Origin of the sequence: Streptomyces sp. NPDC059906, from assembly GCF_042730645.1 — a bacterium.
Classification (GTDB): domain Bacteria; phylum Actinomycetota; class Actinomycetes; order Streptomycetales; family Streptomycetaceae; genus Streptomyces; species Streptomyces rubrogriseus.
Map to the genome: position 1 here is coordinate 1 of NZ_JBHWKU010000051.1, position 41,797 is coordinate 41,797.

A 41,797-nucleotide genomic window follows, 5' to 3' on the forward strand; every position below is an offset into this window, starting at 1 on the left:
GCCCCCGCGTCAGCCGGTCCCGGCCCTGCCGGTCGCGCTCAGCCGGTCGCGCTCAGCCGGTCCCGGCCCTGCCCGTCGCGCACCGCCCCCGCGTCAGCCGGTCCCGGCCCTGCCCGGACGTGCGCGACCCACCCCCTGTGAGAAAGCTGTCGGAAGGCTGTCGGTACGGCGTCAGAAACGCGTCACGCGACCGGCGGAGTGCCGTGGGTGTGGAACGACTCGATCGTCTTCAGACCCCAGGCCTGGCCCTTCTTCCGCTCCTCCTCGGTCCAGGTGATCAGCGGCCAGTCCGGCGCAAGCACCAGGCGGGTGAGCGGGTTGCACAGCTCGATGCGGTTGCCGCCGGGCTCGTAGACGTACAGGAAGAACGTCTGCTGGATGGCGTGCTTGTGCGGGCCGGTCTCGATGAACACGCCGGTGTCGATGGCGAGGTCGGCGGCGCGCAGGATGTCCTCGCGGGTGTCGGCGGCGAAGGCGATGTGGTGCAGCCGCCCGGAGGAACCGGTCCAGTCCTCGGTGTAGACGACGTCGTACGACTTGTTCGTGAAGGTCAGCCAACGGGCCGCGATCTTCCCGGAGTCGAGCCGGATCTGCTCGGTGGGCCGGGCGCCGAGGAGCCCTTCCTGGAACTCGGCGCTGGCGAGTACGTCGGCGGCGAGGAAGTTGACGTGGTCCAGGCGGCGTACGCCGACGCCCCGGTTGGGTTTGGCCTGCGGCTGGTTCTTGAGGGCGGGCCGGAGCTCCTCGGGTGCCCGGTAGTGCTCGCTCTCCCAGTACAGGGCGTGTTCGTGCCCGTCGGGGTCGGTGGTGACGTACAGCTTGCCGAGGCCGGGCTCGTCCTCGACCCAGGCGCCGGGCCGCCCCGCCGCCTCCAGGGCCGCCACCCTGCGCCGGAGCGCGTCCTCGCCGGAGGTGCGCAGGGCGAGGCGGCCGAGGCCGGGCTGCTCACGGGCGGTGAGGACGAGGCTGTGGTGTTCGTAGTCGTCGTAGGTGCGCAGGTAGACGGTGTCGCCGTGCTGCCCGTTGACCGTCAGGCCCAGGAAGTCCGTGAAGAAGGCGACGCTCGCGTCGAGGTCGGGCGTGAAGAGCTGGGCGTGGCCGACGTGCGCGATGTCACCGAGCGGCGGAGTCATGGTGGCCTCCAGGGCGTTGTGCGGGGATCGGTGCCGTCGTGGCGGACCGGGGGAAGACGGTGCCGTCGAAGATCTTGCGCGCGGTGCGTAGGACGGCAGTACGCCGGACCACGAGCGGGCCGGCGTCGAGCCGGACGTCCACCTCCAGGAACCCGGTGGGGTGTTCCACCCGGACCCGGTCGCCGGACGGGGCGAGGCGGGCGACGCCCTCCCCCACGCCGCCGGGGACGCGCAGCCCGGCCGCGACGCTCGCGGCGCCCAGGACACCGATGGAGGTGTGGCAGCGCACCGGGATGAAGGTGCGGGTGGTGACCGCGCCGCCGTCCCGGGGCGGGGCGAGGAGGGTCAGCTTGGGTACGGTGGCGCCCTCGACGTCACCGAGGCCCATCAGGTGCCCGGCGGCCAGCCGGATCTCGCGCAGGCGTCCGGCGAGTGCCGCGTCCGCCTCCAGCTCCGCCGGTGTCTCCTGCCCGGTGACTCCGAGCGATGCGGCCGGGATCAGGACGACCGGCATGCCGTTGTCGACGCAGGTCACCTCGGTGCCGGCGACGGTGTCGCGGACGTTGCCGGTGGGCAGCAGCGGCCCGGCGCCCTGCGGGAACTCGATGACGACCGCCGCGGCGGTGCCGGGCACGCCGGATATCGCCGTGTCCCCGTCGTACGCGACGCGCCCGCCCGGGGTCGGGAAGGTCGCGACGGCCAGCTCGCCGGTGTTGAGCATGCGGATGCGTACGGACGTCTCGGCCTCCCCGGCCGGCACGAGCCCGCGCTCGACGGCGAACGGGCCCACCCCGGCGAGGATGTTGCCGCAGTTCTGCCGGTCGGTGACCTCGGGGGCGTCCACGGCGACCTGGAGGAACAGGTAGTCGACGTCGGCGTCCGGGTCGGCCGAGCCGGAGATCACGGCGACCTTGCTGGTCAGCGGGTGCCCGCCGCCCAGGCCGTCGATCTGCCCCGGGTCGGGGCTGCCCATGGTCCGCAGCAGCAGGCCGTCGCGGGCGGCGGGGTCGGCGGGCAGGTCGGCGGCGAGGAAGTAGGCGCCCTTGGAGGTGCCGCCGCGCATCAGCGTGCAGCGCACCGCCTCGGGCCCGATGCCGATACCGGTGCCGGTCACGGCCGCTCTCCCGCGGTGTACACGTCGTACGACTGGTAGGTGACCCCGAGTTCCTTCAGCTTCTCGCGCAACCCGTAGCGGTCCAGGCCGAGTTGGCCCTCCAGGAAGGCGGCGCGGGTGGCCGCCTCCTTCTGCTCGCGGGCCTCGGATGCCTCGGCGACCTGCCGGGCGCGCTCGCGCGGGACGACCACCACGCCGTCGTCGTCGGCGACGATCACGTCGCCGGGGCGGATCACCTGGCCGTCGACGGCGATCGGGACGTTGACCGAGCCCCCGGTGGCCTTGACCGTGCCCTGGGCGGACACGGCGCGGGACCAGGCGGCGAAGCCCATCTCGCGCAGTTCCTGGGTGTCGCGGATGCCGGTGTTGATGACGATGCCGCGCACCCCGCGCCGCTGGAGGGCGGTGGCGAAGAGTTCGCCGAACAGGCCGTCGGTGGACGGGGAGGTGGTGGTGACGACGAGGACGTCGCCCTCGCCGCACTGCTCGACGGCGGCGTGGATCATCAGGTTGTCGCCGGGCCAGCTGAGCACGGTGACCGCGGTGCCGGCGAGCCGTACGCCCTGCTGGACGGGGCGGATGCCGGGCCCGAGCAGTCCGGTGCGGCCCATGGCCTCGCTGACGGTGGCCACGCCGTAGGCGGCGAGCGCCTCGACGTCCTCGGCGTCGGCCTTGGGCGGGTTGGTGACGACGACGCCGCTCATGCCAGCTCCTTCGCGATCTGGGGGTAGGGGCGCATGAAGGCCTCTGCCATGGTCCGGTGCGCCAGGCCCAGGTTGGGACCGGCGTTGCGCTTGAGCTGGACGCCCCGGCGGACGGCCAGGTCGGTGTAGTAGTCCCACAGGTGCCGCTGGGCGGCGAGGCACTCCATCGCCTTGCGCTTGGTCTCCCACACCTCGGTGATGTCGAGCAGCACCTCGGGCCGGAAGCCGCTCATCTCGGGCTGGTGCGGCTCGAAGTAGAAGACCGGCGGGGCGCCGATGATCTCGCCCTGGCCCGGGTAGCCGATGGCCTGTGCGAGGACGCGCGCCTGAAGGGCCATGCGGTTGGCGGCCGGGTGGTCGCCGTTGTACGGGTCCTCGACCGGGTGGGTGAGTACGACGTCGGGCTGGGTGGCCCGGTAGACCTCGACGAGCCGGTCGGTCAGCTCCGGGGTGACGGTCAGCGGGTAGTCGCCGGCGTCGAAGAAGCGGACCTCGGCGCCCAGGGTCGCGGCGGCCTTCTCGGCCTCCTCCCGGCGCAGCGCCTTGATCTCCGCCAGCTTCTTCCCCTCCCGCCAGGCCTTGGCGGACTCGCCGCGCTCGCCGAAGGTCAGGCACGCGATGGTGACCTGCTCCCCGCGCGAGGCGGCCAGGGCGATGGCGCCGCCCGCCCGCCACACGAAGTCCCCCGCGTGCGCGGTGACGACGAGGGTCGAACGGGGGACGGCGGCGGGCGCGTTGCCGTACGTCATGGGTGACTTCTCCTTGGTGGACAGGTGACGCCCACCTCAGTGCCGTGTCTCAGGCGCGTGTCCCAGGCGGGTGCGTCAGTCGCGCAGCGCCTCGATCACACTGACGAGGTGGGCCCGGACGGCCGCCTCGGCGGCCTGCGGGTCCCTGGCCTCGATCGCCTCGATCATGGCCAGGTGCTCGTTCAGGGATTGCTGCGGGCGCCCCGGGCGCAGCGCCAACTGGAAGCGGTGCCTGACCAGTTGCGCGTTGAGCCGTTCCAGCAGTTCCACGGCCGTCAGCTGGCCGGAGAACTCCCGGATCCGGGCGTGGAGTTCGTGGTTGAGGTCCGAGTAGGTCAGCGGTTCGCCGCCGGCCACGGCCTTGCGCATCGCCGAGCCCAGCTCCTTCAACCGGGCGACCTGCCCGTCGTCGACGGCGGCGGCGGCCTTGGCCGCGCACAGCCCTTCGAGCACCAGGCGGCACTCGGTGATGGCCACGGCCTCCTCCACGGTCACCACCCGCACCCGTGAACCGCGATTGCGGATGCGCTCGACGAGCCCCTGGGACTCCAGGTCGATCAGCGCGGCCCGGATACTCGCCCGGGTCACACCGAACTGCTCGGCGAGTTCGTTCTCCACCAGCCGCTGCGCGGGTGCCATGTCGCCGCGCAGGATCGCCTGCCGCAGCTGACCGAGCGCAAGCTGTTTGGCCTGCTCCCCGGTGCCCGGACGGGCTTGGTTCGGCATGGTTGCCCTCCCTGAGTGAGTGCCTGTCGAACGTAAATCTAGCCAAACAAGATTGTCAACAATTTTGTTCGCGCTTTTCGCCCCCGCCCCGGCCGCGACGAAGTGTCCGCCGATCGGGCCGGATGCCCCACACCCTGTCTCCCCCGGAGCCCCGCGGGGCCCGGCTAACGTCGCGCCATGACCCACAGCTTCGTTGTGCACGTCCCCGACGCCGAGCTCGAACCCGAGCCGCTCGACCCCGGCCAGATCGTGTCCGGCACGCCCGAGGTGACCGGCAGGCTGGTCTGGGAGTCGCCGGACGGCCGCCGGGTGCGCGGCGTCTGGCAGATCACCCCCGGCGTGGTCACCGACACGGAGGCGGACGAGATGTTCGTCGTGCTCAGCGGCTCGGCCACCATCGAGGTGGCGGGCGGGCCGACCCTCACGGTCGGGCCGGGCGACCTGGCCGTACTGCGCGAGGGCGACCGTACGACGTGGACGGTGCACGAGACGCTGCGCAAGGCGTACGCGATCGACCTCGGTCGTCCGTGATCCGGGCCCCCGGTCTTTGTCCTGTCAAAAGGTTGACATGATGCCGGCGCCCGCCCAGGGTGGCCTCGGACAGATCACGGACAGATCCGAAGAGGGGCGCTCATGGTCGAGGCACTCGGTGTCGCCGTCGTAGGTTTCGGCTGGATGGGCCGGGTGCACACCCAGGCGTACGCCCGGGTCCGCCACCACTATCCGCACCTGGCGCTGCGCCCGGAGCTGGTGACGGTCGCCGAGGAGGTGCCGGGGCGGGCCGAGGAGGCCGCCGCGCAGTTCGGGTTCGCCTCGACGACCCGCGACTGGCGCGAGGTGGCGGCGGACCCGCGAGTGCGCGCGGTCAGCATCACGGCCCCCAACTTCCTGCACCGCGAGATCGCCGTCGCGATGGCCGGGGCGGGCAAGCACATCTGGGTGGAGAAGCCGGTCGGCCTGTCGTCCGACGATGCGCGGGCGGTGGCGGACGCCGTGTCCGGGGCCGGTGTGCAGGGCGCGGTCGGCTTCAACTACCGCAACGCCCCGGCCGTGGAGACCGCCCGCGACCTGATCGCCGCCGGGGAGATCGGCACCGTCACCCATGCCCGCCTCCGCTTCTTCAGCGACTACGCGGCCCATCCGGAGGGTGCGCTGACCTGGCGCTACGAGCGGCAGCGCGGCGGCAGCGGGGTACTCGGCGACCTGGCCTCGCACGGCGCGGACCTGGCCCGGTTCCTGCTCGGCGACATCGCCTCGCTGACCGCCGACACGGCGGTCTTCCTGCCGCGGCGGGCCCGTCCCGCCGCCGCCACCGCCGGTCATGCCCGGGCCACGGGCGGCGAGCTGGGCCCGGTCGAGAACGAGGACTACGTCAGCTGCCTGCTGCGCTTCGCCTCCGGCGCCCGCGGAGTCCTGGAGGCCTGCCGGGTCTCCGTCGGCGAGCAGAACAACTACGGCTTCGAGGTGCACGGCACCAGGGGCGCGGTGTTCTGGGACTTCCGCCGCATGAACGAACTGCGCGTCAGCCGCGGCACGGAGTACCAGGACCAGCCGGTGAGCACCGTGTACGTCGGCCCCGGGCACGGCGAGTTCGCCGCGTTCCAGCCGGGGGCCGCGAACGCCATGGGGTACGACGACCTGAAGGTGGTGGAGGCCCACCGCTTCCTGCGCTCGATCGCCGAGGGCACCCCGTACGGTGCCACCCTGTCGGACGCCGTGCACAGTGCGGACGTACTGGAGGCCATGTCGCGGTCGGCGGAGCGCGGCACCTGGGTCAGTCCCGGGCTGCCCGGTTGACGGCGCCGCGGCGGGCCCGCATCGCCCACCGGCCCAGCAGGCCCTGGACCGGGACCAGTACGAGCCAGCTCCACATCGCCGCGGGACCGACGGCCAGGGCGAGCGGGACGCTCAGTGCGAAGACCACCGTCGTCGCCGCCATGTCCAGACCGAAGAGCAGGAAGCCTTCCTCGGGGGCCGTGCCGCCGCACAGCCAGGGCCGGGTGGCCAGCACGGCCAGCAGGGCCACGTGGGAGGCGCCCAGGGCGGCGATCGCCGCCGCGTAGACGGCGACGGAGACCGGCTCGTCCCCGTACTCGGAGATGAGCTTGGTCGGGAAGGGAACGAGTGCCGCGACGCCCAGGCCGGCCAGGGACAGCGTGATCACCTGGCCGTCGACCCGCTCGACGAGGCCGAAGATGCGGCGGTGGTCGCGCCAGAAGAGCCCGAGCACCAGCAGACTGAGCACGTACGCACCCAGGTTGGGCGCGAGGTCCCGCAGAGCCGCGCGGTAGGCCGAGGAGTCCAGACCGCTGGGCACGGAGAAGTCCAGGACGAGCAGGGTGATGGCGATCGCGAAGACGCCGTCGGCCAGCGCCACCACCCGCTCGGGGCCGCCGGCCGGAGTCGATTTCCACATGCGCCCGACGGTACGAGCGGCGGCGTGGACGGCCGCGTCACACGCCCGGGGCGGCGGCGCACGTCACACGGTCGCGGTGCCGAAGGGCACGTCGGGCGGCATGTTGTGCGGGGTGACGACCTGGATCGGCGAGGGTCGCGCCGGACCGGCGGGCGGCAGTGCGCCGTGGGCGCGCATCACGTGGCGGCAGGCCTCGCGCAGGTCCTGGCGCAGGTCGTGGTGGAGGACGACGGACAGGCGCCGCTCGCGCAGCAGCCGGGTGTTGTCCTGGTCGAGGTCGTGGGCGACGAACACGTCGCAGGGGCGGCCGAGGTCCGCGAAGGCGCGCAGGGTGGCGATGTTGCCGCCGCCCATCGAGTAGACCGCCCGGATGTCCGGGTCGCGTTCGAGCGCGGCCCGCACCAGGTCGTACTGGGTGGCGTCCAGGCCCTGCCCCTCGGCGATCTCGACGAGTGCCCGGCCGGGGTGCCGGGCCCGCACGACGCCGCGGAAGCCCATCTCGCGTTCCTCCTCGTTGCGGAAGAAGCCGCTGCTGAGACTGGTGAGGACGTTGCCGGGGCGGTCGCCGAGCCACTCGCCCATGAGGTAGGCGGCGGTCGCGCCCGCGGCCCGGTCGTCGATGCCGACGTAGGCCGCCCGGGGGCTCGCGGGCAGGTCCGTCGCCAGGGTGACGACGGGGATGCCCGCGGCGGTCAGCCGGCCGACGGCGGCGCTCACCTCGGGGACGTCCGGGGCCTTGAGGATCACCCCCTGGGAGCCGCGCCGGGCGATCCGGTCCAGGGTCTCGGTCAGCTCCCCGGCCGGGCCCGTCTCGCGGAAGTGGAACCGGCAGCGCACCACGGCCGGGTGCAGCGCGGGCAGTTCGGCCTCCAAAGCCGCCCGCACGGCGGTGGTGAAGCGCTCCGGCGCCTGCATCACGATGTCGCACATGAACGTGCGGCCGACCAGCCGGACCTGGGTGCGCTGGCGGTCCAGGTCGGCGATGGCCCGTCGGACCTCGTAGGCGGTGCTCTCGCGCACGCCGCCGCGGCCGTTGAGCACCCGGTCGACGGTGGCCTCGCTCAGGCCCGCCTGCCGGGCGATCTCCCGGATCGGGAAGGGGTGCCCCATGACCGGCTCCTCGGCTTCGTCCGCGCGGCGCGCTCTGACGGGTTTTTGATGGCCTGCTGATGGTTGTTCGACGCGTTTGTCAGGACAAGAATGGCAGCACCGCGTCGCCCCTGTCAGCGAAAGGACGACGATGCCCGCAGCGCCCGTCCCCGCCCACCGCTCCCGGCTGTCCGCAGGCGACTGCGACCTCGACGCCTTCCGCGAGCTGGTCGAGCAGCCGACCGACCCGGCCGCCTACCCGCGGGCCGCCGCCGTGGAGCGGAACGTCCCCGTGTACGAGGCCGGGGGGCTGCGCGACGACGCGGGGACGGCGGCCGAACTCGTCCACGCCCTCGCCGACGGCCCCGGCCTCGTCGTCCTCAAGGGCGCCTTCGCGGACCCGGCGGTGGTCGACCGGGCCACCGCGGTGTTCGACGCGCTGATCGCCGAGCAGCGCGCCTCGGGGGCCGCCGCCGGTGATCACTTCGCCGCGCCGGGGGCCAACGACCGGGTGTGGAACGCCCTGGAGAAGGCGGCCCTGCGTGATGCGGAGGCGTTCGCCGACTACTACGCCAACGACGCCCTGGCCCTGGTCGCCCGCGCCTGGCTCGGCCCCGGCTACCAGGTCACCTCCCAGATCAACGTGGTCAACCCGGGCGGCGCCGCCCAGACCGTGCACCGCGACTACCATCTGGGCTTCCTCTCGGACCGGGCCGCCGCCGCGTACCCGGCGCACGTGCACCGCCTGTCCCCGGTGCTCACCCTCCAGGGCGCCGTCGCGCACTGCGACATGCCCGTGGAGTCGGGGCCCACGATGTACCTGCCGCACTCCCAGAAGTACGAGCCCGGCTACCTGGCCTGGCGGCTGCCGGAGTTCCGGGCGTACTTCGAGGCGCGTCAGGTGCAGGTGCCGCTGGCCAAGGGCGACGCGGTCTTCTTCAGCCCCGCGTTGTTCCACGCGGCGGGCGCCAACCGCTCCGCGGGCATCCGCCGCATGGCCAACCTGCTGCAGATCTCCTCCGCGTTCGGCCGGGCCATGGAGACCGTGGACCGGGAGGCGGTGGTGGACGCCGTCTACCCGGTGCTGCTGAGGCGGAAGGCCGCGGGCGCGGGCGAGCGGTGGCTGGAGCAGGTGGTCGCCGCGAGCGCGGAGGGGTACCCCTTCCCGACCAACCTCGACCGCGACCCGCCGGTCGACGGCCTGGCCCCGCCCTCCCAGGCGGACGTCGTACGGCGGGCGCTGCGCGAGGAGTGGACACCTGAGGCGCTGCGCGCACAGCTGCGGGCGGGCCGGGCACGACGAGAGGGCCGGTGAACGGGGGCGGGCGGGGCGCGGGCCCCGGCACGGACACCCCACACCACGAGCAAGGAGCAGCGAACCACATGCGTATCGGAATCCTCGGCCTCGGCCGCATCGGCGCCTTCCACGCCGAGACCCTCGCCGGACTCGACTCCGTCGGCTCGCTCGTCGTCGCCGACCCGTTCGCGGACGCCGCGAAGGCAGCCGCCGAGCGGTTCGGTGCCGAGGTGGCGGACTCGCCGGAGGCCGTGCTGGCCGCCGGTGTGGACGGTGTGGTGATCGCGGCGGCGACCGACGCCCACCCGGACCTGATCCTGGCCGCCGTCGAGGCCGGCGTGCCCGTCTTCTGCGAGAAGCCCGTCGCCCGCACCATGCCGGAGGGCGTCGAGGTGCTCAAGGCGCTCGCGGGCCACGACGTGCCGGTCCAGATCGGTTACCAGCGCCGCTTCGACGCCGGGTTCGCCGCGGCGCGGGCCGCCGTGCGGAGCGGTGAGCTGGGGCCGCTGCACACCGTACGGTCGACCACGCTGGACCCGGCGCCGCCGCCCGCCGCGTACGTCGCCGCCTCCGGGGGCATCTTCCGGGACTGCTCGGTGCACGACTTCGACTCGATCCGCTGGGTGACGGGCCGGGAGGTGAGCGAGGTCTACGCCGTCGGCGGCAACCGCGGTGCCGACTACATCAGGGAGGCAGGCGACGCGGACACCACCGGCGCGGTGCTCACCCTGGACGACGGCACCATCGCCGTGGTCTCCAACAGCCGCCACAACGCCCGTGGTTACGACGTCCGGATGGAGATCCACGGCTTCGACGACTCGATCGCCGTCGGACTGGAGGACAAGCTGCCGCTGCGCTCGGTCGAGCCGGGCGTGACGTTCCCGGCCGGTACTCCGCACGACTTCTTCATGGACCGCTTCACGGCCGCCTACCGCGCGGAGCTGACCGCGTTCACCGAAGTCGTCGCCGGTGCCCGCACCTCGCCCTGCACGGTCGAGGACGCGCTGGAGGCGGGCTGGATCGCCGAGGCGTGCACGCTGTCGCTGCACGAGCACCGGCCGGTGACGATCGCCGAGGTGCGGCGCGGCTGAGGGGGTGCGGCGGGTCCACGGTCCGGCGGGCTGCCCGGTCAGCCCGCCGGCTCGCTGATGTTCACCAGCCAGGAGATGCCGAACCGGTCCCTGCACATGCCGAAGACGTCACCCCACATCTGCTTCTCCAGCGGCACGTCGACCGATCCGTCGGCGGACAGCTTGTCCCAGTAGCCGCGCAGCTCGGCCTCGTCGTCGCCGCTGAGGCTGACCGAGAAGTTGTTCCCCGGACGGTGCTCCTGCCCGGGCGCCATGTCGGCACCCATCAGGGTGAAGCCGCTGGAGGTCTCCAGCATGCCGTGCATGATCTGCTCGGCCTTCGGGCTGTCGGACATGCCGAACGAGCCGAAGGTGTTCAGCGACAGCGTGCCGCCGAACACCTGCTCGTAGAACTCCATCGCCTGACGGGCGTCGCCGTCGAAGCTGAGGTACGGGTTGAGACGCGAGGACATGGGTGCCTCCCGGAACGGGACGAGGTGTCAGTGCTCGCACGCTAACGCGCGCCGCTGACAACGGCCCGCCGAGCGGGGCACCGGCGGGACGCTCCCGCCGGTGCGGCCGGACTCAGGCTCCGCAGGAACGCAGGAACTTCCGGGTGCGTACCGCGATGGGCAGCGGCTTGTCCGGCTCGCAGGGGTACATGTCCTGCTCGACGATGGCGAACAGGTCCACGCCGAGTTCCTGGGCCGCCGTCAGTACCGGCCCCAGCTCCGGCACGCCGCCGGGCGGCTCGCACATCACGCCGCGCTGCACGGCCGGGCCGAACGGCACGCCGCCCTCGCGCACCCCGGCGAGGATGTCCGGGTCGACCTGCTTGAGGTGGAGGTAGCCGATGCGCTCGCCGTAGGTCTCGATCAGCTTGACGCTGTCGCCGCCGCAGTAGGCGTAGTGACCGGTGTCCAGGCAGAGGTTCACCAGGTCGGAGTCGGTGGCGTCGAGGAAGCGCTCGACGTGCTCCTCGGTGTCGATGTGGGTGTCGGCGTGCGGGTGGACGACGATGTCCAGGCCGTAGGTCTCCCGTACCTCGCGGCCCAGGCGTTCCATGCCGCGGGTGAGGTGGCCCCACTGCTCGCCCGTCAGCTCCGGCGGCTCCAGGATCTCGGCGGTCTTGTCGTCGCGCCAGAAGGACGGGATGACGACGAGGTGTTTCGCGTCCATCGCCTTGGTGAGGGCGGCGACGCGGCCGACCTGTTCCCAGGTGGCGTCCCACTCGGAGGGGCCGCGGTGCAGCCCGCAGAAGATGGTGCCCGCCGAGACCTTGAGGCCGCGCCGGGTCACCTCGTCGGTGAGCCGGGCCGGGTCGGTGGGGAGGTAGCCGTAGGGGCCCAGCTCGATCCAGTCGTAGCCGGCCTCGGTGACCTCGTCCAGGAACCGTTCCCACGGCACCTGCCGGGGGTCGTCGGGGAACCAGACGCCCCAGGAGTCGGGGGCCGAGCCGACGCGGATGCGGTCGAGGGCAGAGGGCATGCTCAGGCCTTCCCTTCGGCGGTGCCGGATGCGGTGCTGTCGGATGCCGCGGCATCGGACTTTGCGGCGTCGGTCCTGTCGGTCCTGTCGGTCCTGTCGGTCCTGTCGGTCCTGTCGGTCCTGTCGGTCCTGTCGGTCCTGTCGGCAGTATCGGGTGCGGCGGCCTGCGCCGCAGCGCCCGCGTCGTCGGGGAGCGCCTCCACGTCGACGCCGCCGACCTGCGCCAGCTCGTGCTTGAGGGCGGCCAGTTCGGCGCCGCCCGCCATGTGGTTGGTGAGCGCTTCGAGGGTGATGTCGGCGCGGGCCGCACTCAGTTCGAGGGTGCCCAGGCGCAGCACGCTGAAGTGGTCGCCGACCATGTAGGCGTGGTGGGGGTTGTGGGTGATGAAGATGACGCCGAGTCCGCGCTCGCGGGCGGCGGCGATGTACTTCAGGACCACGCCGGACTGCTTGACGCCGAGCGCGGCGGTGGGTTCGTCCAGGATGAGGACGCGGGCGCCGAAGTAGACGGCGCGGGCGATGGCGACGCACTGGCGCTGGCCGCCGGAGAGGGTGCCGATGGGCTGTTCGAGGTCGTCCAGGACGATACCCATGTTGCGCAGTTCCTCGTCGGCGGTCCGCTTCATGCGGGCGATGTCGAGGCGGCGCACGGGCCAGGGACCCTTGGTCATCTCGGAGCCGAGGAAGAAGTTCCGCCACACCGGCATCAGCGGGATCGTGGCGAGGTCCTGGTAGACCGTGGCGATGCCGCGGGCCAGCGCGTCGCGCGGGGTGGCGAAGCGCACGGCCTCGCCGTCGACGAGGAACTCGCCCTCGGTGTGCTGGTGCAGCCCGGAGATGATCTTGATGAGGGTGGACTTGCCGGCGCCGTTGTCACCGAGCACGCAGGTCACCCGGCCGGGGTGCACGGCGAGGTCGACGCCGTGCAGGGCGCGGATGTTGCCGTAGGACTTGCCGGCCCGGCGCAGTTCGACGAGCGGGCGGTCCTGCTCGGGCGCGGGGTCGGCCAGGACGGCGCCGTGGGTGCCGGGGGCTGCGGGGGTCTTGCTGGTCATTTCCGATCACCTCCGGGTCGCGGCGCGGCGGACGTACAGGTTGATGAGGACGGCGCCGAGGAGCATCACGCCGAGGAAGGCCTTGAACCAGTCGGGGTTCCAGCCCGCGAAGACGATGCCCTGGTTCACCATGCCGAACATGAAGGCGCCGAAGACGGGGCCGATGGCGGAGCCGTAGCCGCCGGTGAGCAGACAGCCGCCGATGACGGCCGCGGCGATGTAGATCAGCTCCTGGCCGACGCCTTCACCCGACTGCACGGTGTTGAAGGAGAAGAGCTGGTGCATGCCGACGAACCAGGCGCCGAAGCCGACCAGCATGAACAGCGTGATCTTGGTGAAGGTGACCGGCACGCCGACGGCGCGGGCGGACTCCTGGCTGCCGCCGACGGCGAAGATCCAGTTGCCGTACTTGGTGCGCAGCAGGACCCAGGTGGCCAGGGCCGCGAAGACCAGCCACCACACGACCGTGATCTTCACGTCGACGCCGCCGACGTCGAAGGACGAGGCGAAGACGGCCTTGGCCTGGTCGAAGCCGTCCATGTCGCTGATGTCGTCGGTGGCGACGTTGCCGGTGACGAGCTTGGTGACGGCGAGGTTGACGCCCTGGAGGACCAGGAAGGTGGCCAGCGTGACCAGGAAGCTCGGCAGGCCGGTCTTCATCAGCACCCAGCCGTTGAAGGCGCCGACGGCGAGCGAGACCACGAGGGCGACGACGACGCCCATCCAGACGTTCACGGTCAGCTGGTAGCTGAGCATGCCGGCGGTGAGCGCCGAGGTGACCACGGCGACACCGGCGGACAGGTCGAACTCGCCGCCGATCATCAGCAGGGCGACGGGCAGCGCCATGATGCCGATGGTGGACGACTGGTACAGCACCGTCGCCATGGAACCGCCGTCGCGGAGCGTGGGCGCGGCGATCAGGAAGAAGACGAACACGGCGACGGCGCCGAGGAAGACCCCGACCTCGGGCCGGGCGAGCAGCCGCAGCGCCACGGGACGCTCACGGGTGCGCCCGTCGGTCTGCTGAGGGCCGGGGGCCGGCGGTGTGGTCACCGCCGGCTCAGCCTGTTGGGCCATGCTCATCACCGGGTGCCCTTCGAGGCGAACTCGGCGACGGCCTTGACGTTGGTCTTGTCGACGAAGGCCGGGCCGGTCAGCACCGGCTGCTCACCGCCGCCGCTGTAGTTGCCGTTGTTCTTGTAGAGCCACAGCCCGTCGACCGCGAGGTAGCCCTGGAGGTAGGGCTGCTGGTCGACGGCGAACTCGATGTCGCCCTTCTCAATGGCGCCGGTCAGTTCCTTGTTGAGGTCGAAGGTGGCGACCTTGGCCTCGCTGCCGGACTCGTCCACCGCCTGCACGGCGGTCATGGCGAAGGGGGCGCCGAGCGTGATCAGGTGGTCGATGCCGCCGTCCTGCTTGAGCTTGGCGGTGATGGTCGACTTCACCGAGGGCATGTCGGTGCCGTTGACGTAGAGGTTCTCGATGGACCCCTCGAAGGTCTTCTTCACGCCCTCGCAGCGCTGGGTCAGGCCGACGTTGCCCTGCTCGTGGATGACGCAGACGGCCTTCTTCGCCCCGTCCTCGTTCAGCCGCTTGCCGAGCGCCTCGCCGGCCACGCTCTCGTCCTGGCCGAAGAACTCCATCAGGCCGAGCTTCTTCCAGTCCGCCAGACCGGAGTTGAGCCCGACCACGGGTATGCCGGCCTTCTCCGCCTTGCCGAGGACGCTGCGCAGGGCGTCCGGCTTGGCGAGGGTGACGGCGATGCCGTCGACCTTCTGGTCGATCGCGTTCTGCACCAAGTTGGCCTGGTTGCCCGCGTTCGGGTCGGCGGAGTAGACGAGCTTGACGTTGTCCTTGTCGGCGGCGGCCTGGGCGCCCTTGCGGACGATGTCCCAGAAGGTGTCGCCGGGGGCCTGGTGGGTGACCAGGGCGACCGTCATGCGGGGGGTGTTCGCCTTGCCCGCGGAGGCGCCGCCCGAGTCGCTCTCCTCGTCGGCCTTCTTCCCGCCCGAGCTGCTGGAGCAGCCGGCGAGGGTCAGGGCCGCGGCGGCGGCGAGGGCCACGGCAGGGGCGAATCTGCGGGAGCGGGCGTGCGAAGAGCGGTCCATCTTTTCCTGCACCTCACTGTGCGACTGTGCGACGGGAGAGCCGTGTGCCAGACCCGAGTGCCAGACCCGAGAAGAATGGCTGTTGCTGCGCTGGGACCGGATACAAGTCCTTGGGACGCCCACTGTCAATACTTTGTCAAGACATCATTTCACTCGCAGGTCCGAATGTAAGTACAAAGTATTGACAGCGTCGTCCGGGAGTCATACACCTTGGGAGGCGGCAGGCCCCCGCCCAGCCAAAGGAGCGTCGCACATGGCCGAGTCAGTCCCGCGTTTCGATCTGATCACGATGGGCCGCATCGGGGTCGATCTCTATCCTCTGCAGACGGGCGTACCCCTGGCGGAGGTTGAGACCTTCGGCAAGTTTCTCGGCGGTTCGGCCTCCAACGTCGCGGTCGCGGCCGCCCGGCTCGGCCGCGCGACGGCCGTCATCACCCGCACGGGCGACGACCCCTTCGGCGGCTATCTGCACGGCGCGCTGAAGGAGTTCGGCGTCGACGACCGCTGGGTCACCCCGGTCGCGGCCTACCCGACCCCGGTGACGTTCTGCGAGATCTTCCCGCCGGACGACTTCCCGCTCTACTTCTACCGCCGCCCCAAGGCACCGGACCTGGAGATCCACCCGGAGGAGCTGGACCTGGACGCGGTCCGCGCGGCCTCGATCTTCTGGATGACCGGCACCGGACTGAGCGAGGAACCGAGCCGCACGGCGACGCTGGCCGCCCTCGCCCACCGCGCCAAGTCCGGCACGACGGTCTTCGACCTGGACTGGCGCCCCATGTTCTGGGCCGACCCGGACCAGGCCCGCCCGTACTACGCCGAGGCGCTCGGGCACGCGACCGTCGCGGTCGGCAACCTGGACGAGTGCGAGATCGCCACGGGCGTGCGCGAACCCCGCGCCTGCGCCGAGGCGTTGCTGGCGGCCGGTGTGGAGCTGGCCGTCGTCAAGCAGGGCCCCAAGGGCGTCCTCGCCGTGCACCGGGACGGCCGGTCGGCCGAGGTGCCGCCGGTCCCGGTCGAGGTGGTCAACGGCCTCGGCGCGGGCGACGCGTTCGGCGGCTCCCTGTGCCACGGTCTGCTCTCCGGCTGGGAGCTGGAGCGGATCATGCGGTACGCCAACGCGGCCGGCGCCCTCGTCGCCTCCCGTCTCGCCTGTTCCTCCGCGATGCCCACCGAGGCGGAGGTCGACGACCTCCTCGCGCGAGCCACTCCCTGAACGGAGCAACCCCTTGTCCCGCAGCATCTCCAGCATCCCGGACCTCACCGCGGTCCGCGCCCGGCACCCGGAGGCGATCGCCGAGGCCGCGGCCCGCCGGGTACGCCGTCCGCTGATCGGCGACTCCGGCCGCCTGATGATCGTGGCCGCCGACCACCCGGCGCGCGGCGCGCTCGGCGTCGGCGACCGCGGGCTCGCCATGGCCAACCGGGCCGACCTGCTGGAGCGCCTGTGCACCGCGCTGTCCCGGCCCGGCGTCGACGGGGTGCTCGCCACCGCGGACGTGCTGGAGGACCTGCTGCTGCTCGGCGTGCTGGAGAACAAGGTCGTCATGGGCTCGATGAACCGCGGCGGACTCGCGGGCGCCGCCTTCGAGATGGACGACCGCTTCACCGGCCACCGCGCCGAGGACATCGCCCGCCTGCGCTTCGACGCGGGCAAGCTGCTGCTGCGCATCGACTACGACGACCCCGGCTCGCTGGCCACGATGGAGGCGAGCGCCCGGGCGGTCGACGCCATGGCGGAGCGCCGGCTGCCGCTGTTCGTCGAGCCGTTCATGTCCCGCCGGATCGACGGGCGGGTCCGCAACGACCTGTCGGCCGAGGCCGTGACCCGCTCCATCGCCATCGCCTCCGGTCTCGGCGGCACCTCCGCCTACACCTGGCTGAAACTGCCCGTCACCCGCGACCCGGACGACATGGCCGAGGTGCTGGAGACCTCCACACTGCCCGCGGTCCTGCTCGGCGGCGACATAGGCGGCTCCCCGGCGGACCAGACCGCGGCCTACGAACGCTGGCGCAAGGCGCTGAGGCTGCCCACCGTGCAGGGCATGGTGGTCGGCCGCTCGCTGCTCTACCCGGCCGGGGGCAGCGTGGAAGAGGCGGTGGACACGGCCGTGGGACTGCTGTGACCGGGGCTGCCGTGCCCGACTGTGGGGACCGAGGAGAGGCGGAGGAGCGGACGATGACGTATCACCTTCCCGCGGGCAAGGCTGCGGCCGACGGCCCGTACGCCGTGGACGTGACGCCCGAGAGCGCGGGCTGGGGCTACTCCAGCCTGCGCGTGGTGAACCTGGCCCCCGGCGACAGCCACACCTTCGACAGCGGCGAGAGCGAGTGGATCGTCCTGCCGCTGAGCGGCGGCTGCACGGTCGCGACCGCCGACGACTTCGGCCGGGACACCTTCGAACTGACCGGCCGGGACAGCGTGTTCACCGGCGTCACCGACTTCGCGTACGTGCCGCGCGACGCCCGCACCACCCTGACGTCCACCGGCGGCGGCCGGTTCGCGCTGACCGGCGCCCGCTGCACCCGGCGCCTGCCCGCCCGCTACGGCCCGGCGTCCTCGGTGCCGGTGGAGCTGCGCGGCACCGGGAACTGCTCGCGGCAGGTCAACAACTTCGGTGCGGCGGCCCCCGCCGGAGGCGGTGACGGACAGGGTTTCGAGTGCGACAAACTGATCGCGGTCGAGGTGCTCACCCCGGGCGGCAACTGGTCCTCCTTCCCCCCGCACAAGCACGACGAGCACCGTCCCGGCGAGGAGTCGGTGCTGGAGGAGATCTACTACTTCGAGTTCGCCGACCACGACGGCACCCCCGGCCTCGGCTACCAGCGCGTCTCCCCCTCCGGACAGGGACAGGGCACGGATGTCCTCGCCGAAGTACGCGACGGGGACGTCGTGCTGATCCCCGACGGCTGGCACGGGCCGTCGATGGCGGTCCCCGGCCACCACATGTACTACCTGAACGTCATGGCGGGGCCGGAGGCCGAACGCGCCTGGCTGATCTGCGACCACCCCGACCACACCTGGATCCGGGACACCTGGCCCGACCAGGCGGTCGACCCCCGACTCCCCCTCTACACCGCACCGGAGAGGTCCGCATGAGCGCCGCCGCCACCCGCCGACTGACCACCGCCCAGGCCCTGGTGCGCTTCCTGGCCGCGCAGTACACCGAGCGCGACGGCGTGCGGCGCCGCCTGGTCACGGGCACCTGGGGCATCTTCGGCCACGGCAACGTGGCGGGTCTCGGCCAGGCACTCGTGGAGTACCGCGAGATGATGCCGTACCACCAGGGCCGCAGCGAACAGGCCATGGTGCACGCGGCCGTCGGCCACGCCCGGCAGCTGGGCCGCCTGTCCGCGCAGGCGGTGACGACCTCCATCGGCCCCGGCGCCACCAACCTGGTCACCGGGGCCGCCCTCGCCACGATCAACCGCCTGCCGGTCCTGCTCCTGCCCGGCGACTACTTCGCCTCGCACGCCGCCGACCCGCTCCTCCAGCAGCTGGAGCACCCGGTCGAGGCCGACGTGTCCGTCAACGACGCCCTGCGGCCCGTGTCCCGGTATTTCGACCGGATCACCCGCCCCGAGGCCCTCCTCGCCTCCGCGCTCCAGGCGATGCGCGTACTCAGCGACCCGGCGGAGACCGGCGCGGTCACCCTCGCACTGCCCCAGGACGTGCAGGCGGAGGCGTACGACTGGCCCGAGGAGTTCTTCGCCGACCGCGTGTGGCGGGTACGCCGCCCGGCTCCCGACCCGGCGGAGCTGATCGAGGCGGTCCGGGCGGTCCGGGCCGCCGCCCGCCCGCTGATCGTCGCGGGCGGCGGTGTGCACCACAGCGAGGCGGAACAGGCCCTCAAGGCACTCGTGGACGCCACCGGCATCCCGGTCGCCTCCACCCAGGCCGGCAAGGGCGCGCTGCGCCACGACCACCCGGCGGATCTCGGCGGCATCGGCCACACCGGCACCGCGGTGAGCGACGCCCTCGCCCGCACCGCGGACCTGGTGATCGGCGTCGGCACCCGCTACTCGGACTTCACCACCGCCTCCGGCACCCTCTTCCAGCACCCGGACGTCCGCTTCCTGAACCTCAACATCACCGCCTTCGACGCCCACAAGCTCGCCGCCGGCACCCTGGTGTGCGACGCGCGGTCGGGGCTCACCGCGCTGACGGAGGCGTTGTCCGGACACCGGGTGGACGCGGCGTACGAGACGGAGTACCGCACCGGGAAGACCCGTTGGGACGAGGAGGTCGAGGCGGCGTTCCGCGCCGACGACGACGGCGCGGTGCCGACCCAGACCCAGGTGCTGGGCGCGCTGGACGGCGTCGTCGGCGACCAGGACGTGGTGATCAACGCGGCCGGCTCGCTCCCCGGGGACCTGCACAAGCTCTGGCGGGCCCGCTCCCCGCGCCAGTACCACCTGGAGTACGGCTACTCCTGCATGGGCTACGAGATCCCGGCCGCCCTCGGCGTCCAGCAGGCCGCGCCCGACACCCCGGTGTGGGCCCTGGTGGGCGACGGCACGTACCTGATGAACCCGACCGAGATCGTCACCGCGGTGCAGGAGAACCTGCCGGTGAAGCTGGTCCTGGTCCAGAACCACGGCTACGCGTCCATCGGGGGCCTGTCCGAGTCGGTCGGCGCCGAGCGCTTCGGCACCGACTACCGCCACCGCGTCGCCGACGGCTCCTTCACCGGCGCCCCGCTCCCCGTCGACCTCGCCGCCAACGCGGCCAGCCTCGGCATGGACGTGCTGCGCGCCAAGACGGTGCGGGAACTGCGCGAGGCACTGGCGACGGCCCGCGCGGCGACCCGCCCGACCTGTGTGTACGTCGAGACGGCGCCCCCGTCGGCCGCTCTCCCGGCACAGGCCTGGTGGGACGTGCCGGTGGCCGAGGTGTCGGCCCGCGAGGCGGCCACGGACGCGCGGGCGGCCTACGAGCGCGCGGTCGCCGACCGCCGCCGCCACCTCTGACCCCTGCGGCATCCCGCCCCCCGCCCCCCCAGTCAGTCCCCTACGCAAGGGAGGTACGTCCATGGCGAAGACCGGCGACCCCGCACGTGCCGTGACCGCCCCCGCGATCGGCACCCTGGACTTCGCCCTGGACCGGAAGAGTCCGGTGCCGCTCTACTACCAGCTGGCCCGGCAGTTGGAGGCGGCGATAGAACACGGCGCCCTCGCACCGGGGAACCTGCTGGGCAACGAGGTCGACCTCTCCGTCCGCCTCGGCCTGTCCCGGCCGACGGTCCGGCAGGCCATCCAGTCCCTGGTCGACAAGGGACTGCTGGTACGGCGGCGCGGGGTCGGCACCCAGGTGGTGCACAGCCAGGTCAGGCGCCCGCTGGAGCTGAGCAGCCTCTACGACGACCTGGTGGCGGCCGGACAGGACCCTGGGACCCGGGTGGTGCGCAACGAGGCCGTCCCGGCCACCGCCGAGGTGGCGGCGGCCCTCGGCGTCGCGGAGGGCGCCGAGGTCGCCGTCCTGGAGCGGCTGCGCCTCACCCACGGGCAGCCGGTGGCGATGCTGTGCAACCACCTCCCGGCGGGCCTGCTGGAACTCGACGACGTCCGGCTGGAGTCGACCGGTCTCTACCGGATGATGCGCTCCTCGGGCATCACCCTGCACAGCGCCCGGCAGACCGTCGGCGCCCGCATCGCCTCCCGCGAGGAGGCCGAGCGCCTCGGCGAGCGGGAGGGCGCCGCGCTGCTCACCATGCGGCGCATCGCGTACGACGACACCGGGCGGCCGGTCGAGTACGGGACGCACGTCTACCGCGCGTCCCGGTACGCGTTCGACTTCCAGCTGCTGGTCAGGAACTGAGCCGGGATCAACTGTGAAGTGCGCTTCCAGTCGGGTGAACGTAGGCTCGGCTCGCGTGAACAGGAGAAAGCACAAGAAGTTGTCCCGGCGTCTCGTCGACGCCGCGCTCGTGGGTGACTTGGCGCGGGTGCGGGCCGCACTCCGGGCCGGAGCACCCGCCGAGACGGCGGACCCGGCCGGAAGCACCCCGCTGTACCTGGCGTCCGTGAACGGCGACACCGGCATCGTCCGCGTGCTGCTCGCGGCCGGTGCCCGCCCGGACACGGAGAGCGGGATCGGCTCGGAGGGCACACCGCTGTGCGGGGCGGCCTGCTGGGGACACACCGAGACCGTCCGCGCGCTCCTCGAGTACGGAGCCGACCCGAACCTGCGCGAGGACCACGGCACCGGCTGGGCGCCGCTGGACTGGGCGTCCAACGGACCGCACCAGGAGACGGTGGACCTGCTCGTCGCCGCGGGGGCGCGGCCGCGGGACTGACCACCGGGAGGGGACGGCACGAAGAAGGGCCTGCACGGACTCGCGTCCGTGCAGGCCCTTCGCACCGTCGGGACGACAGGATTTGAACCTGCGACCCCTTGACCCCCAGTCAAGTGCGCTACCAAGCTGCGCCACGTCCCGGTGTCGTCACGCGCGGTGAACCGCGCGATCATGCGGACAGCACTTTACCCCACGGACGGGGCCGCGCCTAAGCGGGCACGGGAGAGGGACAATCGGTCCCATGGACAGCTCTGCCGACAGCCCCGTGGACAGCACCGCCTCCGACCGCCCGGTGGAGCGGCGGGACCGTGACGACGAGGGCCGGGCGCGCAACGCCCGGCCGCGGGACGGGCTGGGACGCCCGCTGCCTTACGGCGCGGACGGCGTGCCGCGCCAGCCCGAGGGGGTCGTACGGGCCCCGGACGCGACGGTCGCCGAGGCGCAGCGGCTGCTGGACGAGGGGAAGCCGTTCCACGCGCACGAGGTCTTCGAGGACGCCTGGAAGTCGGGGCCCGAGGAGGAGCGGGAGCTGTGGCGGGGCATGGCCCAGCTGGCCGTCGGGCTCACGCACTCGGCGCGCGGCAACGCCACCGGTGGGGCGCGGCTGCTGCGGCGCGGGGCGGGTGCCGTCACGGCGTGGGCGGAGTCGGGGGCCGGGCGGCAGCGGCCGTACGGGATGGATCTGGGCGCGGTCGCCGGGTGGGCCCGGGAGCTGGCGGGCGACGTGGAGGGCGGCGCGTCCGTGGACGCGGCGGCGCGAGCGCCCCGGCTGCGCGGCTGAACCCGGACCGGCGCCGCCGGGGCGGCCCGGCCGGGGCGCGGTCGGTGGCGTACGGCAGACTCGTGGCGTGCGGACAATTCATGTGATCGGTATCGGCGCGGGCGACCCCGAGCAGTTGACGCTCCAGGCCGTCAGGGCGCTGCGCGGCACGGACGTGTTCTTCGTCCTGGACAAGGGCGAGGCGAAGTCCGACCTGGTGCGGCTGCGCCGGGACATGCTGGAGGCGCACGTACCCGAGGGGACGTACCGGGTCGTCGAGGCGCGCGACCCCGAGCGGGACCGGAGCGCGGGCGGCGCGGCGTACTCCCCTGCCGTCGGGGACTGGCGCAGTGCCCGGGCCGGCATCTACGAGCGGCTCATCGCCGAGGAGCTGGGCGGGGACGAGACCGGCGCGTTCCTGGTCTGGGGCGACCCGGCGCTGTACGACAGCACGCTGGGCATCCTGGAGGAGATCCTGGAGCGCGGCTCGGTCGCGTTCGAGTACGACGTCGTGCCCGGCATCAGCAGCGTCTCCTCGCTGGTCGCCCGGCACCGGACGGGGCTGAACCGGGTGGCGCGCCCGGTGCAGATCACCACGGGGCGGCGGCTGGCCGAGGGGTTTCCCGAGGACGCGGACGACGTCGTCGTGATGCTGGACGCGCACCAGGCCTTCCGGCGGTACGCGGACCAGGACATCGACATCTACTGGGGCGCCTACCTGGGCACCCCGGACGAGATACTCGACTCCGGCCCGATCGCCGAGGCCGCGCCCCGCATCGAGCGGCTGCGCGCGGAGGCCCGGGAGCGCAAGGGCTGGATCATGGACACCTATCTGCTGCGGCGCAATCCCGGCGAGCGCTGACCCGGGCGGACCGCCCCGCATGCGTGGCCCGTGCACCGGTGTGATCGTGACCGTGTGACAGTCGCCGAGGAATCGCCACGGACCGCCGCCACCCAGCCGCCCGTGCTGGACCGGCGCCGCCGCAACGTCGTCTTCGTCACGATCATGCTCGGCATGCTGCTCGCGGCCCTGGACCAGACGATCGTGGGCACCGCGCTGCCCACGATCGTGTCGGACCTGGGCGGCGCCGAGCACATGTCGTGGGTGGTGACCTCGTACCTGCTCGCGGAGACCGTGGCGACGGTGCTGGTCGGCAAGTTCGGCGACCTGTTCGGCCGCAAGGTCGTCTTCCAGGTGTCCGCGGTCGTGTTCATCACCGGCTCGTTCCTGTGCGGGCTGGCGACGAACATGCCGCTGCTGATCGTCTGGCGGGCGGTGCAGGGCGTCGGCGCGGGCGGCCTGATGGTGACGGCGATGGCGCTGATCGCGGACGTCATCCCGCTCCGGGAGCGGGGCAAGTACCAGGGTGCGATCGGCGCCGTGTTCGGGGTCGCCACGGTCATCGGACCGCTCCTGGGCGGCCTGTTCACCGACCACCTGTCCTGGCGCTGGGCCTTCTACGTCAACGTGCCCATCGCGGTCGTCGTGGTGATCGCCGCCGCCCGCACCATCCCGGTGGTGAAGTCGGCGGCCCGTCCCGTCATCGACTACCTGGGCATCGCGCTGGTCGCGGTCGGGGCGAGCGCGCTGATCCTGGCGACGAGCTGGGGCGGCAACCAGTACGCCTGGGGCTCGGCGGTGATCATCGGCCTGTTCGCGGGCGGGCTGATCGCGCTCGGGCTGTTCTGCTGGGTGGAGACCCGGGCGGCCGAACCGATGCTGCCGATGCGGCTGTTCTCCAACCCGGTGTTCACGGTCTGCTCGATCCTCAGCTTCATCGTCGGCTTCGCCATGCTGGGCGCGCTGACGTATCTGCCGACGTATCTGCAGTACGTCGACGGGGATTCGGCCACCGTCTCCGGGGTGCGGACGCTGCCGATGGTGGCGGGGCTGCTGATCGCCTCGGTGTTCAGCGGCAACGTGGTCAGCAAGACGGGGCGGTACCGGCTGTTCCCCATCGCGGGCACGCTGGTGATGGGCGTCGGCCTGTACCTGATGTCGCTGATGGACCCGGCCACGGGCGCGGGGCTGGAGTCGCTGTACATGTTCGTGCTGGGCACCGGCATCGGCCTGTCCATGCAGGTGCTGACCATCGCCGTGCAGAACACCGTCGACTACGCCGACCTCGGCACCGCCACCTCCGGCGTCACCTTCTTCCGTACGCTGGGCAGTTCCTTCGGCACCGCCGTGTTCGGCACGATCTACGCCAACTCGCTGGGTCCCAACCTGCGCGACGGAGTCGCGGCGGCGGCCCGCACCGGTGCCGCGGACCCGTCGGTGATCGCGAGGGCGTCGACCAGTCCGGAGGGGGTGCACCGGCTGCCGCCCCCGGCGTCGGCGCCGATCGTCGGCGCGTACGCGGAGACCATCCAGACCGTGTTCCTGTGGACGGTGCCGGTCGCCGTCCTGGGCTTCGTGGTCGCGCTGTTCCTCAAGCAGGTCCAGCTGCGCGACAGCGCCCGTGCGGGGTCCACGGACATGGGCGAGGGCTTCGCCTCACCGCACGACGCCAGCAGCAGGCGGACGCTGGAGGCCTCCGTCGGGAAGATCATCGGCGCTACGGAGCTGGACACCGCGCGTCGGATCATCGCTGACAGCGACACCCGGCTGGACGTCGCCGGTGCCTGGGCCGTGATGCAGGTGGACCTGTTCACCCGGCTGGTCGGGCACGCCAGCCTCGGTCTGATCGCCGCCCGACGCCGGCTGCCGCCGGAGGTGCTGCTGCCGGTCTTCGACCGGATGGTGGAGGAGGGATTCCTGACCCGGCACGGCTCCCTGCTGTCCCACACCGAGGCGGGTGCCCGGGAGGCTCTCGTCATCGGCCGGGCGTGGGCGATCTGGCTGGAGGACCGGGTGGAGCGGGACATCGGACGCCCCTCGGACACGGAGCTGCGCGCCGCCGTCGACGCCATCGCCAAGCGCCTGCTGGTGGAGGACCTCAGCAACGGGCTCCCCCAGCGGATCAGGCAAGGAGCAACTGCAGACCGCCCACAACCGTCGCCGCGATCACCAGACGCTCGAACAGGCGTTGGTTGATCCGGTTCACGGCCCACTTTCCGAGGAACGCGCCGGGCACCACGAAGACGACCAGCGCCGCGTCCAGCAGCAGCGAGTGGCCGTCGATCAGACCGAGGCCCGCGCTGAAGGGCAACTTGGAGACGTTGACGATCAGGAAGAAGAACGCCGACGTGCCCAGGAAGCCGAGCTTCCGGAACCCCGCGGAGAGCAGGTACATCGACATCACCGGGCCGCCCGCGTTGGCGACCATCGTGGTGAACCCGCCCAGGACGCCGTACGAACGGGCCTTCACGCGGCCGGTGCGCGAGGTGACCTCGTCCGGCTGCTCGGCGGTGTCGGCCTGCCGCCGGCGCCACACCGTCACTCCGGCCATGAACAGCAGGATCACGCCGATCGACGTGCGCACGACCGCGTCGTCGGCCCACACCAGGAACAGGGTGCCGACGACCACGCCCACGCCGACCGCCGGGAACAGCCGCCACAGGGTGGGCCAGTGCGCGTGGCGCCGGTAGGTGAGGACGGCCAGGATGTCCCCGGCGATCAGCACCGGCAGCAGGATGCCGGTGGAGGCGCGGGCGGGCAGGACGGCCGCGAAGATCGCGAGGCTGACCGTGTTGGCCCCGCTCACCGCGGTCTTGGAGAAGCCGACGAGCAGGGCCGCGAAGGCGAGGGCGGCGAATTCCCAGCCGGTGAGGTGCCAGAGCGTCATCGTGTCCGTCGCGGTCATGGTGTCCATTGCGGGGACCGATGCTATGCGCACCCCACCGGCGCCGTGAGCACCGTCTCGCCCATTGATCCTTAGCGCGGTCCCCGGTGGTCGGTGTACGTCGCCCTCAGCTCGCGCTTGAGTACCTTCATGCTCGGCCCGAGCGGCAGTTCGTCCGCGAACTCCACCCGGCGCGGGTACTTGTGCCGCCCGAGGTGCTGCTTGGACCACTCGGTGACCCCGGCCGCGTCCGGCACCTGCTCGGGCGCCGTGCCGGGGGCCCGCACGACCACGGCGCAGACCTCCTCGCCGTGGAGTTCGTCCGGGAGCCCGATGACGGCGACCTGGGCGATGCCGGGGTGGCGCATCAGCACCTCCTCGACCTCCCGCGGATAGACGTTGTAGCCGCCTCGGATGATGACGTCCTTCTTCCGGTCGACGATCCTCAGGAACCCGTCCTCGTCCTTGGTGCCCAGGTCGCCGGTGCGGAACCAGCCGTCGACGAGCGCCTGAGCGGTGGCCTCGGGGCGGCCGAGGTAGCCGGAGAACACGTTGTGGCCGCGGACGACGACCTCGCCCAGTTCCCCGGGCGGCAGCAGGTCCACCGCGTCCTCGACCTCCGCGCGGGCGATCTCCACGTCGACGCCCCACAGCGGGTGGCCGATGGTGCCGGGCCTGGCGCCGAACACCGGCTGGTTCACGGCCGCCGCCGGAGAGGTCTCCGACAGCCCGTACCCCTCGTAGATCTTCGCCCCGAAGGCCTCCTCGAACCGTTCGAGGACGGCCACCGGCAGCGAGGCGCCGCCGGAGATGCACACCCGCAGCTCCGGCAGGGCCGCGGCCCCGGCCGCCGCGGCGGCGAGGGCGACGAACATGGTCGGCACCCCGTGGAAGGTGTTGACGCCCTCCTTCACCATCAGCTCGATCGCGCGCGCCGCGTCGAAGCGCGGCAGCAGGACGAGGGTCGCGCCCGCCCGCCAGGTGGAGTTGAGGGAGACGGTCTGGCCGAAGGCGTGGAAGAGGGGCAGCGCGCCGAGCGCCACGTCGTCGGGCCGGATGTCGTTGGCGTCGAAGGCGTTGACCGTCGCGTTCATCACCAGGTTGAAGTGGCTGAGCACGGCGCCCTTGGGCACTCCGGTCGTGCCGCTGGTGTAGAAGACGACGGCCGGGTCGTCGGCGTCCCGGGTGACGTACGAGGGCAGGGGCTCCGCGTCGGCGGCGAGCCGGTCGAACTCCTCGCCGAGCGTGAGCATCCGTACGCCCGCCTCCCGCGCGGCGGCCGCTCCGGTCTCCGCCTGCGCCGGATGGCACAGCAGCAGGGTGGCACCGCTGTCGCGCAGGACGTGCTCGACCTCGGCCGGGGACAGCAGCAGGTGCACCGGCACCACCACGGCGCCGGCCGCGGCGACGGCGTAGTACGCGACGGGGAAGTCGGCGCTGTTCGGTGCCATCAGCGCCACCCGGTCCCCGGGCCGGACGTCCAGGCCGACGAGGGCACCGGCCTGCGCGCGGGCCCGCCGCCACACCTCGGCGAAGGTCAGCCGCAGGTCGCCCTCGACCAGCGCCTCCTTGTCGGGACGGCGCCGGGCGTTCTCGGCGAGGATTGCGGCGACGGAGAGGGTTGCCATGGGGTGTTGCTCCGTTTCCTTGCTGCGGCTCTGCAGAGGGGTGGCGGCTCAGTGACCGAGGTGGGACTAGGGGCGTTCGACGAGGACCGCGCTGCCCTGCCCCACGCCCACGCACATCGTGGCCAGCCCCCGGCCGGCCCCCGTGCGGCGCATGCGGTGGAGCAGCGTGGTGAGGATGCGGGCGCCCGAGCAGCCGAGCGGGTGGCCCAGCGCGATGGCGCCACCCGTGGGGTTGACCAGGTCGGGGTCGATGCCGAGCTGGTCGACGCAGGCGAGGGCCTGGGCGGCGAACGCCTCGTTGAACTCGGCCTCCGCGAGATCGCCGACGCTCCACCCGGCCCGGGCGAGGACCTTGCGGGTGGCGGGGACCGGGCCGATGCCCATGACGTCGGGGTGGACGGCGGCCGAGCCGCCCGCGACATAGCGGCCCAGCGACTCCAGGCCGAGGTCGTTCAGCACCTCCTCGCTGACCAGGAGGAGGCCCGCGGCGCCGTCGTTCATCGGGGAGGCGTTGCCCGCGGTGACCGTGCCGCCGGGGCGGAAGACCGGCTTGAGGCGGCCCAGCTTCTCCAGTGAGGTGTCCTCGCGGACGCACTCGTCGGTGTCGACGACCACGCCGTCGGGGCGCTCGACGGGGAGGATCTCGTCGTCGAAGCGGCCGTTCTTGCGGGCCTCGGCGGCCAGGCGGTGGCTGCGCAGGGCGAACGCGTCCTGGCGTTCCCGCGGGACGCCGTACCGCTCGGCGACCTCCTCGGCCGTCTCCCCCATGGCGAGCAGGCCGTGCAGGTCCTTCATCGCCGGGTTGACCAGGCGCCAGCCGAGCCGGGTGTCGGCGGTCTCGATGCGGTGCGGCAGCGCCTCGTCGGGGCGGGGCAGCACGAAGGGAGCACGGCTCATGGACTCGGAACCGCCCGCGAGGACGATGTCGGCCTCACCGGCGGCGATGGTGCGGGCGGCGGTGGTGACGGCTTCGAGGCCGGAGGCGCACAGCCGGTTGACGGTGGCGCCGGGCACGGTCTCGGGCAGGCCGGCGAGCAGCGCGGCCATGCGGGCGACGTTGCGGTTGTCCTCGCCCGCCTGGTTGGCGGCGCCCCAGTACACGTCGTCGACCCGGGCCGGGTCCAGCGCGGGCACGTCGGCGACCAGGCCGCGGATCACAGCGGCGGCGAGGTCGTCCGGCCGTACGGTGGACAGCGCGCCGCGCAGCTTGCCGATCGGGGTGCGGCGGGCGGCCGCGAAGTGGACGGGACGCACGAGGGACTCCTGACCGTCGTCACCATTAATTAGCACTGCTAGTTTTGGACTATAGACCGCCGGACGGCGTCCTGGGAAGATCCTCCGGACGACCGTCACCGACGCAGCCGGAGGAGCCATGGCCGAGGCCCGCGAGCACACGCTGACCGGAACGCGGGGGCGGATCGCCGTCCGCGAGTGGCCCGCCGGGCGTCCCCGCTACGTGGCACTGCTGGTCCACGGATACGGCGAGCACGCCGGGCGCTACGAGGAGGTGGCCGGCGTCCTGACCGGCCACGGCGCGGCCGTCTACGCGCCGGACCACGCCGGGCACGGACGCTCGGACGGCGAGCGGGTGGTCGTCGAGGACTTCGAGGACGTGGTCACCGACGTGCACGCCGTGGCGGACCTCGCCCGCGCCGCCCACCCCGGCCTGCCGGTCGTCATGGTCGGCCACTCCATGGGCGGCCTGATCGCCTCCCGCTACGCCCAGCGCCACCCCGGCGAGCTGACGGCGCTGGTGCTGTCGGGGCCCGTCATCGGCGACTGGGAGCTGCCGCGCCGGCTGCTCGCCCTGGAGGAGATCCCCGACACCCCCATCAGCCCGGCCTCGCTCTCCCGCGACCCGGCGGTGGGAGCGGCGTACGCGGCCGACCCGCTGGTCTGGCACGGGCCGATGAAGCGGCCGACGCTTCGGGCGTTCGTGCGGACGCTGGAGACCGTGGCCGAGGGCGGCGACGTCGGCCGGCTGCCGCTGCTGTGGGTGCACGGGGACGACGACCGGCTGGTCCCGCTGCCCGGCAGCCGCGTCGGCGTGGAACCGCTGAGCGGCGGCGACCTGACCGTGCGGATCTACCCGGGCGCCCGGCACGAGGTCTTCAACGAGACGAACCGGGCGGAGGTCTTCGCGGACGTCGCGCGCTTCCTGGACGGCGTGCTCGCCCGCTGAGGCGGCGGGGCGTTTGCCCCCGCGCCCCAGGGGCACCCGCGCCCGCATGGAGTGACTGCCCACGCAGCACGTATTCACGACGCACAACGCACGAAGCACGACGAAATGAGGGACACCTCATGGCCGACGCCCTCGAACTCGACGCGCTGTGGGAGGACTTCCACCGCGTCGTCAACATGACCTCCGCGGAACTCGCCAACTGGCTCCGGGTGCGCGACTCCGGCGAGCTGACCGAGCCGCTGCCGGACGACGCCGGGCCGCCGCTGGGACAGCACGTCCTCGCGATCCTGCAGAAGCGGCGCACCGACCTGACCGGCGACGACCTGCGCGCCATGCGCGAGGTCGTGGACACCGTGACCTCGCAGACCGACCTGGAGAACGAGCCCGAGGCCGAGGACACCCGCCTGCGGCACCGTCTCATGACGGTCGGTCACGACCCGCTGAAGCCGTAGCCGTGGGCCGCGACCAACGGCGGACCGTGCGCGAACTCGTCGACGCGCACGGGCAGACGTACGCCGAAGAGGCGGGCATCCGGCTCAAGGACACCCCGCAGCCGCTGTACCGGCTGCTGGTCCTCGCGCACCTGCTCAGCGCCCGGATCAGCGCCTCCATCGCGGTCGCCACCGCCCGCGCCCTGAGCGAGGCGGGACTGCGCGACCCGCGCCGCATGGCCGGGGCCACCTGGCAGCAGCGGGTGGACGCGCTCGGGCGGGGCGGCTACCGGCGCTACGACGAGCGCACCGCCACCCAGCTCGGCGAGGCCGCCGAACTGCTGACCGAGCGGTGGGGCGGCGACCTGCGCCGGCTCCGCGACCAGGCGGACGGCGAGGTCTCCGCGCTGCGGCGGCTGCTCCAGGAGTTCCCCGGGGTCGGGCCGACCGGCGCGGACATCTTCCTGCGGGAGGCCCAGCTGGTCTGGCCCGAGGCGGGCCCCCTGCTGGACCGCAAGGCCCTCCAGGGCGCGGAGCGCCTCGGTCTGCCCGGGGACCCGGACCGGCTCCTCCCCCTGGCCGGGAGGACGGAACCCGCCGTCCTCGCGGCCGCGCTGGTGCGTGCGGCGGTGGACAAGGACGTGGCCGAGGACACCCTCGACCGGGTCGGCTGAGGGCGCGGGGACCGGTGGTCCGGCCCGCTCCCTCGCGCCCGGCCGCGCCGGTCACCCGAACAGGCCCGTGCGCTGGTGCGCCCCCGGCCCCGGTGATGCGCTGAGGACACCGTTTCCCGTCCCAGGAGGCATCCCGCGATGAGCCGTCGTCCGTACCCACCCGCCCGTCTCCTGGCCTCCGCCCTGGCGGCGGGCGCGCTGCTGACCACCGCGGCCTGCTCGGACGGCGACGGGTCGCAGAGCGCCTCGGACACCGCCGCCGAACAGGCCGGGGTCGCCCGGCCCGACGCCGCGAAGCAGACCCCGACCGGCTCCCCCAGCGCCTCCCCCGCCGCCCTCACCGAGTCCGGCGCCAAGGCCGCCCTGCTCACCGAGGCCGACCTGGAGGGCGACTGGAACCAGGTCCAGGACGCGGACAAGTGGCGCGACCGGCTGCTCGTCGGCGAGGTCGACGTGTCCGACTTCCTCACCGCGAAGGCCGACGCCGGGGACTGTCAGGGGCTCCTGGACGGGCTCTACCGCGACGACCTGCTGGGCGAGCCGTCGGGGCCGTCGGCGCTCACCGGCTTCGAGCAGGGCGACGCCCGCCTCCTGGAGCAGGTCGCCGGGTACGACCGCGCCGGTCTCGACGACCGCCTGAAGTGGATGGACTCCCTGCCGCAGAAGTGCGACGAGTTCACCGCGACCGACTCCGACGGCGACAGGCGCACGGTCCAGGTGACCGAGGCCGCGGTGCCCGACGTGAGCGACGCCCGCGAGGGCCTGCACGTGACCGTGCAGGGCACCGCCGACGCCACCCCCGTCACCCTCACCCTGGACATCGCCGCCGTACGCGTCGGCACCTCCGCCCTCACCGTCACCGGCGGCGGACTGGACGGCGGCCGGACCTCCTCCGTCGAACAGGCGGTACGCCAGGGCACCGAGCGCCTCAAGACCGTCCTGGACGGCGGGACTCCCTCGCCGCAGCCGACCACCATGGACTGACCCGGGCCGGCCTTCACCGCGTCGTGCGCACATCCGGCGAAACCCGGACAGGGTGATCACCGAACGGCACAATGGTCCGCGACGGACGGCGCAGGCGCGAAGGAGCCGAGACGTGAGCGAGAGCGACCCCGTGCCCGGCGGGCGCCCCGGCGAGGTCGAGCGGGCCACCGCGCTGAGCGGCGAGCTGACCGGGCAGGGCGTGCACGGCGTGGTGCTGGCGTACGTCGACACCGCCGGGATCGCCCGGGTGAAGACCGTGCCCACCGCGAAGCTCGCCGCGGCCGCGGCCTGGGGCGTCGGCATGTCGCCGGTGTTCGACACCTTCCTGGCCGACGACTCGATCGTGGCCACGGACGTCCTCGGCTCCCCCGACGGCGACCTGCGCCTCTACCCCGACCTCGACCGGCTGACCGTGCTCGCGGCGCAGCCCGGCTGGGCGTGGGCGCCGGTGGACCGGATCACGCAGGAGGGTGCCCCGCACCCGGCGTGCGGGCGCACCGCGCTGCGCCGGATCGTGGCCGGGGCGGCCGAGCGGCACGGCCTCACCTTCAGGGCCGCCGTCGAGGTGGAGTGGGTCGTGGGCCGGGGCGACGCGGACGGCGACGCGTTCGTCCCGGCGGTGTCCGGACCGGCGTACGGCGCGGCCCGGCAGGTCGAGCTGAGCGACTGCGCCGCCGACCTGCTGGCGGCGCTGGCGGCGCAGGGCGTGGACGTGGAGCAGTTCCATCCCGAGTACGCGGCGGGGCAGTTCGAGGTCTCGGTGGGGGCGCTCGGCCCGGTGGCGGCGGCCGACCACAGCGTGCTGGTGCGGCAGACCATCCGAGCGGTCTCGCGGCGGCACGGGCTGCGCGTCTCCTTCGCCCCGGCCGTCCTCGGACAGGGCGTCGGAAACGGCGGGCATCTCCACCTCTCCGCCTGGCGCGACGGGACGAACCTGCACGCGGGCGGGAGGGCCCGGTACGGGATGACCGCCGAGGCGGAGTCCTTCGTGGCCGGGGTGCTCGGCCACCTCCCGGCGCTCACGGCGCTGACCGCGCCGAGCCCGGCCAGCCGGCTGCGGCTGCGGCCCTCGCAGTGGGCCGGGGTGTTCACCGCCTGGGGCCGGGAGACCCGCGAGGCCGCGCTGCGGATCGTCACCGGCACCGCCGGGATCCGCGACCGCGCGGCGAACCTGGAGGTGAAGCCGGTCGACCTCGCCGCCAACCCGTACCTCGCGCTCGCCTCGGTGATCGCCGCCGGACTGGACGGGCTCGCCTCGTCCGCACCGCTGCCCGAGGAGATCACCGGCGACCCGGCCCGGCTCGATCCCGCCGCGGCCGCCGCCCGGGGCGTGCGGCGGCTGCCGGTCACGCTCACGGAGTCGGTGGCCGCCTTCCGGGCCGACGGCGTACTGCGCGAGGCGCTGGGTCCGGTGCTGGCCGACGCGGTGATCGCCGTACGGCTGGGCGAGGCCGGGTCGGCCGAGGGGCTGGACGACGACGGTGTGGCGGCGGCGTACCGCTGGAAGTACTGAGATGGCCGCCGGGCCCGTCGACGAGCGGCTGGCCGCGCTGGAGCTGGTGGACCACCACTGCCACGGCGCCGTCACCGACGACCTGGACCGCGCGGGTTTCGAGGCCCTGCTCACGGAGGGCGAGGCGTGGCCCGGCGTCTCCCCCTTCGACAGTCCCGTCGGCCTCGCCGTGCGCCGCCACTGTGCGCCCCTGCTGGGTCTGCCGCGCCACTCCCCCGCCGGCGTGTACCTGGCCCGGCGGTCCGAGCTGGGCGCCGCCGAGGTCAACCGGCGGTTCCTGCGGGCCGCGCGCACCGGCGCGTTCTGCGTGGACACGGGGTACGCCCCGCACCGCGTGACCGCGCCGGCCGAGCTGGCCGAGGCGGCCGGCGCGAGGGCGTACGACGTGGTGCGGCTGGAGGGCGTCGCGGAGGCCGTGGCGGCCGGCGGTGTCGAACCGGACGCGTACGCGCGCGCGTTCCGCACGGCCGCGTGGGAGGCGGTACGGCGGCCGGGTGTGGTGGCCGTCAAGTCGGTGGCGGCCTACCGCACCGGGTTCGACCTGGACCCGGCCCGCCCCTCGCCCGCCGAGGTCACCGAGGCCGCCCGGCGCTGGCTCGCGCGCGGCGGGGGCCGGCTGGAGGACCCGGTGCTCGTGCGGCAGCTGCTGTGGACCGCCGTGGACCTCGGCCGGCCGCTGCAGCTCCACACCGGGTTCGGCGACAGCGACATCCGCCTGCACCGGGCGGACCCCACCCTGCTGACCGACTGGCTCCACCTGACCGCCGGCACCATCCCGGTCCTGCTGCTGCACTGCTGGCCGTACCAGCGCCAGGCCGCCTATCTCTGCGCGGTCTTCGAGCGGGTGTACCTCGACGTGGGGCTCACCCTGCACCACGTCGGCCCCGCGCGGGCGGGCGCGGTCCTCGCGGAGGCACTGGAGATCACCCCGTTCCGCAAGCTGCTCCACAGCTCCGACGCTTATGGACTGGCCGAGTTCCACCACCTGGGGGCGCTGGCCTTCCGGCGGGGACTGGCCGGTCTGCTGCAGGAGCGGCTGGACGCCGACGAGCTGTCCCTCCCGGACGCGTTGCGCCTGGTCCGCTGGGTCGGACGGGACAATGCCCGGCGGGTCTACCGGCTGCCCGGTGGCCCGGCGGACGACGGCTGAGCGGCGTGGGACGGGTCACAGTCCCGGAGCGCCGCCCGGGAAGCACGAACGGCTGAAAGTATGATCAAGCGATGTCTGACATGACCGAAACCACGCCGGGCTGGCTGACGAGCGACGAACTCGAAATGGCGCGCGCCCGTATGCCGATCCTGTACGTCGAGGCCGTGCCCGTACGGGTGGACGACAGCGGCGAAGTCACCAGCGTCGGCCTGCTCCTGCGCATCGGACCCGACGGGACGGTCAGCCGGACGCTGGTCTCCGGGCGGGTGCTGCACCACGAGCGGGTCCGGGACGCCCTGCTGCGCCATCTGGAGAAGGACCTCGGCCCGGTGGCGCTGCCCCGGGTGCCGGCCTCGCTCCAGCCGTTCACGGTGGCCGAGTACTTCCCGACGCACGGTGTCACGCCGTACCACGACCCCCGGCAGCACGCGGTCTCGCTCGCCTACGTCGTGCCGGTGACGGGTGACTGCCGGCCGCGCCAGGACGCGCTGGACCTGGTCTGGTTCGATCCGCGCGAGGCCCTGTCCGAGGCGGTGCGCAGCGAGATGCCGGGCGGGCACGGGGCGCTGCTGAAGCAGGCGCTGGCGCACGTGGGCTGCGTGGGCTGAGCGGCCTCCGGGGCTACTCCTCGCGCCGGTCCCCGTCGCTCAGCTGCGGGTCCAGGTCGTCCCTGAGCAGGCCCCGGGACCCCGTCTGCCCGGTGCGGTAGGCGGAGCGGGCCACCAGGTGGGAGGCGACCGGGCCGGTGAGGAACTGGAAGAAGACGATGAGCGCGAGGGTGCCCACGTCGGTGCCGTGGCGCAGCCTCAGCCCCACCCCGGTGAGGACGAGGAGCATCCCGAGGGTCTGCGGTTTGGTGGCGGCGTGGCTGCGGGAGAGCACGTCGGGGAAGCGGACCATCCCGATCACACCGAGGAGGCACTGCAGGCAGCCGAGGAGCAGCAGGACGGTCCCGGCCAGGTCGGCGGCCTCGGCCCAGGCGTTCACCGGTGGTCCTGCCTGCCGTCCGGGCGCACGGTGGGCCGGTCGCGCACCGCGATGAAGCGGGCGATGCCCACCGAGCCGGTGAAGCCGAGGAAGGCGAGCACCAGCATCACGGGGAAGTAGAAGGAGTCGCGGTCGTGGGCGGCCTTGACGCCGATGCCGGCGATGATGAGCGCCGCGGCCACGTCCAGGGCGACGGCGCGGTCCAGCATCGAGGGGCCGTACCAGATCCGGTACAGCAGCAGTGCGCCGGCGACGAGGATCATCGCGAGCGCGGCGACGAGCAGGGCGTCTTCGACGCTGTGCAGGGTGGTCACGTCGGGAGGTCACCTTCCGGTACGGGGCGGGCGGCGTCGGCGATGTCCTCGGCGGTGCCGAAGGCGCGGGCGACGAGTTCCTCCATGCGCCACACCTGCCGCTGGGCGCCCTCGATCTCGCCGGGGTTGCCCGCGTCGAGGACGTGCAGGAACAGGGTGGCCGTCGACCGGCGCACCTCGATGACGGAGCCGCCGGGGACGTTGGAGACGGCGACGGCGGTGGCGGTGAGCATGAGGTCGCTGCGCACTCGCAGCGGGACGGCGACGACCGCGGCGTGGTAAGGGCCCTTGGCGAAGATCTGCCGGGTGACCTCGACGCTGGAGGAGAACATGTCGAACAGCAGGTAGGCCGCGAGGCGCAGCACGCCCAGGGGGCGCAGCCGCAGGCCGATGTCCACGGCGGGCAGCGGGAAGGCCAGGCACAGGCAGACCGCGACGAGGACGCCGTTGACGAGGTTGGCCCAGGACGGGGTGCCCCACAGCAGGATCCAGATGACGGTGAGCCAGCCGACGAGCGGCAGGTCGAGCACGCGCCGGCCGCGGCCGACCCGGAAGGACCAGCTGTAGGGGGAACGGTCGCGGAAGAGGTTGCTCACCGGCCGAGCACCGCCTCGATGTAGGGGGTGCGGGCGAGGAGTTCGGTGGCGGCGGCCTGGGTGAAGGTGGTGAGCGGGCCGCCGAGGACGGTGTAGGACAGGCCGAGGGCGACGGCGGCGCCGGTGGCCAGCAGCATGGGCCAGGGCAGGTGCCTGGTGGTGGTGATGGACTGCCCGAGGAAGCCCGCGGAGACGACGGCGCCCGCGGGCACCGGCAGCCCGCTCCCGGCCCCGGCCGGCCTGCCGGGGCCGGGCGTCTCTCCGGGACCGGGCGTCCCTCCGGGGCCGGGCGTCTTTCCGGGCCCGGGCGTCTCTTCGGAGCCGGGCGCCCTCCCCTCCTCGCCGTCACCCGTGTCGTCGTCCGTGTCGTCCGTGTCGTCGTCCTCGGCCGACTCCAGCACGACGCCCTCCTCCTCGGCCCCGGGTGGCGCTTCGCGCCAGAACGCGAGGTTCCAGACCTTCGCCATGACGTAGAGGGTGAGCAGGCTGGTCGCCGCGGACCCGGCGACGAGCGCCCAGGCCCAGCCGCCGCCGTCGGCGACGCCCGCGCGCATCAGGCCGAGCTTGCCGATGAATCCGGACAGCGGCGGGATGCCCGCGAGGTTCATGGCGGGCACGAAGAACAGCACGGCGAGCAGCGGCGCCGTCCTGGCCAGGCCGCCGAGGCGGGTGAGTTCGGTGGTGCCGTCGCGCCGCTCGATGAGTCCGGCGACGAGGAACAGCGTGGTCTGCACGGTGATGTGGTGGGCGACGTACACGATCGCGCCGCTGATCCCGCCCCCGCCCGCGAGGGCGATGCCGAAGACCATGTAGCCGATGTGGCTGATGAGCGTGAAGGACAGCACCCGCTTCAGGTCGGTCTGGGCGACGGCGCCGAGGATGCCGACGACCATGGAGGCGAGCGCGGCGAGCATCAGCAGGTCGCCCAGGCGGTGGCCGGGGAAGAGCAGGGTCTGGGTGCGCAGCATCGAGTACACGCCGACCTTGGTCAGCAGACCGGCGAAGACCGCGGTGACGGGCGCGGGCGCGGTGGGGTAGGAGTCGGGCAGCCAGGCGGCGAGCGGGAAGACGGCCGCCTTGATGGCGAAGACGGTCAGCAGCATCGCCTCCAGCAGGGTGCGCACCCCGAGCGGCACCTCCTGGAGCCGCTGGGCGAGCTGGGCGAGGTTCACGGTGCCCGCGACGGCGTAGGTCATGGCGATGGCGACCAGGAAGAGCACGGAGGAGAACAGCGAGATGATCACGTACGTCGACCCGGCCCGGATCCGGGTCGCGGTGCCGCCGATGGTGAGCAGGACGAAGCTGGCGACGAGCATGATCTCGAAGCCGACGTAGAGGTTGACGAGGTCGCCGGCGAGGAAGGTGCAGGAGACGCCCGCCACGAGGATGAGGTAGGCGGGGTGGAAGACGCCGACCGGCGCCTGGTCGTCGCGGTCGGCCATGCCCTGGCCCAGCGAGTACACGAGGACGAGCAGGGTGACGGCGCTGGAGACGGTGAGCATCAGGCCCGCCAGCCGGTCGGCGACGAGGGTGATGCCGACCGGTGGTGCGAAGTCGCCGAGGTGCACGCTGAGCGGGCCGTGGCGGTCGGCGGCCACCATGAGCACCACGGAGAGCACCAGGACCGCGCCGAGTACGGCGATGCTGATGAAGCGCTGGAAGCGGTGCAGCCGGGGCCCGATGGCCAGCTTCAGGCCGGTGACGCACAGGGGCAGCACGACGGGGAGCGGAACGAGCGCGTTCATCCGGTTCCTTCCGTGCCGGCGCCGCCCGGATCGTCGGGCTGGTCGGGCTGGTCGGGCGGCGGGTGGCAGGAGTCCTCGCCGGGGAGCGAGTCGGGCTCCCGGCCGGTCTCCTCGGGGTCGTTGGAGGGCCCGGCGACCCGTGCGGGGGCCGGCCCGGGGCGGCCCGCGGCATCGGTGGAGCCCAGCTCGCGGCCCTCCCGGTAGTCCTCGGGGTCGGCGCCGAGGATGTCGTTCCAGAGGTTCCCGGAGACGTCGTTGGCGCGGGCCTGGTAGGCGCGTTCCTCACGGACCCGCCGGCGCAGCCGTCTGCGGGCGGCGCGGTAGCGGGCGCGCTGCTCGGCGTCGGCGCCGCCGTCCCCGGCGCGGGCCTCGCGGTAGCGGTCGCGGAGTTCGCCGCGCCGGTCGAGGAACTCGGCGCGCAGGGCGACCAGCCGGTCCTCGGTGTCGTCGCTGATCTCGTCGGAGCCGGTGACCTGGTGGCTGCGGTAGGCCATGGCGAGCAGGAAGGCGGTGGTGGCGAGGGTGATGACGATCGCGGTCAGGGCGATGGCCTGGGGCAGCGGGTCGGTGACGCGGTTGCGGATGATGTGCGGGTAGAGCAGGGGCGCCTCGCCCGCGCTGCCGGTGGCGGCCAGGACCAGCAGGTTGACGCCGTTGCCGAGGACGACGGCGCCGAGCAGGATCCGGGTCAGGGACCGGGTCAGCAGCAGGGTGGCGCCGACGGCGTTGAGGACGGCGGCGGCCACCAGCAGGGACAGGCTCACGGTCATGCGCGGCCCGCCTCCGGGCGCGGGGCGGCCCGCTCGATCTGGCGGTCGATCCGGGCGCCGAGGGCCCGCACGATGTCCAGGACGACGCCGAGCACGAGCAGGTAGACCCCGCAGTCGAAGAGGACGGCGGTGGACAGGTGGGCGTCGCCCCACAAGGGCAGGTGGCCGTGCCAGGTCCAGCCGTGCAGCACGGTGCCCTCGCCGAGGCCGCCGAGCGCGACCCCGGTGGACAGGAACAGGCCGAGGCCGGTGAACACACCCGGTTTGAAGGGCACGGCGTCGGCGAGTTCGTGGCGGCCGCCGGCGAGGTAGCGGGCGATGAAGGCGACGCCCGCGGTCAGGCCCGCGACGAAGCCGCCGCCCGGCAGGTTCTCCGCGCACAGCAGCAGGTAGACGGAGAGGACGAGGACGGGGTGGAAGATGAGGCGGGCGACCACCTCCAGGACGAGGGAGCGGCGCTCGGGGGCGAGGGTGGCGCTGGCGGCGAGCCAGGTCCGCTCGGGTCCGCCCTCGTCGCCGCTGGGCAGGCCCGCCGACTCGTAGCGGCTCGCCCGCCAGGCGGTGCGCAGCCCGGCGTGCGGGTGGTCCCCGGGCAGCGGCAGTACGGGCTGTTCGGCGCCGTCGGCGCGGCGGTGCAGGTAGATGAGGCTGGTGACGCCGATCGCGGCGGCGGCGAGCACCGCGGACTCCCCCATGGTGTCCCAGGCCCGCAGGTCGACCAGGATCGTCGCGACGACGTCCTTCAGCCCGTGGTGCGCGGTCTCCTCGACCATCGCCGCTCCCGCGCTGTCGGCCCGGCGGTGCCCCGCCATGATCCAGACGACGACGGCGACGGCGGCGCCGCCGGCGAGGGCCACCGGCATCCGCAGCAGGCGCCGCCGCCGGCTGAAGTTCTCCTCGAAGCGCACCGGCATCCGGCGCAGCACCAGCACGAAGACGATCATCGAGACGGTCTCCACGCAGAACTGGGTGAGCGCGAGGTCGGGCGCGCCCTGGGCGACGAAGAGCAGCGCGGTGCCGTATCCGGTGAGGCCGGCGAACACGACGGCCTTCATCCGGCGCCGCACGCCCAGGCACAGCAGGGCCGCCGTGCAGGTCAGCAGGGCGACGGCGGCCTGCGCGGGGTGGTCCCACAGGCGTGGGGCGGGCACGTCGGTCCAGGGTTCGTCCGCCACGAGCACGGCGATCTGTCCGGCGAGGACCACGCTCATGGTCGTGACGAGGTACACCGACAGCGAGCCGCGCTGCACGAATCCGGTGCACTGCAGGGCGGTGCGCTCCAGGGCGAGCAGCATCCGTCCGAAGACGAGGTCCGCGGAGCGCCAGGCGAGTCGCCGACCGGCCCGTGCGACGGGGCTCGCGGCGAGGAAGAGCAGGACGCCGCCCGCCCAGGCCGCGCCGGACAGGCCGAGGGCGGGGCCCGCCCCGTGCCACAGCGCCAGGTGGTACGGGTGGGCGGGCGCGGGGAACTGCCCGGCGTAGGTGCCCAGCAGGCCCTGGAGCCAGGACACTCCGGGGCCGAGGACGAGACAGGCGAGGGCGAGCACGGCGGGCGGCGCGAGGAAGGCCGCCGGGACGGGGTGCGCGGCGGTGTCGGGGAGGCCGGGCTTGCGGGCGAAGGCGCCCCACAGGTAGCGCAGGGTGTAGGCGGTGGTGAGGGCGGAGCCCGCGACGGCCGCGGCGAGCGCCCAGCGGTCGCCGGTGCTCCCGTCCAGGAGCGCCTGGAAGGCGGCCTCCTTGGCACTGAAGCCGAGCAGGGGCGGCACGGCGGCCATGGACGCTCCGGCGAGCACGGCGACGGCGCACACGGCGGGCAGCCGGCGGCCGAGTCCGGAGAGCTTGCGCAGGTCGCGGGTGCCGGTGGCGTGGTCGACGATGCCGGTGACCAGGAAGAGCGGCGCCTTGAACAGGGCGTGCCCGAGGATCATGGCGGTGGCGGCGAGTCCGGTGTCGTGGCGGCCCGCGCCGGTGAGGACGGTGAGGAAGCCGAGCTGGCTGACGGTGCCGTAGGCGAGGACGAGTTTCAGGTCGTGCAGCCGCAGCGCCCGCCAGCCGCCCAGCAGCATCGTGACCGAGCCGAGGACGAGCAGGAGCGGGCGCCAGGGGGTGATGTCGGCGAAGGCGGGGGCGAGCCGGGCGATGAGGTAGACCCCGGCCTTGACCATGGCGGCGGCGTGCAGGTAGGCGCTGACGGGGGTGGGGGCGGCCATGGCGTTGGGCAGCCAGAGGCTGAACGGCCAGATCGCGGACTTGGACAGGGCGCCGACGAGGATCAGCACGATCGCCGTGGACAGCGCGGCCGACGGGGCCGGCGGGTCGGCCAGGATCGCCGAGATGCGGTAGGTGCCCGCCTCGTGCCCCAGGAGCAGGAAGCCGACGAGCATGGTCAGTCCGCCGAGCGCGGTGACCGTCAGGGCCTGCAGGGCGCTGCGCCGGTTCCGCTTGTGGTCGCTGGTCTGGCCGATCAGCAGGTAGGAGAAGACGGTCGTCAGTTCCCAGAAGATGTAGAGCAGGACGAGGTCGTCGGCGAGGACGAGCCCGAGCATCGCCCCCGTGAAGGCGAGGAGGTTTCCGGCGAACCTGCCGAGCTGTCGGGAGCGGTCGTCGAAGTAGGAGGCGCAGTAGACCAGGACGAGGGTGCCCACGCCCGCGGCGAGCAGCACCATGAGTTCGGCGAGGGCGTCCAGCCTCAGCGCCCAGTCCACGTGGTAGGTGGGCAGCCAGCGCCGGACGGTGGTGTCGGCGCCGCCCGCGGCCGTCGTGCTCCACCGGGTGGCGGCCCAGGCGGTCGCCGCGGCGGGCGGCAGGGCCAGTACGAGGAAGGCACCGGTTCCGCACCGTCTGACCAGCGGCGCGGCGAACAGCGCGAGCGCGAAGTGGCAGAGGATGAGCGCGGACACCCGACAGTGATATATCGGGCATCTCGCCTGAGCGCCCAGGCACGCCGCAGGGAGAACGATCGAGGGGCGGGTTGGGGTGTATCCCAAAACCCCCCCCCAAGAAAGCCAGTATCCCCTCGGGGCGGCCGGATTTTAAACATCGCACCCCTGACCCCAGGCTAATATAAACAAAAGAAGCGGCCGCCCACCCGAG

Annotated in this window: 41 protein-coding genes and 1 tRNA gene; 20 read left to right on the plus strand and 22 right to left on the minus strand. The window is 73.1% G+C overall.

The features are described 5' to 3' along the window. Positions 1–182: 182 nt before the first annotated feature. The 5 genes from ACFV9J_RS38715 to ACFV9J_RS38735 all read right to left on the minus strand — a co-directional run bounded on the left by ACFV9J_RS38715 (position 183) and on the right by ACFV9J_RS38735 (position 4,426). Positions 183–1,133, minus strand: a complete 951-nt coding sequence (locus tag ACFV9J_RS38715; RefSeq protein ID WP_385362644.1) for a VOC family protein — start codon at positions 1,131–1,133, stop codon at positions 183–185. Next, on the minus strand, positions 1,114–2,247 hold the full coding sequence (locus tag ACFV9J_RS38720) for a 4-oxalomesaconate tautomerase (protein ID WP_385362646.1): 1,134 nt from the start codon (positions 2,245–2,247) through the stop codon (positions 1,114–1,116). The genes ACFV9J_RS38715 and ACFV9J_RS38720 overlap by 20 nt, the downstream gene beginning before the upstream one ends. Next, positions 2,244–2,951 (minus strand): 4-carboxy-4-hydroxy-2-oxoadipate aldolase/oxaloacetate decarboxylase, encoded by a 708-nt coding sequence (locus ACFV9J_RS38725; protein WP_385362648.1) that lies wholly within the window; start codon positions 2,949–2,951, stop codon positions 2,244–2,246. The genes ACFV9J_RS38720 and ACFV9J_RS38725 overlap by 4 nt, the downstream gene beginning before the upstream one ends. Then, complete coding sequence (locus ACFV9J_RS38730) at positions 2,948–3,700, minus strand: PIG-L deacetylase family protein (RefSeq protein WP_385362650.1); 753 nt, start codon at positions 3,698–3,700, stop codon at positions 2,948–2,950. Before ACFV9J_RS38730 ends, ACFV9J_RS38725 begins: the two co-directional genes overlap by 4 nt. A 75-nt stretch (positions 3,701–3,775) precedes the next feature. Then, positions 3,776–4,426, minus strand: coding sequence for a GntR family transcriptional regulator (locus ACFV9J_RS38735; RefSeq protein ID WP_385362652.1), 651 nt, complete (start codon positions 4,424–4,426; stop codon positions 3,776–3,778). 177 nt (positions 4,427–4,603) lie between these two features. Here ACFV9J_RS38735 and ACFV9J_RS38740 point away from each other — a divergent pair, with 177 nt between their 5' ends. Next, positions 4,604–4,957, plus strand: coding sequence for a cupin domain-containing protein (locus tag ACFV9J_RS38740; RefSeq protein WP_385362653.1), 354 nt, complete (start codon positions 4,604–4,606; stop codon positions 4,955–4,957). A 102-nt stretch (positions 4,958–5,059) separates the two neighbouring features. Then, positions 5,060–6,223: a Gfo/Idh/MocA family protein gene (locus ACFV9J_RS38745; protein WP_385362655.1), complete on the plus strand. Its 1,164-nt coding sequence runs from the start codon at positions 5,060–5,062 to the stop codon at positions 6,221–6,223. Here ACFV9J_RS38745 and ACFV9J_RS38750 read toward each other — a convergent pair. After that, complete coding sequence (locus tag ACFV9J_RS38750) at positions 6,201–6,842, minus strand: TMEM175 family protein (RefSeq protein ID WP_385362657.1); 642 nt, start codon at positions 6,840–6,842, stop codon at positions 6,201–6,203. The genes ACFV9J_RS38745 and ACFV9J_RS38750 overlap by 23 nt on opposite strands. A gap of 63 nt (positions 6,843–6,905) precedes the next feature. Continuing rightward, complete coding sequence (locus ACFV9J_RS38755; RefSeq protein WP_385362659.1) at positions 6,906–7,952, minus strand: LacI family DNA-binding transcriptional regulator; 1,047 nt, start codon at positions 7,950–7,952, stop codon at positions 6,906–6,908. Between the two features lie 130 nt (positions 7,953–8,082). Between ACFV9J_RS38755 and ACFV9J_RS38760 the strand changes: the two genes are divergently transcribed. Then, positions 8,083–9,246, plus strand: coding sequence for a phytanoyl-CoA dioxygenase family protein (locus ACFV9J_RS38760; protein ID WP_385362661.1), 1,164 nt, complete (start codon positions 8,083–8,085; stop codon positions 9,244–9,246). A gap of 68 nt (positions 9,247–9,314) precedes the next feature. Further along, entirely contained in the window at positions 9,315–10,319 is a 1,005-nt protein-coding gene (locus tag ACFV9J_RS38765) for a Gfo/Idh/MocA family oxidoreductase (protein WP_385362663.1), read from the plus strand. 38 nt (positions 10,320–10,357) lie between these two features. Here ACFV9J_RS38765 and ACFV9J_RS38770 read toward each other — a convergent pair whose 3' ends face one another. The 5 genes from ACFV9J_RS38770 to ACFV9J_RS38790 all read right to left on the minus strand — a co-directional run bounded on the left by ACFV9J_RS38770 (position 10,358) and on the right by ACFV9J_RS38790 (position 14,949). Then, entirely contained in the window at positions 10,358–10,771 is a 414-nt protein-coding gene (locus tag ACFV9J_RS38770) for a VOC family protein (RefSeq protein WP_385362665.1), read from the minus strand. 112 nt (positions 10,772–10,883) lie between these two features. Then, on the minus strand, positions 10,884–11,786 hold the full coding sequence (locus ACFV9J_RS38775) for a sugar phosphate isomerase/epimerase (RefSeq protein ID WP_115745459.1): 903 nt from the start codon (positions 11,784–11,786) through the stop codon (positions 10,884–10,886). 2 nt (positions 11,787–11,788) lie between these two features. After that, positions 11,789–12,841, minus strand: a complete 1,053-nt coding sequence (locus ACFV9J_RS38780) for an ATP-binding cassette domain-containing protein (RefSeq protein ID WP_385362668.1) — start codon at positions 12,839–12,841, stop codon at positions 11,789–11,791. 6 nt (positions 12,842–12,847) lie between these two features. Beyond that, positions 12,848–13,924 (minus strand): ABC transporter permease, encoded by a 1,077-nt coding sequence (locus ACFV9J_RS38785; protein ID WP_385362670.1) that lies wholly within the window; start codon positions 13,922–13,924, stop codon positions 12,848–12,850. Continuing rightward, the gene (locus ACFV9J_RS38790) at positions 13,924–14,949 is read right to left on the minus strand and encodes a sugar ABC transporter substrate-binding protein (protein ID WP_385362672.1); all 1,026 of its coding nucleotides are present in this window, start codon (positions 14,947–14,949) and stop codon (positions 13,924–13,926) included. Before ACFV9J_RS38790 ends, ACFV9J_RS38785 begins: the two co-directional genes overlap by 1 nt. A 253-nt stretch (positions 14,950–15,202) precedes the next feature. Between ACFV9J_RS38790 and iolC the strand changes: the two genes are divergently transcribed. From iolC to ACFV9J_RS38820, 6 genes are all read left to right on the plus strand, one after another. After that, positions 15,203–16,165, plus strand: a complete 963-nt coding sequence (iolC, locus tag ACFV9J_RS38795) for a 5-dehydro-2-deoxygluconokinase (RefSeq protein ID WP_385362674.1) — start codon at positions 15,203–15,205, stop codon at positions 16,163–16,165. 13 nt (positions 16,166–16,178) lie between these two features. Then, complete coding sequence (locus ACFV9J_RS38800) at positions 16,179–17,075, plus strand: deoxyribose-phosphate aldolase (RefSeq protein ID WP_385362676.1); 897 nt, start codon at positions 16,179–16,181, stop codon at positions 17,073–17,075. Positions 17,076–17,128: 53 nt separating this feature from the next. Further along, complete coding sequence (iolB, locus tag ACFV9J_RS38805) at positions 17,129–18,049, plus strand: 5-deoxy-glucuronate isomerase (protein ID WP_385362678.1); 921 nt, start codon at positions 17,129–17,131, stop codon at positions 18,047–18,049. Next, positions 18,046–19,920 carry a 3D-(3,5/4)-trihydroxycyclohexane-1,2-dione acylhydrolase (decyclizing) gene (gene iolD / locus ACFV9J_RS38810; RefSeq protein WP_385362680.1) on the plus strand — a complete coding sequence of 625 codons (1,875 nt, stop codon included), beginning with the start codon at positions 18,046–18,048 and terminating at the stop codon, positions 19,918–19,920. The genes iolB and iolD overlap by 4 nt, the downstream gene beginning before the upstream one ends. 61 nt (positions 19,921–19,981) lie before the next feature. Then, positions 19,982–20,767: a GntR family transcriptional regulator gene (locus tag ACFV9J_RS38815; protein WP_385362682.1), complete on the plus strand. Its 786-nt coding sequence runs from the start codon at positions 19,982–19,984 to the stop codon at positions 20,765–20,767. Between the two features lie 55 nt (positions 20,768–20,822). Then, entirely contained in the window at positions 20,823–21,245 is a 423-nt protein-coding gene (locus tag ACFV9J_RS38820) for an ankyrin repeat domain-containing protein (protein WP_385362684.1), read from the plus strand. Between the two features lie 67 nt (positions 21,246–21,312). On the opposite strand, the gene ACFV9J_RS38825 is transcribed toward ACFV9J_RS38820, so the two are convergent. After that, a tRNA-Pro gene (locus tag ACFV9J_RS38825) sits at positions 21,313–21,386 on the minus strand. Between the two features lie 100 nt (positions 21,387–21,486). On the opposite strand from ACFV9J_RS38825, the gene ACFV9J_RS38830 reads away from it, so the two are divergent. The 3 genes from ACFV9J_RS38830 to ACFV9J_RS38840 all read left to right on the plus strand — a co-directional run bounded on the left by ACFV9J_RS38830 (position 21,487) and on the right by ACFV9J_RS38840 (position 25,042). Next, the gene (locus ACFV9J_RS38830) at positions 21,487–22,026 is read left to right on the plus strand and encodes a DUF309 domain-containing protein (protein WP_385362687.1); all 540 of its coding nucleotides are present in this window, start codon (positions 21,487–21,489) and stop codon (positions 22,024–22,026) included. Between the two features lie 67 nt (positions 22,027–22,093). Next, the gene (gene cobF / locus ACFV9J_RS38835; RefSeq protein WP_385362689.1) at positions 22,094–22,867 is read left to right on the plus strand and encodes a precorrin-6A synthase (deacetylating); all 774 of its coding nucleotides are present in this window, start codon (positions 22,094–22,096) and stop codon (positions 22,865–22,867) included. A gap of 54 nt (positions 22,868–22,921) precedes the next feature. Further along, entirely contained in the window at positions 22,922–25,042 is a 2,121-nt protein-coding gene (locus tag ACFV9J_RS38840) for an MDR family MFS transporter (RefSeq protein ID WP_385362690.1), read from the plus strand. Here the strand turns inward: ACFV9J_RS38840 and ACFV9J_RS38845 are convergent. The 3 genes from ACFV9J_RS38845 to ACFV9J_RS38855 form a co-directional block, all read right to left on the minus strand. After that, the gene (locus tag ACFV9J_RS38845; RefSeq protein WP_385362692.1) at positions 24,969–25,751 is read right to left on the minus strand and encodes a sulfite exporter TauE/SafE family protein; all 783 of its coding nucleotides are present in this window, start codon (positions 25,749–25,751) and stop codon (positions 24,969–24,971) included. The two genes, ACFV9J_RS38840 and ACFV9J_RS38845, sit on opposite strands and share 74 nt — an antisense overlap. 71 nt (positions 25,752–25,822) lie before the next feature. Next, the gene (locus tag ACFV9J_RS38850; RefSeq protein ID WP_385362694.1) at positions 25,823–27,358 is read right to left on the minus strand and encodes a long-chain fatty acid--CoA ligase; all 1,536 of its coding nucleotides are present in this window, start codon (positions 27,356–27,358) and stop codon (positions 25,823–25,825) included. 66 nt (positions 27,359–27,424) lie between these two features. Continuing rightward, a complete protein-coding gene (locus tag ACFV9J_RS38855; protein ID WP_385362696.1) occupies positions 27,425–28,612 on the minus strand; it encodes a thiolase family protein in 1,188 nt (395 codons plus the stop codon). A 118-nt stretch (positions 28,613–28,730) separates the two neighbouring features. Here ACFV9J_RS38855 and ACFV9J_RS38860 point away from each other — a divergent pair, with 118 nt between their 5' ends. The 7 genes from ACFV9J_RS38860 to ACFV9J_RS38890 all read left to right on the plus strand — a co-directional run bounded on the left by ACFV9J_RS38860 (position 28,731) and on the right by ACFV9J_RS38890 (position 34,900). Next, the gene (locus ACFV9J_RS38860) at positions 28,731–29,540 is read left to right on the plus strand and encodes an alpha/beta hydrolase (protein ID WP_385362698.1); all 810 of its coding nucleotides are present in this window, start codon (positions 28,731–28,733) and stop codon (positions 29,538–29,540) included. A 119-nt stretch (positions 29,541–29,659) separates the two neighbouring features. After that, positions 29,660–29,992, plus strand: a complete 333-nt coding sequence (locus tag ACFV9J_RS38865; protein WP_385362700.1) for a DUF3140 domain-containing protein — start codon at positions 29,660–29,662, stop codon at positions 29,990–29,992. A 2-nt stretch (positions 29,993–29,994) separates the two neighbouring features. Then, complete coding sequence (locus tag ACFV9J_RS38870; RefSeq protein ID WP_385362701.1) at positions 29,995–30,645, plus strand: endonuclease; 651 nt, start codon at positions 29,995–29,997, stop codon at positions 30,643–30,645. A 138-nt stretch (positions 30,646–30,783) separates the two neighbouring features. Then, positions 30,784–31,629: a hypothetical protein gene (locus ACFV9J_RS38875; protein WP_385362703.1), complete on the plus strand. Its 846-nt coding sequence runs from the start codon at positions 30,784–30,786 to the stop codon at positions 31,627–31,629. A gap of 112 nt (positions 31,630–31,741) precedes the next feature. Continuing rightward, positions 31,742–33,142, plus strand: a complete 1,401-nt coding sequence (glnA3, locus tag ACFV9J_RS38880; protein ID WP_385362705.1) for a gamma-glutamylpolyamine synthetase GlnA3 — start codon at positions 31,742–31,744, stop codon at positions 33,140–33,142. Between the two features lies 1 nt (position 33,143). Then, entirely contained in the window at positions 33,144–34,292 is a 1,149-nt protein-coding gene (locus ACFV9J_RS38885; RefSeq protein WP_385362706.1) for an amidohydrolase family protein, read from the plus strand. Between the two features lie 80 nt (positions 34,293–34,372). Further along, positions 34,373–34,900 (plus strand): NUDIX hydrolase family protein, encoded by a 528-nt coding sequence (locus tag ACFV9J_RS38890; RefSeq protein ID WP_385362718.1) that lies wholly within the window; start codon positions 34,373–34,375, stop codon positions 34,898–34,900. A gap of 13 nt (positions 34,901–34,913) precedes the next feature. Here the strand turns inward: ACFV9J_RS38890 and mnhG are convergent, their stop codons facing one another. The 6 genes from mnhG to ACFV9J_RS38920 are packed head-to-tail and all read right to left on the minus strand — an operon-like array spanning position 34,914 to position 41,604. Further along, on the minus strand, positions 34,914–35,279 hold the full coding sequence (gene mnhG / locus ACFV9J_RS38895) for a monovalent cation/H(+) antiporter subunit G (RefSeq protein ID WP_385362708.1): 366 nt from the start codon (positions 35,277–35,279) through the stop codon (positions 34,914–34,916). Next, positions 35,276–35,542, minus strand: a complete 267-nt coding sequence (locus tag ACFV9J_RS38900) for a monovalent cation/H+ antiporter complex subunit F (protein WP_203698425.1) — start codon at positions 35,540–35,542, stop codon at positions 35,276–35,278. The genes mnhG and ACFV9J_RS38900 overlap by 4 nt, the downstream gene beginning before the upstream one ends. Positions 35,543–35,589: 47 nt before the next feature. Next, a complete protein-coding gene (locus ACFV9J_RS38905) occupies positions 35,590–36,189 on the minus strand; it encodes a Na+/H+ antiporter subunit E (protein ID WP_385362710.1) in 600 nt (199 codons plus the stop codon). Beyond that, complete coding sequence (locus ACFV9J_RS38910; protein ID WP_385362712.1) at positions 36,186–37,934, minus strand: Na+/H+ antiporter subunit D; 1,749 nt, start codon at positions 37,932–37,934, stop codon at positions 36,186–36,188. The genes ACFV9J_RS38905 and ACFV9J_RS38910 overlap by 4 nt, the downstream gene beginning before the upstream one ends. Continuing rightward, positions 37,931–38,704, minus strand: coding sequence for a Na(+)/H(+) antiporter subunit C (locus ACFV9J_RS38915; protein ID WP_385362714.1), 774 nt, complete (start codon positions 38,702–38,704; stop codon positions 37,931–37,933). The genes ACFV9J_RS38910 and ACFV9J_RS38915 overlap by 4 nt, the downstream gene beginning before the upstream one ends. Then, complete coding sequence (locus ACFV9J_RS38920) at positions 38,701–41,604, minus strand: Na+/H+ antiporter subunit A (protein ID WP_385362716.1); 2,904 nt, start codon at positions 41,602–41,604, stop codon at positions 38,701–38,703. Before ACFV9J_RS38920 ends, ACFV9J_RS38915 begins: the two co-directional genes overlap by 4 nt. Positions 41,605–41,797 lie beyond the last annotated feature (193 nt).

Excerpts from the sequence above, each read along its gene's own strand:
- ACFV9J_RS38715 (WP_385362644.1), bottom strand. The coding sequence starts at position 1,133 with ATGACTCCGCCGCTCGGTGACATCGCGCACGTCGGCCACGCCCAGCTC.
- ACFV9J_RS38725 (WP_385362648.1), bottom strand. The coding sequence starts at position 2,951 with ATGAGCGGCGTCGTCGTCACCAACCCGCCCAAGGCCGACGCCGAGGAC.
- ACFV9J_RS38730 (WP_385362650.1), bottom strand. The coding sequence starts at position 3,700 with ATGACGTACGGCAACGCGCCCGCCGCCGTCCCCCGTTCGACCCTCGTC.
- ACFV9J_RS38735 (WP_385362652.1), bottom strand. The coding sequence starts at position 4,426 with ATGCCGAACCAAGCCCGTCCGGGCACCGGGGAGCAGGCCAAACAGCTT.
- ACFV9J_RS38740 (WP_385362653.1), top strand. The coding sequence starts at position 4,604 with ATGACCCACAGCTTCGTTGTGCACGTCCCCGACGCCGAGCTCGAACCC.
- ACFV9J_RS38745 (WP_385362655.1), top strand. The coding sequence starts at position 5,060 with ATGGTCGAGGCACTCGGTGTCGCCGTCGTAGGTTTCGGCTGGATGGGC.
- ACFV9J_RS38750 (WP_385362657.1), bottom strand. The coding sequence starts at position 6,842 with ATGTGGAAATCGACTCCGGCCGGCGGCCCCGAGCGGGTGGTGGCGCTG.
- ACFV9J_RS38755 (WP_385362659.1), bottom strand. The coding sequence starts at position 7,952 with ATGGGGCACCCCTTCCCGATCCGGGAGATCGCCCGGCAGGCGGGCCTG.
- ACFV9J_RS38760 (WP_385362661.1), top strand. The coding sequence starts at position 8,083 with ATGCCCGCAGCGCCCGTCCCCGCCCACCGCTCCCGGCTGTCCGCAGGC.
- ACFV9J_RS38765 (WP_385362663.1), top strand. The coding sequence starts at position 9,315 with ATGCGTATCGGAATCCTCGGCCTCGGCCGCATCGGCGCCTTCCACGCC.
- ACFV9J_RS38770 (WP_385362665.1), bottom strand. The coding sequence starts at position 10,771 with ATGTCCTCGCGTCTCAACCCGTACCTCAGCTTCGACGGCGACGCCCGT.
- ACFV9J_RS38775 (WP_115745459.1), bottom strand. The coding sequence starts at position 11,786 with ATGCCCTCTGCCCTCGACCGCATCCGCGTCGGCTCGGCCCCCGACTCC.
- ACFV9J_RS38780 (WP_385362668.1), bottom strand. The coding sequence starts at position 12,841 with ATGACCAGCAAGACCCCCGCAGCCCCCGGCACCCACGGCGCCGTCCTG.
- ACFV9J_RS38785 (WP_385362670.1), bottom strand. The coding sequence starts at position 13,924 with ATGAGCATGGCCCAACAGGCTGAGCCGGCGGTGACCACACCGCCGGCC.
- ACFV9J_RS38790 (WP_385362672.1), bottom strand. The coding sequence starts at position 14,949 with ATGGACCGCTCTTCGCACGCCCGCTCCCGCAGATTCGCCCCTGCCGTG.
- iolC (WP_385362674.1), top strand. The coding sequence starts at position 15,203 with ATGGCCGAGTCAGTCCCGCGTTTCGATCTGATCACGATGGGCCGCATC.
- iolB (WP_385362678.1), top strand. The coding sequence starts at position 17,129 with ATGACGTATCACCTTCCCGCGGGCAAGGCTGCGGCCGACGGCCCGTAC.
- iolD (WP_385362680.1), top strand. The coding sequence starts at position 18,046 with ATGAGCGCCGCCGCCACCCGCCGACTGACCACCGCCCAGGCCCTGGTG.
- ACFV9J_RS38815 (WP_385362682.1), top strand. The coding sequence starts at position 19,982 with ATGGCGAAGACCGGCGACCCCGCACGTGCCGTGACCGCCCCCGCGATC.
- ACFV9J_RS38830 (WP_385362687.1), top strand. The coding sequence starts at position 21,487 with ATGGACAGCTCTGCCGACAGCCCCGTGGACAGCACCGCCTCCGACCGC.
- ACFV9J_RS38845 (WP_385362692.1), bottom strand. The coding sequence starts at position 25,751 with ATGACCGCGACGGACACGATGACGCTCTGGCACCTCACCGGCTGGGAA.
- ACFV9J_RS38850 (WP_385362694.1), bottom strand. The coding sequence starts at position 27,358 with ATGGCAACCCTCTCCGTCGCCGCAATCCTCGCCGAGAACGCCCGGCGC.
- ACFV9J_RS38860 (WP_385362698.1), top strand. The coding sequence starts at position 28,731 with ATGGCCGAGGCCCGCGAGCACACGCTGACCGGAACGCGGGGGCGGATC.
- ACFV9J_RS38865 (WP_385362700.1), top strand. The coding sequence starts at position 29,660 with ATGGCCGACGCCCTCGAACTCGACGCGCTGTGGGAGGACTTCCACCGC.
- ACFV9J_RS38875 (WP_385362703.1), top strand. The coding sequence starts at position 30,784 with ATGAGCCGTCGTCCGTACCCACCCGCCCGTCTCCTGGCCTCCGCCCTG.
- ACFV9J_RS38885 (WP_385362706.1), top strand. The coding sequence starts at position 33,144 with ATGGCCGCCGGGCCCGTCGACGAGCGGCTGGCCGCGCTGGAGCTGGTG.
- ACFV9J_RS38890 (WP_385362718.1), top strand. The coding sequence starts at position 34,373 with ATGACCGAAACCACGCCGGGCTGGCTGACGAGCGACGAACTCGAAATG.
- ACFV9J_RS38900 (WP_203698425.1), bottom strand. The coding sequence starts at position 35,542 with ATGATCCTCGTCGCCGGCGCACTGCTGCTGTACCGGATCTGGTACGGC.
- ACFV9J_RS38910 (WP_385362712.1), bottom strand. The coding sequence starts at position 37,934 with ATGAACGCGCTCGTTCCGCTCCCCGTCGTGCTGCCCCTGTGCGTCACC.
- ACFV9J_RS38915 (WP_385362714.1), bottom strand. The coding sequence starts at position 38,704 with ATGACCGTGAGCCTGTCCCTGCTGGTGGCCGCCGCCGTCCTCAACGCC.